Below are 54,832 nucleotides of genomic sequence, written 5' to 3'. Positions count from 1 at the left end.
GATGCGGAACAGGATGTCCGCGCCGTTCTGATAGAGATAGAGGGCGCGCGCGCCGAGCGGATTGTCGAGACCAGCCTCGCGGTGCTCCGGCAGATCCGGATTGATGCCCTTCATGGTCTTGGTGGGGCGCCAGGACGGCCACACGCCCTTGCGGCCGACGGATGCGATGCCCTTCCAGGAGAAGCCTTGCTTGCCGACGCCGACGCCGTAGCGGATCGCCTTCTTGTCGGGCTGCACGAGATAAAGCAGGCGCTCGTCGATATCGACCACGATGGAGCCGGGCTTCTCGGGGCCTTCGTAATTCACCGTCTGGCGGGCGAATTTCGCATCCATGCGGCTGCGGTCGACGAGCGGAACATCGAACGGCTTGTCGGGCATGGAGCCGATGTACCAAGCCGCATCCTCAGAGGCCGAAGCCTCGACGGTCGGGGCGGGCTGCTGGGCGGTCTGGCAGGCGGTGAGAGCGGCGCAGAGAGCTGCGCCGAGAAGCAGGCGACGGATCATTGAGAATCTACCGAGAAAGGTGTTGCCGCCTACGTAGAACTACGAGGGGCCTTTGGCTGTGCCCCTCGTGCAACACCTTAATGGGAATTAACTCTATTACCCTTCGATCCGGGAGAAATCGGCCACCGTGCGGGTCGCTTCGCGGATGCTGTTGAGCAAACGCAGGCGATTGGCGCGAAGGGCTGGATCGTCCGCATTGACGGTCACTTTGTCGAAAAATGCATCCACAGGCTGGCGCAGACGGGACAAAGCCCGCATCGCACCCTCGAAATCTTCCGATTCGATGGCTTTCTGCGCCTCGTCCTTCGCCCCGTGGAGAATGACTGCGAGAGCCTTCTCCTCGATCTGCCCCTGAGCATTCACGATTTCGAGATCGGGCGCCTCGTCATAGGCACGCCCGTCCTTCTTCTCCTCGATGCGCAGGATGTTCGCCGCGCGGCGATACCCGGCGAGCAGGTTCGCGCCGTCCTCGGTGTCGAGGAAACGCCCAAGCGCCTCGACGCGGCGGACGGCCATGAGCAGGTCGTCCTGGCCTTCGAGCGCGAACACGGCGTCGATGAGATCGTGGCGCGCCCCCTGGTCGCGGAGATAGACCTTCAGGCGATCGGCGAAGAAGGAGAGGAGGTCGAGCGCGCGCATATACATGATGCGCGCCAGCTCCTCGGCGTTTTTCAATTGTCGCTGACGGAAGATCGCTTCGAGATCCGGAAGTGCTGGATGCGACACGAGCGATCCAAGTGCGCTACCTTCGATAGACTCGACAAGCTTCTTAACCTGCAGGAACTCCTCGAAGAGAACGTCCTTGGCATCCCGCGCGAAGGGCTTAGCGAGCAGAGAGATCAACGGCAGCTTAATGTTGTTCTCGAGCACCAACCTAATCACACCCAACGCCGCACGACGCAGCGCGTAAGGATCCTTCGATCCCGTCGGCTTCTCGTCGATGGCCCAGAAGCCGACGAGCGTATCGATCTTGTCTGCAAGCGCGACAGCCACCGATACCGGATCGGTCGGCACGCGGTCGGATGGGCCGAGCGGCTTGTAGTGTTCTTCGATGGCGGCGGCGACGGAAGCGTTCTCACCCTGCAACGTCGCGTAATAACGGCCCATGAGGCCTTGCAGCTCGGGGAACTCGCCGACCATCTCGGTGACGAGATCGGCTTTCGCGAGGCGCGCGGCGCGCTCAGCCAAGGCGGGATCGGCGCCGACGATAGGCGCGAGTTCTTTCGCGAGCGCTGCGATACGCTCCACGCGCTCGAACTGCGTGCCGAGCTTTTCGTGGAAGACGATGTTCTTGAGCTTGTCGAGGCGGTCTTCCAGCTTCACCTTCTGGTCCGTCTCCCAGAAGAACTTAGCGTCGGAGAGACGCGCGCGCACCACGCGCTCGTTGCCGCTCACGATCGTCTTGCCGCCATCGCTCGCGACGAGGTTCGACGTGAGCAGGAATTTGTTGGCGAGCTTGCCCGTCTTCGGATCGCGCAGCACGAAGCATTTCTGGTTCGCGCGGATGGTGGTGCGGATCACTTCCGGCGGAATGTCCAAGAAGGCTTCATCGAACGAGCCCATGAGCACCACGGGCCATTCCACGAGTCCGGCCACTTCTTCGAGCAGGCCTTCGTCCTCGACGAGTTCGAGGCCTTGCGCGAAAGCGAGATCCTTCGCGTCGTGCAGGATCATGTCCTTGCGGCGATCCGCATCGAGCACGACCTTCGCGCGCTCCAAAGCGGGCACGTAATCGTCGAAGCGTTTCACGCGGATCGGGCCGGGAGCCATGAAGCGGTGGCCGTAAGTCACATCGCCCGATGCAATGCCATCGACCTCGAAGCGCACCACTTCCGGATCTTCCGTCTCAGGCCCGAACGTGCAGAGGATCGATTGCAGCGGACGTACCCAGCGGAGTGAACCAGCTTCCGCGGAAGCCGCACCCCAGCGCATGGATTTCGGCCACGGGAAGGTCTTGATGATCTGCGGCAGGATCTCGGCCAGCACATCCGTCGTGGCGCGGCCCGGCTTCTCGATGAGGGCGACGTAGAACTCGCCCTTCTTCGGATCGCTTTCGATCTTCGCCTGATCGAGCGAGGTGAGCCCTGCGCCTTTCAGGAAGCCCTGGATCGCCGCATCGGGAGAACCGACGCGCGGACCCTTGCGCTCCTCGCGCACGTCCTGGCCCTTCACGGGCAGGCCCATGATGGTGAGCGCGAGACGGCGCGGCGTCGCGAAAGCCTGCGCGCCCTCATAGAGGAAGCCGCGCTCCACCAGCGCATCGGTGACAAGCTTCTTCAAATCCTCCGCCGCACGGCGCTGCATGCGGGCGGGGATTTCTTCGGAAAACAGTTCAAGCAGAAGATCGGGCATGGTGCGTTCTCTACCCTCCCCTTGAGGGGGAGGGTCGGCCGTCAGGCCGGGGTGGGGTGGGAAGCGCAGCGGCTTCCGATTGAGGCGAGCCATAAAGGCCCGCGTAAATGGTGTCGAGAACGCCGGGCATGTTCTCGGTCAATTCAGCATTCCAGAACCGGATGACACGATAGCCTTCGCTTTCGAGCCATCGGGTGCGGCGTTCGTCCTTGATGGCAACATCGTCTTGGGAGTGATGACCGCCGTCGAGTTCGATGAGAAGGCGTGCTTTCAGGCACGCGAAATCGGCAACATAGGGACCGACCGGCACCTGCCGTCTGAAGTGACTTCCGTAAACGGGGATGTTCTTCAGCGCGCGCCAGAGAACTTGCTCCGGCTCGGTGGCATTCGAGCGAAGCTGCTTTGCTCTTTCACGTCTGAAGCGATCAATGTTCGACATGACTGGTTTTCTGCTGTGGTGCCACCCCGCCCCGGCCTGCGGCCGACCCTCCCCCTCAAGGGGAGGGTAAGAGGCGTATCAAGCAGCCATGCCCCCGCCCTCGGTCTTCAGCCACGCAACGCCGCAGGCTTTCACCAATTCGCGGATGCGCAGAATGTAGCTCTGGCGCTCGGTGACGGAGATCACACCGCGCGCATCGAGCAGGTTGAAGAGGTGACCAGCCTTGAGCGCCTGATCGTAAGCAGGCAGCACCATGAGGTGACGCTCACCCGCCTCGCCCGCCGCCAGATATTTCTGGCTTGCGGCTTCCGCATCGCGGAAGAGGCGGAAGAGCATGTCGGTGTCCGAATGCTCGAAGTTGTGGCGCGAATATTCCTGCTCCGCCTGCAGAAAGACCTCGCGGTACGTGACTTTCTGATCGCCTTCGAGACCGTTGAAGTTGAGATCGTAGATCGACTCCACGCCCTGCAGATACATGGCGAGGCGCTCGAGGCCGTAGGTCAACTCACCGGCCACCGGCGCGCATTCGATGCCGGCCACCTGCTGAAAGTAAGTGAACTGCGACACTTCCATGCCGTCGCACCAGCATTCCCAGCCGAGGCCCCAGGCGCCGAGCGTCGGGTTCTCCCAATCGTCCTCGACGAAGCGGATGTCGTGGACGGATGTGTCAATTCCGATGGCCTGCAGGGACTTGATGTAGAGGTCCTGCAGGTTCGGCGGGTTCGGCTTCAGGATCACCTGGAACTGGTAATAATGCTGAAGGCGGTTCGGGTTCTCGCCGTAGCGTCCGTCCTTCGGGCGGCGGGAGGGCTGCACATAGGCCGCGCGCCAGGGTTTCGGGCCGAGAGCCCGCAGAGCCGTCGCCGGATGAGAGGTGCCTGCGCCCACTTCCATGTCGTAGGGCTGGAGAATGACGCAGCCCTGTTCGGCCCAATAGCGCTGGAGCGTGAGGATCAGGCCCTGGAAAGAGCGCGCAGGGTTCATGTGCGCGGGTTCGCTGGTCATGAAGAGCGTCCGGTCTTTGAAAAACTGAAGCGAACCCTTGGGATGATGGGGGCCTCAAGTCAAGCGTCGGGGAGTAACCGGTGTCATTCCCGGCTGGAGCGCAGCGGAAGGGAAGGGAATCCACGAACGAGCGCTGCGCTATGGATCCCCTTCCCTCGCCTCCGGCTCGCCGGGGATGACACGAACCTTACAATCCCAATCGCGCCCAGGCCGCCCTCTCCTCCAGCGCTCCCACCACCTCGGCGGGGTCGATGAGGCCGCCACCGGTCACGGCCCGGCGGCCGATGAGGCGGGCGATGAGCGGCGGACGGGCGGGCTCGATCATGCGGAACTGCACGTTCTCGCCGAAGCGCTGGCGTAAGGTGGAGCGAATGTCGCCGAGGCCGTCGACGAGGCCGAGATCCACCGCTTCCGCCCCGACCCAGAAGGCTCCGGAGAAAAGATCCTCATAGGAATCATTGAGCTTCTCGCCGCGGCGGGACTTTACGAGATCCACGAAAACCTCGTGGATCTTGCGCTGAAGGCCTTTCAGGCGCGCCACGTCCTCAGGGTTTTCCGGCCGGAACGGATCGAGCATCGCCTTGTTCTCGCCCGCCGTGTGCACGCGCCGCTCCACGCCGATGCGGGTGAGCAGTTCCTGGAAGCCGAAGCCTGCTGACACCACGCCGATGGAGCCCACGATGGAGGACGGATCGGCATAAATCTCGTCCGCCGCGCAGGCGATCATGTAGCCGCCGGAGGCCGCCGCATCTTCCACGAAGGCGAGAACCGGGACCTTCTTTTCCTCCGACAGGCTGCGGATGCGCTTGAAGATCAGGTGCGACTGGGCCGCCGATCCGCCAGGGGAATTGACGACGATGGCGACGGCCTTCGCGCCCGGAACGGAAAAGGCCCGCTCCAGCATCGCGGCGACGTTCGACATGGCGAGACCTGAGCGGAAAGGCATGACGGCGCCTATCGCGCCGGACAGGCGCAACACCGGCACGATGGGATGCGAATAGCTGCGATACCGGCTTGGCAGAAGGAATTGCAGGCGGGCCGGAAGCAGGGAGGAGAGAAATGTCTGAGCCATGGCCCTCATGTAGTGCGCATGGCGGAGCTTCCCAAGATGAACATACCGTTAGGGAAAGTTTCGGCCTTCGTTCAGTTAAGGGCGTTTAAAGATTCAGCATGGATAACATCCATGCCCACACGCCGCCTCGGCCATCGTCGAGCGGCCAAGGAGAAATTGACATGCGCAAGCTGCTTATCGGTCTTCTCGGTTTCGCCACCCTTGGCTTTGGTGCCTTTGTCGCTCCCCAGGCCGAGGCTCAGCCTTATTACGGCTATCGCCGTCCGGCGGTAGAATACCGTGCCGGCCCCGTCCTGGTGCGCCATGAATATGGCCGCCCGCACTATAACCGCCGCGTCTACCGCCCTGCCCCGGCTTATCGCCCGGTTCGCGCCGTGCGCCGCTGCTGGGTCGAGCCCCGCCGGGTTTGGAACGGCTACACCTGGGTCCGCCGTGGCGTCGAGGTCTGCCGCACGGGCCCGCGGCCCGGCTACCGCTACTGATCGGAAAAGGGCGCCTCTGGCGCCCTTTTTCATAGGAGATCGGCCTGTCCCTGATGCAGGGCCTGAGCCTCGGGCGTGAAGCGCCCATCCGGCCCGTTGAGGATCAGCGGCGGCAGGATCTGCAGGGGGGCGCGGCTGCCCTTGGTGCCGGAGATGAGGACACGGATGGCAGGCTTGTCGGCGCTGGGATGAACGAAGCGAAGCGCGATTCCACCCAAGGGCCCGTTCAATCCCTCAAGGCATTCGGCCATCTTATCGGCCCGGTGAATCAGGACGAGCCGCCCCTTGGGCTTGAGCAGGCTCAAACAGGTCCTGAGCCAGGCCTCCAGCCCTCCCGAGGGAAGCGCATGGGCCGCCGCCCTGCCCCGGTCCGGAGAGATTCGCGCCTGCCCCTCCTCCAGGAAAGGCGGGTTCGTCAGCACCACATCCGCCGATTCAGGATGCAGGCCCGCTGCATGCCGCGAGCCCTTATCCAGAAGGTCGACCACGAAGATTTCGGCCTCGACCCCATTCGCCCGGCAGTTCCGGCGGCACAGTTCGGCAAGGTCCGGGTCGCGCTCCACGAAGGCGAGATGCGCCCCCTTCTCCCGGGCGGCCACCATGAGCCCGACCGCGCCGGTGGCGGCACCGACATCCAGCACCCTGTCCCCAGCTTTCGCGGGAGCGGCCGCCGCCAGAAGCACCGCATCCGTGCCCGCCCGGTGCCCCTTGGCGGGCTGAACCAGGGAGACGCGCCCTCCCAGCAAACAATCTTCCGTGATCTCACTCATAATATCAGCCTTGGCGCAGCTCGCCTTCGAGACCGGCATCGCGGATCAGCTGGCGGGCTTCCACCTCATCGCCGTTGGGCACCAGAAGCCTTCGCGGAAAGGCCCCGATCATCCCTTCCATGGCGCTCACATGCATATCCGCCACGAGAACTGGGATATTGGCGTTCTCCAATAAGGATTGTAGGAAACCGATCAGAACGAGATCGTTGGTGCGGACGATTTCGACCATCGGCTGGCTACCTTTCCTCTGCGGCAAGCGTTTGCATTGCAACATGGAAAGTGCCATGCCACATGACTGAATATTCCTACCGGCCATGACGGTCGGCAACCCGGGTTTGAGACGTGGGCGTCGTCGTTCCATTCGAAGAGAAGCATCCCGACAAGAACGCGGGCATCGAGAAGCTCGTCTCTCTTGTGACCGCCGATATGGAGCGGGTCAATGCGATGATCCTGTCGCGGACCGGCTCCGACGTGACGATGATCCCCGAGGTGGCGAACCACCTCATCTCTTCGGGCGGCAAGCGCCTTCGCCCCATGCTGACGCTCGCGACCGCAGGTCTCTCCGAATACCAGGGCGACGGGCATGTGAAGCTCGCCGCCGCCGTCGAGTTCATGCACACGGCCACCCTCCTCCACGACGACGTGGTGGACGAGAGCGACATGCGCCGGGGCAAGATCGCCGCCCGCATCAAGTGGGGCAACGAGGCGAGCGTGCTGGTGGGCGACTTCCTGCTGGGCCAGGCCTTCCGCATGATGGTGGAAGTGGGCTCGCTGCGCGCCCTCGACATTCTCTCAGCCGCCGCCACCGTGATCGCCGAAGGCGAGGTAATGCAGCTTGCCGCTGCAAAGAACACCGAGACCACGGAAGACGAATATCTCGCGGTCATTCGCGGTAAGACGGCGGAACTCTTCGCAGCTGCCTGCGAGGTCGGCCCCGTCATTGCCAACCGCTCGAAGGCGGAACAGAACGCCTGCCGCTCCTACGGCATGAATCTCGGCATTGCCTTCCAGCTTGTCGACGATGTGCTCGATTACGGCGGCAAGGCCGCGACGCTGGGCAAGAACGTGGGCGACGACTTCCGCGAGGGGAAGATTACCCTCCCCGTCGTCCTCTCCTTCCGCCGCGGCACGGACGAGGAGCGTGCCTTCTGGAAGCGCGTGCTCGAACAGGGCGATATCCAGGACGGCGATCTCGAGCAGGCGATTGCCATCATGCGCCGCCACAAGGCGCTGGAGGACACCGTCGAGCGCGCCCGCCATTACGGCTCCATGGCTCGCGACGCACTCGCCCTCTTCCCGTCGAGCCCGATGAAGCAGGCTTTGCTCGAGACGGTCGATTTCTGCATCGCCCGTGCATATTGAGCATAGCAGGTTCGTTCTTTTTACAGAACATATCGGTTGACATAAAATCCGGCCCGTATAAAAAGGTCCTTGTCTTGAGGCAATCAACACCGCCTCAAGGCCGCGGTGATTTGAGACGAGCAGCTTGCCCCGCGTGATCAAAGGCTAAAGCGCCACGAGCGGCTTCCGCCTCGTGGTTCACGAGGAACGATGAGGCTATGACGCAAGCGATCTCCACCATGACACTCATGTCGAGACATCAGCCGTTCCTGGCTGAACGCTGTCGTCGCTTCCACGCCTGATCTTTCTCTCTCTTAACCCGAACCACATGTCCGGCTTCAATTTGAAGCCCGGACGAACTTTGCCTGAAAGGTACTCCCATGTCCGTTTTCACCCGTCGCACCATCCTGTCCGCGACCATCGCAATCGCTGCTCTCACCGCAGCGCTGCCCGCCGCCGCTCAGCAGAAGAGCATCAAGGTCGGCGTCATGTCAGGCGCAGAGGAAGAGGTGGCGCAAGTCGTCAAGAAAGTCGCCGCCACCAAGGGCCTAGACGTTCAGCTCGTGCCCTTCTCCGATTATGCTCTCGTGAACGAGGCGTTGGACCGTAAGGACCTTGATGCCAACGCGTTCCAGCACAAGCCCTATCTCGACGCGCAGATCGCGGCGCGCGGATACAAGATCGCTCCCGTGGGCTTCACCTTCGTGCAGCCGATCGGTCTTTATTCGAAGAAGGTGAAAGCCGTCGCAGACTTGCCCAAGGGCGCGAAGGTCGGCATCCCGAACGATCCGAGCAATGGCGGTCGCGCGCTCAACCTGCTTGCCGCACAAGGCATCATCAAGCTGAAGGACGGCAAGGGCCTGTCGCCGAGCCTGCTCGACATTGCTGAGAACCCGAAGAACGTGCAGTTCTCCGAGCTCGACGCGGCGCAGCTCCCCCGCGCCCTGCCCGATCTCGATGCGGCCGTGATCAACACCGACCATGCGATCAACGGCGGCCTCGACATCCGCAAGGACACGATTGCGGTGGAGAAGCGCGAGGGCAATCCTTATGCGAACTTCGTCGCCGCCCGTCAGGGCGACGACCGCGCGGAGATCAAGACCTTCGTGCAATCCTACCAATCGCCTGAAGTCGCGAAATTCCTGGACGAGCGCTTCAAGGGCGCGATCATCCCGGCCTGGTAAGAACTAAGCCTCAACTCAAAAACGAAAAGCCGGACCATCTTCAGGATGGTCCGGCTTTTCGTTTGTCTCATCGCCTGCAATTCAGGCGGCAGCGGGGCCTTCGAGTTTCCGCAGCAACCGCGCCGCCCTCACGCGCAATTGCAGATCTGCGTCGCTAGACGCGATGGATTCCCCTTCCGGCGGAGGCTCGAGACCATCCGCGAACTCGATCAGTTTGGCCTGCAGCGCATGATCTTCGAAGCCGAGGCGTTCAGCCGCGAACACCGCATCGTAGCGGACCCATGGATGCGAATCCGCGAAGCCTCTATCGAGGAAAGCGCGCACATCGAGCAGCGGATTCTCGCGCAAGCCCATGAAGCGCACAGCCGTGTAGGCAACGCGGCGCACGTGGAAGCTCTCCTCATTGGCTGCGCATTGCTCGATCAGCGGAATGGCGAAACCGAGCTTCTGCTTCGCGATCTGCGATGCGAGCTGAAAAATCCGCACAGGCATGATGATGGAGGACGAGGCGAGATCGTCGATCTCTTCGAGAATAGCGAGCGTATCGTCCGGCGCAGAGGAAGCTGCGAACAGGGACTTCAGCACGGCGGCCGCGATGAAGCATGCCGCCGTCACCAGCATCAAACCTGTTTCATGCAGGCCGAAAGCCGTGAAGCCCGCGCGTCCCGTCACGATGGCGGCAAGCCCGAAGAACAGCAGGTAGAAAATGCCCACCACAACGGTCTGGATCGCGACCGTGACGAGCGCCTGACGAACCAACTTGCCCACGCTCGATGTGGAGATGGCATAGGACCACAGCGCCTTGCGCTCGATCACATAGGCACCGGCGAAGATCACCCCGCCCACGGGGACGATCCAGTAGGACAATTGCCGAGCGCCCGCATAAGCAACGCAGATGAGACCTGCGAGCCCGAGAAGCTTCGGAAGATGCGCGCGCCAGCCGCCCGTGATGACCAGCGTCTCGTCGGAGTCCAAGGTCGCCCCCTTGTGAAAAGAGAGCGCAACTTAATTACATATCTTAATCGATACAATCGTTTTTAAGAGGTTTTTTTATAACGCGATCCTCTTAATCCGGCGGAGCCTATCGCAGCTCCGTCGCCTCGACCCACCATTCGGACCGATGATCCAGCACGAAACGGGCCGCGTGCTCCGCGCGTGCAGCATCCTCATAGAGTCCGAAGACCGTTGCACCCGAACCTGACATGCGGGCCAAGCGGCAGGCTTCGGTTCGTGAGACCAGATCGAGCGCATCGCCGATTTCCGGCTGCACCCTGAGAGCAGGTAGCTGAAGATCGTTGCGGGCCGCTTCGAGAATTTGCAGAACAGCATCGGAGGATGCCGTATCGACGGCAGGGTGAGCGATGCCCTGCATGGCCTGACCCGGCTGCAAGTCAAGCGCCTTGAACACAGCAGGCGTTTCGACGGGCATGCGCGGGTTGACCAGCACAGCAAAGAGCGGCGGTAGTGCCAGGGCAGGCCCAAGCTCCTCCCCGATGCCGCACATCATGCGGGCATGCGGTTCAAGACAGACAGGCACATCCGCACCCGTGAGCCGCGCCGCTTCACGAACAGCGGGATGTGAAAGCGGCAAATCATTGAGCTGGGCGAGCAGCCTCAAAGCGGACGCCGCATCCGATGAGCCTCCGCCGATTCCGGCAGCGACGGGCAAGCGCTTGACGAGATGGAAGGCGCCGAGCCTGAGCCCCTCCACGCGCTCCGCGAGAAGACGCGCGGCCCTCAGCACGAGATTGTCCGCATCGTTTCCAGCCAGCGCCGCAGTCGGTCCGCTCACCTGCAAGGAAAGCTTAGGTCCTGGAATAAGCTGAAGATCGTCGCCCACGCCCGCAAAGGCCACGAGGCTTTCAAGCTCGTGATAGCCGTCCGCCCGCCGCCCCAGAACATGGAGCGTCAGGTTGATCTTGGCGGGCGCGCGGGTGGAGAGGGGTTGAGGCATATCCCCTCCATGCCCGAGAGACGGGTGGATTGGAAGAGCGGCACCGCAAAACAAAATGGCCGGGAAGGACCCGGCCATTTCCAAAAAAGTGTCCTACTCTCAACCGCCGTTCTGAGCGGCCGGAGCCACCGGAGCAGGCGCGTTCTCGGCGGCTGCGGGCTTCGGGTCATCCTCCAGACCGTTGTCGATCTTCTTGAGGATCTTCACGAGGTCTTCCGGCTCGGGGTTCGAGTTCTTGGCGTGATCCCACTGGAATTTCGCCTCGAGCTTGCGGCCCACTCTCCAGTACGCATCGCCCAGGTGATCGTTGATCGTCGGGTCGCCGGCCTTCAGCTCCACCGCCTTTTCGAGTTCGCGCACGGCGTCGTCGTAGCGGCCCAGGCGGTAATAGGCCCAGCCGAGGGAATCGATAATCATGCCGTCGCGGGGGGCAAGCTCCACGGCCTTCGTCAGCATCTTGAACGCTTCGTCGATGTTCTCGTGCCGGTCGACCCAGGAATAGGCGAGATAGTTCATCACCTGCGCCTTGCCGGCCGGCAGGGTGTCGGGCACCAGCTCCAGGGACTTCTTGAGATCGGCTTCGGCCTTGTCCCACTGCTTCGCGCGCTCATAGGACGTGCCGCGATAGAAGAAGAGAATCCAGTGGCCGCGCTGGGGCGCACCGACGAGCTGGATCGCCTTGCCGTAGGTCTCGGCGGCCTCCGCGAACTTCTTGCGCGAGCGCTGCACGTTGCCGAGCGCCATGACCACTTCCACGTCCTCCGGGCGCTCCTTCATGAGCTTCTCGAGATAGGCCATGGCCTCCTCGCCGCGCTCCATCTGCTCGTAGTTCTGGCCGATGGAGATGTCGGCGTTCGTACGCACAGCCGAATCCTTCGGCACGCGATTGAAGGCCTCGTTGGCCTGATCATACTGCTTCAGGCGCTCGTAGACGTCGCCGAGCGTGATGAGGGCCAGAGGATGATCCGGCTTCAGGTCGAGACCGAGCTGGAGGTAGATGGTGGCCGTCAGCTCGTCGCCCTGGGAATTCCCCACCACGCCGAGGCCGTAGAGAAGCTCGGCCGCGCCGTCCTGGGCGTTGGTCACGAGCGGCATGAGGGGCTTGCCCTCTTCCAGCGCCGTCAAAGCGGCCTTCACGATGGGATGGCGCGGGGCGAGCTCATCGAAAGCCTTGTAGACGGCAATCGCCTCGTCCTTCTTGCCGCGCTTGGCAAGGAAGCGGCCATAGGCATCCACCACCTGAAGCGTGTTCTTCTCGCCTTCATAGGCAGCCTTGAAGCGCTTCTCGGCTTCCGCAGCATTGCCGACCACATCGGCGATCAAGGCCGCATGGTATTCGCGGAACTGCTTGAACGGATCGTTGCCAGGCTGGCCGCGGAGCTTGTCCGCCGTCGCGAGCGCCTGCTTACCGTCCTTGGCTCCGGCATAGGCCCAGGCCGTCAGAAGCGTCGCGGTGAGATCCGCCTGGCGACTGCGGGCGCTCTTGGCGAGGCGTGCGCGCGCATCGCCGTATTTCTGCGCCTTCAGGGAGCGGACCGCGAGGGCGAACTGGGCGAGGTTGTTGGACGAATCACGCGCCGAGAGGCGTTCGGCGGCCCGATAGGCCTCCTGCATGGAGCCGCTGGCGAGGAACACCACGAAACCGCGCTCCAGAAGCTCCTGATTGCCGGGATCTTCCTGGATGGCCTCACGGAAATAGACGGACGCCGCATGCGTATCGCGGGCGGAGCCCGCCACATAGGCGGAGAGGAAGTTGCCCTCCAGGCTCTGGGCGGGCCTCACGGCCTCTTTCGGGTCGGGGGTGACCGCGAAGGCCGGCGAAGCCAGAAGGCCGGCCGTCATCAGCACGAGTGCAGGCAAACCCTTACGGGCCAAAGGCAATTTGAACGTGGGCACGAAGCGCGGCTCCAATCATCGCGACATCTCAAGGTAGGACATATAGGGAGATGTGCGCCAAATCAGGCCGGAGAATGGCGTTTCCCTCTGGCGGTCGCAAGGGGAAGATTGCCGCTCCCCGCGTAAAAGCCTCGTGAGATTGAATAAATCAGGAAGCAGTCATCCCGGGCTGCAGAGCAGAACCCGGGATCGTAGGACAAGAATGGCGCCTTATTCTGAAAACGATCCCGGATCGGCTACGCCGTCCGGGAGGACGCCCTGGCTCACTTACATATTCACGTAATTCGGCCCGCCGGCACCCTCGGGGGTGGTCCAATTGATGTTCTGGTTCGGGTCCTTGATGTCGCAGGTTTTGCAGTGGACGCAGTTCTGGGCGTTGATCTGGAACCGGGCACCGCCCTCGCCTTCCACCCATTCATAGACGCCTGCCGGGCAGTAGCGCTGCGAGGGGCCGCCATAGACATCGTGCTCGGAGGCTTTCTGCAAGCCCATGTCCTTGACCTTGAGATGGACCGGCTGGTCCTCCTCGTGATTGGTGTTGGACAGGAACACCGAGGAGAGTTTGTCGAAGGTGAGCACGCCGTCGGGACGGTCGTACTTGATCGGCTTCACGGACGAGAGCGGCAGCAGGCATTCGTGGTCCGGCTTACCGTGCTTCATGGTGCCGAAGGGCGACCAGCCGAAAATCTCGGTAAGCCACATGTCGAGACCGCCGAGCGCCACGCCCACGGCCGTGCCGTATTTCGACCAGAGCGGCTTCACGTTGCGCACGCGCTCGAGGTCGTAGCCGATGGGCGAGGAGCGCCATGCTTCCTCGTAAGACGACACCTCGTCGTTGGCGCGGCCTGCCTGCAATGCCTCGAACACGTGATCGGCGCAGAGCATGCCCGAGAGAACCGCGTTGTGGCTGCCCTTGATGCGCGGCACGTTCACAAAGCCCGCCGAGTCGCCCACAAGGCAACCGCCGGGGAACGAGAGGCGCGGCACGGATTGCCAGCCGCCCTCCATGATGGCGCGCGCGCCATAGCCGATGCGCTTGGCGCCCTCGAACACGTCGCGCACCATCGGATGCGTCTTGAAGCGCTGGAATTCGTCGAAGGGCGACAGGGTCGGGTTCTTGTAATTGAGGTGAACCACGAAGCCGACGGACACGAGGTTGTCGTCGAAATGATAGAGCCAGGAGCCGCCGCCCGCATTGTTCGGCAGAGGCCAGCCCATGGAATGGCGCACGAGGCCCGGCCTGAAATTCTCGGGCTTCACCTGCCAGAGTTCCTTGATGCCGATGCCGTATTTCTGGTGATCGCGGCCCTCGTTGAGACCGTAGCGCTCCACCATCTGCTTGGTGAGCGAGCCGCGCGCGCCCTCGCCGAAGATCGTGTACTTGGCGCGAAGCTCCATGCCGCGGGTGAAGTTGGCATTGGGCTCGCCGTTGCGGCTGATGCCCATGTCGCCGGTGGCGACGCCCACCACCTTGCCGTCCTCGATCAGCACTTCGGCCGCCGGGAAGCCTGGATAGATCTCGACACCCAGTTCCTCCGCCTTGCGGCCGAGATAGCGGGCGACGTTACCGAGCGAACCCACGAAGTTGCCGTGGTTGTTCATGAGCTTGGGCATGAACACGTTGGGCATCTTCACGCCGCCCGCATGGCCCAGATACATGAACTCGTCCGCCGTTACTTCAGTCTTGAGCGGACGGTCGGGATCGTTGCGCCATTCCGGCAGCAGGGCATCGAGGCCGATCGGGTCGATCACCGCGCCGGATAGGATGTGAGCGCCGACCTCGGAGCCCTTCTCCACCACCACGACGGAAATATCCGCGCCCTTGTCAGTCGCCTGCTGCTTGAGGCGGATCGCCGTCGCCAAGCCCGCAGGGCCGGCGCCGACGACAACGACGTCGAACTCCATGGATTCACGGGCGGGCAGATCGGACATGAGCGCTCTCTCCTGTACGCGACTTGAGGACCAGATGGTTTACATATGAACAATATGGCGAAGTTCTCAAGGGCAGACTAGTTTGGAATTGTCCTAGCTTCATTGATCTCAACCGGAAAGTTCCCTTTCAGCATAAGGTTATGCCGAAAGCCGATTATAGACGCCGTTTCAACGGCAAACGTGCCGGGGCTATCCTAAAGTTGCCCCTCCCCTTCGGGACGCCTAGAATGGCCCCATGCAGGATCACTCCTCCGAGCGCGTGGCGTTCCATACGCTTTTCGACACGCCTATCGGCGTTTGCGGCCTCGTCTGGAATGGGCGCGGAATCGTCGGCGTGCACTTGCCGGAGGACGATGCATCCAGGACGCGCAGCCGGATCGAGAAGCGCTTTCCGGAAAGCTCGGAAGCCTCACCACCGCCCGGCATTCAGGCCATCATCGACGATGTGGTTGCCCTGCTGAACGGCGAGCCGCGCGATCTGTCCCATGTCCCGCTCGACATGGAAGGCGTGCCGGAGCTTCACCGGCGTGTTTATGAGGTTGCTCTGAGCATCCCGCCCGGACGCCTCCTGACCTATGGAGAAGTCGGGTCGCGGATCGGTGTCGGCAACGCCCGGCTGATCGGGCAGGCTCTCGGCAAGAACCCGTTCCCCATCATCGTCCCCTGCCACCGTGTGGTCGCGGCGGGAGGCAAGCTCGGCGGTTTCTCGGCCAATGGCGGCGGCCAGACGAAGCTCCGGCTGCTCGCCATCGAGGACGCCCGGCGGGACGACAGCCCGACGCTCTTCGACCTGATTTCGTAATTGCTCGCAGTCCCTTGGCAAGCCTTGAGTTGTTCATCCGGTCCGGAATGCTTACATAGATCCCATGCAGGACCTCACCACCGACCGCGATGCTTTGAAGGCGCTCCTCGACTTCCATGTCGAGGCGGGCGTCGATCTTGCGCTCGACGAGACGCCGCATAACCGTTTCGCGGAACCGAAGGCGGAACCTGCCCGCCCCGCAAGCCAGGCTCCGCAAGGCCAGGCTTCTCGTGCCGCCCCCTCACCCGCATCGGCTCCCCCGCCTCGCGCCTTGCCGAAGGCCGCCGCCAGCGCGCCGGACGAGGTGGCGCTCATGGCCCGCGAGCAGGCGCGCCATGCGCAATCCCTGCAGGAGCTCGAAGCCATTCTTGCAGGCTTCGACGGGTGCGCCCTGAAATTCTCCGCCAAGAACCTCGCTTTCGCCGACGGCAACCCGGAAGGCCGGGTGATGCTGGTGGGCGAGGCCCCCGGCGCGGACGAGGACCGGATCGGCAAGCCCTTCATGGGCCGCTCAGGCCAGCTGCTCGACCGGATGCTCGCCACCATCGGCCTCGACCGGAGCCAAGTCTACGTGGCCAACATCGTGCCCTGGCGTCCGCCGGGCAACCGCACGCCGACCCCGCAGGAAATTGCGATCTGCAAGCCTTTCATCGCGCGCCAGATCGAGCTGGCGAACCCTAAATTCCTGCTTTGCCTCGGCGGCCCTGCCGCGCAGAACCTGCTCGGCCTGAAGGACGGCATCCTGCGCACACGCGGGCGTTGGTTCACCTACAAGACCGAGGACGGGCGCGAAATCCGCGCGCTTCCGACCCTGCATCCGGCCTATTTGCTACGCCAGCCCTTGCAGAAGCGCCTCGGCTGGCGCGACTTCCTGGCGTTGCGCCGGGCGCTCGACGCCAAGGAATAAGACGTCGACTTTTACCGCTGGTTCGGAACCGGGCTCTATGCTTACGCTTTAAGCCTCTGCATCGTGCTGCACGGCAGATTGAAGGTGGATCATGCGCTGGGACGACTTTCGGACTTCATCCAACGTGGAAGACCGCCGCGGCATGGGCATGGCCGGGGGCGGTGGCCTGGGGCTCGGCGCCATCGTCATTCTCGGCCTCGTCGGCTGGGCGCTAGGCATCGATCCGCGCATCCTGATCGGCGGCGCGGAAATGATCGCGGGCGGCGGCTCGGGCTATCAGCAGCAGCAGGGCAAACAGGGCACGCCGCAGGACGAGATGGGCCGCTTCGCCTCGGCCGTTCTCGGCAACACGGAAGACGTGTGGAAGGTCGTGCTGCCGCAACAGGCCAACCGCGAGTACCGCGAGCCGAAGCTCGTGCTGTTCTCCGGCGCGACGCGCTCCGGCTGCGGCGGCGCGCAATCGGCCATGGGGCCGTTCTACTGCCCGCTCGACCAGACCGTTTACATCGACCTCTCCTTCTTCCAGGAAATGCAGCAGCGCTTCCGCGCCGGCGGCGACTTCGCCTATGCCTATGTGCTCGCGCACGAGGTCGGCCACCATGTCGAAAACCTGCTCGGCATTTTGCCGCGCGTGCAGCAGCGCCAGCAAGAAGTCGGCGCGACGGAACGCAACCAGCTCTCCGTCCGCGTCGAGCTGATGGCCGATTGCCTTGCAGGCGTGTGGGCGCACCATTCCAACCAGCGCTGGCAATCGCTTGAGCCGGGCGACATCGAGGAAGCGATCCGCGCAGCCGAAGCCATCGGCGACGACCGTCTACAAAAGCAAGGCCAGGGCCGCGTCGTGCCGGACAGCTTCACGCACGGCTCGTCGGAACAGCGCATGCGCTGGCTGACGACCGGCCTGAAGAGCGGCTCGGTTCAATCCTGCGACACGTTCCGGGCGAGCAGGCTTTAAGAGCATATACAAAGACGTCATCCCGGACGGCAAAGCCGATCCGGGATCGCATAACAAGAATGGCGCCTTCTCCTGAAAACGATCCCGGATCTTCGCTGCGCTTCGTCCGGGATGACGCCTGTGGTCGAATGAATGGCTCTGCGCTACAAAGGCATCGATCACGCGAGATTGCTCTCATGCCCGGCATCGACGAAACGCTCACCTTCGTTCCGCTCTCCATGGCGGTCCTCACCGTGTCCGATACGCGCTCCCTCGACGAGGATACGTCAGGCGCGACGCTTGCTGATCGCATCGCGAAGGCAGGTCACTCACTTGAGGATCGCGCCATCGTGCCGGACGATATCGACGCCATCCGCACGAAGGTAAAGGGATGGATCGAAAATCCCGCCATCGACGTGATCATCACCACGGGCGGCACGGGCTTCACGGGACGCGACGTGACTCCGGAGGCCATCGAGCCTCTGTTCGAGAAGCGCATGGACGGCTTCTCCGCCATCTTCCACCGCATCTCCTACGAGAAGATCGGCACATCCACGATTCAGTCGCGCGCAACGGCGGGCGTGGCGAACGCCACCTTCATCTTTGTGCTGCCGGGCTCGCCCGGCGCCTGCAAGGATGCGTGGGACGGCATTCTCGCGACACAGCTCGATTATCGGTATCGCCCCTGCAATTTCGTGGAGATCATGCCGCGCCTCGACGAGCATCTGAAGCGCGGGAAGCTGAAAGCTTAAGAAACTGGCTGGCTCACCACCTCATGCGAGCGCAACACATTCCTCAATTGTAGAATCTAGAACGAGATCATCGCTTGCGCCCATGAGCCAGAGATGATCGATATCGAAACGCAGGAGCGTCCGATCCCACCAACGGTCGATGAGGGATGCGAGTGCCGCTGCCTCTGCCGCATCAAGATCATCTGTCAGGTTATAGAGACCGACGACATACAGATCCGTTTCGCGGCGACCAAGGATGCACTGTATCTGCCGGAAGACGTTTTCACCGTTCCGCTTTTCCGGATAGGCCCGCAGATATAGCCGCCCCCGGTTCACATTGCCGGAAAACATCCCTCGAAGTTCGACACTGATTGGACCTAATGCCGTCAACGCGCGCCGCTGCTCTTGATCGAGCACGGGCGGGACATCGGTCGAAAGCGAACCGCAGATCGTTGCGTGCAGCTTGTCCCATCGTTTGCCCAGGACGTCCCAGGCGACCTTTCCGGCGAACAGCGAGACTCTCATCTCGGCATCGAGATCGTTGTAAGCGGGCGATTGACGCAGCAGGTCATCGGGAACCGGCAGCACAAGCGAGAACACGCGCTCATGCCGTCCCATGACATAGGTCGCTCCCTCTCGCTTAGGGATGACCCGTGGATGCCCGGGAGCAACCAGAGGCAGGTGTGCGAGCCGATAAGCTTCGTCGAGAGGAAACCCCTCCCCTGACGCGAAGCGGGTTCGGCTGCGCTCATAGCCGAGCTCTGTGTCTGGACAGAACACGATTGCCGGAGATGGAGAATGCATGATGAGTTTCAGCCGAAAACCGGATCGCGTTCGATCCGTGCCGAAAGACGCACCGGCGTGCGGGCCTTCACTTCGTTGAGCAGCACGCGTCGATGCACGAGATCGCCGGCATGAACCTTTGACCGCAGAAATACGCGCCGCACGAGGCCGGAAACGCCTGCGCCCTGACGGCGGAAACGGGCGAGGCCCCGCTCAGGCTGAGCCAGGGTGACGAAGCGGTCGAGAACGCGGATCCAGCCTTCCTGCGGGATATCGCCGTCATCGAGGCAGAGCAGCCATTCGCGCCGGGCGGCTCTTGCCCCCTCCGCCCAGGACACCCCGTCGCCGACGATCAGGCTGGCGCCTGCGGCATCGGCCACCTTCACCAGCACCTCATCCTCTTCGCGCCCCATGATGACGGCATCGCCCACGAGCCCGGCCGCAACGGCGGGCACGAGAGCGCTCAAGGTGGCTGCCAGGGCCTCGGGCCCATGGGTGACGCGAACAAGAACGGTAATCATGGCCCTTCTTATAACCCCTCCCTGAGCAAACGTCGCCCGCTCAATAACCAGCAAGGGGACTTGATTTTGTTCTCATTATGTTCTGTTCTTATTATGTTCTGTTTCGCAGATTCGTCCGAGGCTCTTTATGTCTATCCGTTTCAAGGATCAGCCCGCTCCGCTCAGGCCCAAGCGCTCGCCCATCGAGGCGGCGGAGGCGGCGCGCCAGCGCATGGACGATCCGGCCTACCGGGTGGAGGTGGAGCGCCGCCGGGGCCGAGGCTCGATGGCCAATCCGAGCGGGCGCTACGAGCCCGCGCAGCGTGAGAGCTTCAACGACGGCTGGGACATCGAGGAGGAGTTGCCTCCCCTGCCCACCGAGGTGATCATCGAGAAGCCGCGCACGATCATCACCAAGAACGACTCGCCCGATATTCTTTTCGAGAAATCGATCAACCCCTATCGCGGCTGCGAGCACGGCTGCTCCTATTGCTTCGCGCGTCCCACGCACGCCTATCAGGGCCTGTCCTCAGGCCTCGATTTCGAGACCAAGATCTTCGCCAAGCCCAATGCCGCAGAGCTTTTGGAAAAAGAGCTGCGTGCCCCAAGCTACCAGCCGACCACCATTGCGCTCGGCGCCAACACCGATCCCTATCAGCCTGTGGAGCGGAAGTTCCGCATCACGCGCTCGATCCTCGAAGTGCTGAACCGCGCCAACCATCCCGTCGGCATCGTCACGAAGTCGGCGCTCGTGACGCGCGACATCGATATCTTAAGCCAGTTGGCCGACAAGCATCTGGTGAAAGTCGCGATCTCGATCACGACGCTCGACCCGAAGCTCGCGCGCAGGATGGAGCCTCGCGCCGCCGCGCCCGCCAAGCGCCTGGAGACCGTGCGCAAGCTCTCGGAGGCCGGCATTCCGGTGAGCGTGCTGGTCGCGCCCATCATCCCGGCCATCAACGATCACGAGATCGAGGAAATCCTCAAAGTCTCGCAGCAGGCCGGCGCGCAGGAGGCGGGCTATGTGCTGCTGCGCCTGCCGCACGACCTGAAGGATCTGATGCGCGACTGGCTGGTGGAGCACTACCCCGACAAGCTCAAGCACGTGTTCTCGCTGCTGCAGGAAGCGCGCGGCGGCAAGGATTACGATTCCGAGTGGAGCACGCGCCAATCGGGCGTCGGCCCCTATGCCTGGATGATCGGCCGCCGCTTCGAGACGGCGACGGAGCGGCTCGGGCTGAACCAGCGCAACCTGTCCCTGCGCAAGGACCTGTTCCGGGCGCCGGCCAAGGAGACGGGGCAGCTGAGCCTATTTTAATCCCAGGACGTCATCCCGGACGCCGAAGGCGAGCCGGGATCGTTTGCCGCGAGTGGCGCCTCATCCTGCATGCGATCCCGGATCTCCGCTTCGCTTTGTCCGGGATGACGAGGCGTAGAGGGTGATGATAGAAGCGGCTCTTAATCGCTTTGATCCCGCCCATGACCGCACCGATTCGCTTATCGAAAAAACCCGGCCTCGGCCTCGACCGCGAGCTTGCCGCCCGCGCTGAAGGTTATTCCTGCATCGTCGGGCTCGACGAGGTGGGGCGCGGCCCTCTCGCGGGGCCCGTAGTCTCGGCGGCGGTCGTGCTCGATCTCGACAACACGCCCCAGGGCCTGGCGGATTCGAAGGCGCTCTCCGCCCAGAAGCGCGAGGCGCTGTTCGCGGAAATCCTTGCCACGGCGAAGGTCGGCATCGCTTCGGTGTCCCATGCGGAGATCGACACCATCAATATCCGGCAGGCATCGCTGCTGGCCATGTGCCGCGCCATGGCGGCCCTTCCCTGCACGCCCGACATGGCGTTCGTGGACGGCAACGACCCACCGCGCCTGCCCTGCGTGACGGAAGCGGTGATCAAGGGCGATTCGAAGATTGCATCGATTGCAGCCGCCTCCATCGTCGCGAAAGTGGTACGCGACCGCATGATGGCGCGCCTTTCCGAGGCCTATCCGTCTTATGGATTCGCGAGCAACGCGGGCTACAGCACCAAGGTGCATCTTCAGGTGCTCGCCACCGACGGTCCCTGCCCGTTTCATCGGTTGAGTTTTGCGCCCTTGAAACAAGGGTTACTGGACCTGTAACCAAACCTAACGTGCGTTAATACAAAAAGCTCAATCTTTTCAATAAGTCGGCAAGTTTTGCCGACCCAAAATAGCACGTATTTTTTCTCCGTCATAAACGCGTTCTTTACCCTAACGGACGATGATCCTGAGTGTCAGTTGCGTAACCGGTGATCACCCATGGGTACCTCGCGTACCGGGGCTGCCGGCGCCGCCTCCCGGATTAGTGTCTCGCGTACCGGGCGGTCTGCGCCGGCTCCTCGGACGGGGCGTAAAACGCCCCTCTCCGTCCTGCCGAAGTCTCTTCCTCTCAATGAGATTCTTCTCGGCGATTGCATTGCCAATCTCGAGAAGCTTCCGCCTGAGAGCGTGGACGTGGTCTTCGCAGACCCGCCATACAATCTCCAGCTCGAACAGGCGCTGACGCGCCCGGACCAGAGCCTCGTCGATGCCGTCGACGACGACTGGGACAAGTTCGCGAGCTTTGCCGATTACGATGCGTTCACCCGCGCGTGGCTCTCCGCCGTGCGCCGCGTGATGAAGAAGAACGCGACGCTGTGGGTCATCGGCTCCTATCACAACATTTTCCGCGTGGGCGCGGCCTTGCAGGATCTCGATTTCTGGATCCTCAACGACATCGTGTGGCGTAAAGCCAACCCGATGCCGAACTTCAAGGGACGCCGCTTCACCAACGCGCACGAGACCATGATCTGGGCTTCGCGCGGCGCGGATTCGAAGGGCTATACCTTCCATTACGATGCGCTGAAAGCCGGCAATGAAGACGTGCAGATGCGCTCGGATTGGTTCATCCCGATCTGCACCGGCGACGAGCGCTTGAAAGATGCGGAAGGTAAAAAGGTGCATCCGACGCAGAAGCCGGAAGCTCTTCTCGCCCGCATCCTGCTCTCCTCGTCCAATCCGGGCGACGTGGTGCTCGATCCCTTCTTCGGCTCCGGCACCACCGGCGCCGTCGCGAAATTGCTCGGCCGCAACTTCATCGGCCTGGAGCGCGATCCGACCTATGCGAAGGCTGCGCGCAAGCGCATCGACGCGGTCGTGCCGCTCGACGACGTATCGGTCGCTGCTCCGCCGGAGAAGCGCACGGAAGTGCGCGTGCCGTTCCTTTCCCTCATCGAGGGCGGTTACGTGAAGGCCGGCGAGGTTCTGGTGGACGAACGCCGCCGTCACAAGGCCGTAGTGCGCGCCGACGGAACGCTGGCGCTCGGCCCCATCGTCGGCTCGATCCACAAGATCGGCGCACTCACGCAGGGCTTCCCCTCCTGCAACGGCTGGACCTTCTGGAACGTGGAGAGAGGCGGCAAGCTCATCTCCATCGACGAGTTCCGCACGAAGGTGCGGGCGGAAATGGCGGCGTAACGCTTAAGCACATTTTCTCTTCGTCATGGCCGGGCTTGTCCCGGCCATTTTCATTTCAGCACGGCATTAGCTGGACGAGAGCCACTCCAACAACTCCGCATCGAAGAGCTCGCTCTCCTCAAGCTGCGGCGTGTGCCCGCTCTTTTCGAACACGCGAACAGTCAAATCGCGGAAGCTGCCGCGATAGGCATCCCAGGTCGCATAAGGCGCGACGAGATAATCGTAGCGGCCGAGTGCGAGGAAGACCGGGATGTCGAGCTTGTCCAAGCCTTTTTGCACATCGAGATCGCGGAACGTCTCGCCCCAAAGATGGTCGAACACGGGCATGTTCACATGCACGCCCTCCCAGAGAAGCGTGGCATCATAGGTGTGATCGTACCAGCTCTTCGCGCCGAGACGAATGCAGAAGGTGATGAAGCGCTTGTCGGGCGCGGCCTCGATCTCGCCCGGCAACAAGGCGAGATCGCTCGCGAGCTTCGCCTTTCGTTCCGGACAGACGGATTCCTGCCAATAGCGTTCCGAGGCTTCCTGATGCGCCGCGCTATGGCTCGGGCCGGTGCCGATCATCACCACATGGGAGACATGGCTTGGATAGCGCTTGGCATATTCCAGCGCCATGTAGCCATGGCCCGAATGCCCGATAACGATCACCTTCTCATGCCCGAGATGGCGCCGCACGAGATCGATATCGTCGAGAACGACGTCGAGGGTGTAGTCCTCCGGCTTCATATCCCGCGAAGATTTCGCGAAGCCGCGATGATCCATGAAGATCAACTGCAGGGATTGCCTCAGGCCCTTCGAGAAGACCCGCGCATAATAGACCGCGCTGCCGATCACGATGGCAGGCATGCCATGCCCCTCGACGGAATAGGCCAGCTCGAAGCCGCCGGATGAAAGGGTGCCGCGCATGGTCGCCGCTCCTGATTGAAGAATGTGTGCTTCTCGCCCATGCCTTCAAACTTGTGAAGCCCTCGACCCTCGCCAAAACCGTAGAACGCTCTCATGCGGCTGACGGGCTGCAGGGGAACCCGCTTCCGGCGATGATCGCCCCATCCCCAACGAGGGCTTGTCCCCAAGGCCGGAACATTCTCTCTATGCCGAACCCCGTCAAACGTTTTAGCATCCTGTCATGGCTCACGCTTCTCACGATCCCTTCCGCCTCGCGCTCACAGAACCGTCCTGGGACGATCTCAGAATTTTCCTGGCCGTGGTGGCTCATGGATCGATGAACAGCGCGGCGAAGGCCTTAGGCCAGAGCCAGCCGACGATTGCCCGGCGCATCAAGGCGCTGGAGGAAACCGTCGGACTCGATCTTTTCCAACGCGGCCCCAACAATCTCGAACTGACGGAAGCCGGACAGGCGATCCTGGAAGCGGCTTCTCCCATGGGAGAAGCGGCAGGCATCGTGTCGCGCACGGCGGCCGCCTATCGCCCCGATCCCGATGCCCCGGTGCGGATCACGGCCACGTCCTCGGTCGCCATGTTCCTGACGCTTCATTCCGCGGAGCTGCACAAGGCCGCGGAGCCCGTGGAGATTTCCTATATCCCCACCCGCAAGAGACTCGATCTCGCCTCGGGCGAAGCCGACATCGCGCTGCGCATGCGAACCCTGCCTGAAGGCACGGACGATCTCGTGGCGCGCAAGGTCGGTCAGATCGCCTTCGCGATTTACGCCACCACGGACGAGCCCGAGGCCGTCATCGCCCCGCCGGAAGATCCGACCTTGTCGAAGCAAGCGGCCTATGTCGCCGAATTCGCGCAAGGCCGCACCATCGCGGCGCGCATCGGCGACATGCCCATCCGCTATCAGGCTGCAAAATCGGGCCTTGGCGCGGCCTTCCTGCCCTGCTGGCTCGGCGATTCCGATCCCGACCTCAAGCAGATCGTGAAGCCGGAAGGCGAGCTGATCGAGGACATTTTCCTCGTCATGCACCGCCGCAGCCGCAACCGCCCGAACGTGACGCGCGTGGCGAATGCGCTGGCCGCGTTGCTCAAGCGCAGTCACAAGACACTTGTTGGGGCATAACCTAAGCGTCAGACGGTATAGAAATAGCGTGTAAGGTGAAAGAACACGGGAGCCGCGAAGCTCACCGAGTCCATGCGGTCCAGAACGCCGCCATGCCCCTGCACCATCGTTCCCCAATCCTTCGCGCCCATGGAGCGCTTCACGGCGGAGAGCGATAGACCGCCGAGGAATCCTGCGATCACGATCATGCCTGCCATGGCGGCGGCAACCGGCGGTGAGAACGGCGTGATCCACCAGAGAGCGGCGCCCAGCGCCATGGCCGACAGGCCGCCGCCGACCAGGCCTTCGACCGTCTTGGACGGGCTGATGACAGGCGCGAGTTTCGTCCTGCCCATCAGCTTGCCGAAGACGTATTGCATCACGTCGCTGAACTGCACCACGGCGGTGAGGAAGAACAACAGCAGGAAACCCTGGCCTTCGTATCCGGGCACCGGAAGCAGAACCAGCGCGGGCGCGTGGCTGATGCAATAGACGGTGAGCATCACTGCCCATTGAATGCGGCTGATCCTCAAAAGGAAATTCACCGGGTCTCCCTGAAGCGACGAAAGGCTCGGCAGAAGAAGGAAGCCGTAAACCGGGATGAGGATCGTGAACAATCCGTACCAATCACTCCAGATCAGCCAATACTGCAGCGGCAGCAGGACATAGAAGGCGAAGGCCAGCGGCACGTGATCCGCGCGCTGCGTGGGGGTGAGCGAAATGAACTCGCGCAGGGTGTAGAATGACGTGAGCGCAAACAGCAGCACCGTCGCGGTGAAGCCCAGCGCATAGCAGGCCGCGAAGATCGCGATCATCACCCACCAGGCCTTGATGCGCGCATTCAGATTCTCGACCGTCGCTATTCCGCTGTCCGATGCCGCCTTGCGGGCAAGCACGGCGCCGATGCCTGAAGCAATCGCCAGGATCGAACCGGTGATGCCGAAGAGGATCAGGGATTTCTGAAGAAGCGTCATTTAAGCCATGACCTCGGAAGCAGGGGGAGCAAGCGCGGAAACGGCAGCCTGCGCGCGTTGCAGAAACTGCTCCTTCTCCTCATTCTCGATCGGCGCGAGAGGAGCACCGAAATGCGCGCTGCAAATGATGGGAAGGGGCAGCATGGCTCCCTTCGGCATCGCCCGTGCGGGATTGTCGAGATAGACCGGAATCAGCTCCGCGTTCGGAAACTCTTTTGCAAGCCGGTAGAGCCCGCTCTTGAAGGGTCCGGGCAACCGATTGGCGCTGCGCGTGCCTTCCGGAAACAGGATCAGCGAATGTCCCTCGCTCAGCACCTTGCGCAAGGGCTCCAGCGCCTCGCCGGGAGCCGACGATCCCGAGCGATTGATCAGGACGGCATTGAGGCCTTTCTGCGCGATGAGGCGCTTGATGGTCCCCTGCCCCCAATAATCAGCAGCCGCCGCCGGATGAGTCGTCGCGCGCAAAGTTTTCGGCAGTGCGGACCACAGCAGCAGCGTATCGATATGGCTGCCGTGATTGGCGAAATAGATGCGCTGCTTCTCATCCGGGCGAGTGCCGATCCAGCGCGCATGCCCGCCGACGAGAAAGCGCGTGAGGCCGATGAGAACGAGGTCGATCATGGCTGCTCCTCGATACGGCCAGCGACCGCTTTCAAACGCGTCACGCAAGTGACGAGCGACCCGATCAAAATGATCCAGGCGGCGATGAGCAGCACATAGCGCTCCTGCCAGATGAACGCTTCGACAAGCGCGAGCGCGCAAGCGCCGGTCAGTAGCGCCATGCGATGCTGCTTCGCCATTGGCCCGCGGAAATCCTGAACTTGTCCGAGCGCGCCGCCGAACACGCGGATATAGGCCGTCAAGGCAGCGGCGAGAGCGCAAGCCCATCCGAGCGAGGGAGAGCCTGCTGCAAATCCCAATGCGACAAGCAGCATCGTGTCGGCGATGCGATCCGGAATCTCGTTGTAGAGCACGCCGACCGGAGAGCCGCGCCCGCCTTCCACAGCCACCATGCCGTCGAGAAGGTTGCACAACAGGCGCAACTGAATGCCTGCGATCGCGACGAGATAAAGCAGAGGATGCGCGGGCGCATAAGCGAGAGCCAAAGCACCGAAGCCTGCAAAGGCGATACTCGCCACCGAGATCTGGTTGGGCGTGAAGGAGGTTTTCAGAAGCGCTTGCGTGAGCTTTTGCGCAAAGCCGCTGCTGCGGGCAGCGATGGGCCGTCTGGCATCGGACTTCGCGTTGCCCGTGCACTCATCCGGTTGCGTGGCCATCGAACAATCTCGGTAAAGCGGGAATGAGGTAACTTGGTTGCGATTCCCTATCACCGTGACGGCTCAAGCGTCAAAAGGAAACCCGGCGATCATCCCGATGCACCGGGAGTTTTGGCCTTCTTAGGTGAGCCTTTTGCGCTCGCTCCCGGCAGATCGCCCAGCGCATGCGCGAGCACCTTCTTCATGGCACCGGGCAGCGCCTCTTCATGCAGTTGAAGACGCGGTGTCCAGCGCATGTCGAAGGGTGCGGGCGTACCCTTTGGCACTTTCGCGAAGAGCACCGTCAGCTCCAGCGGGAAATGCGTGAAGACGTGGCGCACATGGCCCGGCAGGCGCTGCCAGCGCGCTTCGATGGGCGCGTCCAATACGGCGCGGGAAGGCTCGTAAGCGGGTTCCCAATCGCTCGTCGGCGGCTCGGCCATGCCGCCGAGCAAACCTGTCGGCGGGCGGGTGCGCAAAAGGATCGTATCGTCGGCGCGCAAGACCACGAAGGCCGCGCCCTTGCGCAGCTGCCCTGTCTCTTTCTTCTGCTTCTTCGGAAACGTCTCCTGCAGGCCTGCGGCGCGGGCCTGACACGGCTTCATCCATGGGCAGAGTGCGCAGGCAGGGCGCTTGGGCGTGCAGATGGTTGCGCCGAGATCCATCACCGCTTGCGCGAAATCGCCGGGCCGGTCCTCCGGCACCAATTCCTCGGTCAATGCGCGGATGAGGGGCTTTGCCTTCGGCAGCGGCTCCTCGATCATGAAGAGGCGGGACATGACCCGCTCCACATTGCCGTCGACGGCAGCCGCTTTCTGGTTGAACGCAATCGCCGCCACGGCCGCCGCCGTATAGGCGCCGATCCCGCGCAGCTTCAGAAGCTCGGCCTCGGTCGGGGGAAACTCGCCGTCATGTTTTTCCACAACCGCCTTGGCGCAGGCATGGAGATTGCGGGCGCGGGAATAATAGCCGAGCCCCGCCCAGGCCTGCATGACCGAATCCGAGGGAGCCTCGGCCAAGGCTTCGACCGTGGGGAAGCGTTCCAGGAAATTGAGGTAGTAAGGTTTGACCGCAGCGACCGTCGTCTGCTGCAGCATGACCTCTGAAAGCCAGACGCGGTAAGGGTTTGCGGTCTCGCCGGGCTTCGCGCGCCATGGCAAGTCGCGCCGGTGACGGTCGTACCAGGCAAGCAGGTCCTGCGGGTCAGGCTTGGTCGCGCTCGAAGCGGGCGTTAACATGGGATTTGGAATAGCGGTCTAAACGAAATATTCCAACGCGGCTTTTGGACATTCAACATGAGACGACCGAGGCCCCTGGCCCGCCCCCTCGCCGAGTTTCTCGACGTCTGTCTCTCCCCGAGTCTGGCGGCACAAGGCTTTGCCACCTCGGACATCATCATGGCCTGGGCCGAGATCGTGGGCGAGCGGCTCGCCGCCTTCACCCAGCCGCTGAAGATCGAATGGAAGCGAAAGGCCCCCCATGCGGATCCGGAGGCGAGGCCGGAGCCGGCCACCCTCGTCATCCGCGTGGAAAGCGCCTTCGCGCTCGAACTTCAGCACATGGCCCCCACAGTCATCGACCGGGTCAACACCTATTACGGCTGGCGCTGCATCGGAAAGATCGTGCTGAAACAAGGCCCCGTGCGGCGGGTTGACAAGAAACGGCCCCCGGCGCCCGTCCTCTCCGAGGCCGACAGGGCGAAGGTCGGCTCCGCCATCGCGGGTGTTGAGGAAGATGGCCTCAAGGCAGCCCTGGACCGGCTGGGCCAGGCCATCGTCAGCTCCGGTTCACGCACGAAAGCGTGAGATAACGGGCGCTTGCCTCCACGCTCAAGGCATTCTACCGCAGAGCCACATCTCTTCAGGAGTTCCCCTCACATGATCACCCGGCGTCAGACGCTTCAGCTTCTCGGAACCGCAGCCGTTACCGCCTATGTCGCCACAAGCCTCCCGGCGCTCGCCCAGAACGTGGCCGTTCAGGATCTGGCTCAGGCAGGCCCCCTCGGCGACGTGGCCCTCGGCCCGGAGAACGCCAAGGTCACCATCATCGAGTACGCCTCGCTGACCTGCTCCCACTGCGCCAATTTCCATGCCACCACCTGGCCGGAGCTGAAGAAGCGCTACATCGACACGGGCAAGATCCGCTTCATCCTGCGGGAATTCCCCCTCGATCCGCTCGCGACCGCCGGCTTCATGCTCGCCCGCTGCGACGGCAACGACAAGTTTTACCCCGTCACCGACATGCTCTTCGAGCAGCAGAAAAACTGGGCGTTTGTGGACAAGCCCGTCGATGGGCTCCGCTCGCTCCTGAAGCAGGCAGGTTTTTCACAGGAAAAATTTGATGCTTGCCTCAAGGACCAGAAACTTTATGACGCAGTCAATTCGGTGAAGAACCGGGGTATGGAGCAATTCAACGTAGACTCCACGCCAACTTTCTTCATCAATGGCCAGCGTCATCCGGGAAGCCTGTCGATCGATGAGATTGAAAAGGTCATCAAGCCTCTGCTGGGCGAGTAAGCCCCTTCAACCTGCCCTTAACGGGCGGGGCGCGAAGGTGTGTCCATGAAGCTGACGCGCCTTCGCATCGCAGGGTTCAAAACCTTCGTCGAGCCGACCGACTTCCTGATCGAGCCGGGCCTGACCGGCGTGGTCGGGCCGAACGGCTGCGGCAAATCCAACCTCATGGAAGCCCTGCGCTGGGTGATGGGTGAAAACTCTCACAAGAACATGCGCGCCACGGGCATGGACGACGTCATCTTCTCCGGCTCAGGCGGGCGACCGGCCCGCAACTGGGCCGAGGTGATGCTCACCATCGACAATATCGAGCGCACGGCTCCCGCCGCCTTCAACGATGCGGATGTCCTTGAAATCTCGCGCAAAATCGAGCGTGAGGAAGGCTCCACCTATCGCGTGAACGGCAAGGAAGTGCGCGCCCGCGACGTGCAGATCCTGTTCGCGGACGCCGCCACCGGCTCGCGCTCGCCCGCCCTCGTCCGCCAGGGCCAGATCAGCGAGATCATCGCGGCCAAGCCCCAGGCCCGCCGCCGCATCCTCGAAGACGCCGCCGGCATCGCGGGCCTCCATGCCCGCCGCCACGAGGCGGAACTGCGCCTGAAGGCCGCCGAGGACAACCTGGTCCGCGCCGAGGACGTGATCCGGGAGCTGGAAAGCCAAGTCGAAAGCCTGAAACGCCAGGGCCGCCAAGCCTCGCGCTACAAAAATCTCTCCTCCGAGATCCGCCGCCTCGAAGCGCTGATGTACGCCATCGCCTATGCCGATGCGCGCGATCAGGCCGCCGCCGCCGAGCGCCAGGTCGCCGAGGACCTCAAGGCCGTTGCCGACCTCACCGAGGCGCAGACCCAGAGCGCCACCGCCCAGGCGGTTGCCGCCCACCACATTCCTGCCCTGCGCCAGGCCGAGGCCGAGGCCGCCGCTGCTCTGCAGCGCCTCACCCACGCCCGCAACGAGCTGGAATCCGAGGAGCGCCGCTCCAAGGACCGCGTGGTGGAGCTGGAGCGCCATATCGGCGACCTGAACCGGGACATCGCCCGCGAGGCCGCTCAGCGCGCCGACGCGGAAGCCACCATCGAGCGTCTTCAGGTCGAGGCCGCCGAGATCGCCCAGACCACGGACGGGGCCGACGACGTTCGCGCCGAGAACGAAGAACGGCTTCAGACGGCGGAAGCCGCACTGGCTGAAGCCGAAGCGGCGCTGAGCGCCCTTCAGGCCCAGACCTCCGACCTCAATGCCCGCCGCGCCTCCCTTGAGCGCTCCGTGCGCGAGGAAATGGAGCGCGCCGCACGCTTCCGCTCCGAGAAGGAGCGTCTGGAGCGCGAGATCGAGGCGCTGTCCGCCTCCTCGACCCATGACGGCCCGCCCATCGACGACCTGCGCGAGGAAACCGCGCTCGCAGAGGAAACCGCCCAGGCTTCCGAAGAGGCCGTGATCGAGGCCCGTGAGGCTGTGGCCGCTGCCCGCGAGCTGGAAAACCGTCTGCGTCAGCCTCTCAACGAGGCCGAGCGCAAGGCGCAGCGCCTCGAGACCGAGGTTCTGACGCTCGCCAAGCTCGTCACCTCCGCCACCGGCGACCTCTGGCCCCCGGCCCTCGACCAGATCACGGTCGAGAAGGGTTATGAAGCAGCGCTCGGCGCCGCGTTGGGCGACGATCTCGAAGCCTCGACCAATCCGTCCGCCCCGCATCACTGGGAAATGACCGGTGCCGGCGAGAGCGACCCCCGTCTGCCGGACGGCGTGCGTTCGCTGGCCGACGTCGCCCGCGCCCCTGTGGAGCTGCAGCGCCGCCTGCGCCAGATCGGCGTGGTGAGCCGCGCCGACGGCCTGCGCCTTCGCAACCTCCTGAAGCCCGGTCAGCGCCTCGTTTCGCAGGAAGGCGACCTGTGGCGTTGGGACGGTTTCACCACCGCAGCCGAAGCACCCTCCCCGGCCGCCCGCCGCTTGGCCGAAAAGAATCGCCTGGGCGATCTGGAGCGTGAAGCAGCGGAAGCCCGCGAAGAGGCCGAGCAGCTGCGCCATGAGGCTGAAGGCGCTCTCGAAGCTGTCCGCCAAGCGGCATCGCGCGAAATGCAGGCCATCGAGGCTGCCCGTCAGGCCCGTCAGGCCCTCGACGCCGCCCGGACCCGTTTGTCTGTCGCAGAGCGCAAGGAAGCCGAACTCGGCCAGCGCCGCTCGGCCCTCCAGGAAGGCCTGACCCGCCTTTCCGAGAGCGAGGCCGAGGCGCTTGAGCGCGTGCAGGATGCGGAGACCGCCCTGCAGGATCTCGCTCCCGCGCCCGATCTCGAAAGCCGCCTGCTCGAAGAGCGCACCCGCGTCGCAGAGCGCCGCGCCGCCGCTTCCGAGGCGCGCGCCGCCGTGCAGTCGCTCATGCACGAAGCCGAGCTGCGCCGCCGCCGCCAGGATTCGATTGCCTCCGATATCCGCCTCTGGACCGAGCGCACCGCCCGCGCCGCCAAGGCCCAGGAGGACCTGGGCGAGCGCCTCGAGCGCGCCCAGGACGAGCACCAGCGCCTGCTGGAGGCTCCCGACACCTATCTCCAGCGCCGCCGCGCCCTCATCAACGAGGTCGAGGAGGCGGAAGCCCGCCGCAAGGAAGCCGCCGACCGGCTTGCCGATGCGGAGACCGGCCTTGCCGAGACGGACCGCAGCGCCCGCGCGGCCCTCGAAGCCCTGGCTGCTGCCCGCGAGGCCCGCGCCGGTTCGCAGGCCCGTCACGAGGCCGCCGTCCAGCGTCTTGCCGAGATCACCCGCAACATCGCGGAAAACCTCGAAACCACCCCTGCCGGCCTCATCGAGATGGCGGGCCTGCGGGAAGTGACCGAGCTTCCGCCGCATGCGGAAATCGAATCGAAGCTTCACTCCCTCAAGGCCGACCGCGAGCGCCTCGGCGCCGTGAACCTGCGCGCCGACGAGGAACTGACGGAGCTCGAAGCCAAGTATACGAGCATCGCCACCGAGCGCGACGATCTGGTCGAGGCCATCAAGCGCTTGCGCCAGGCCATCGGCAGCCTCAACCGCGAAGGCCGTGAGCGCCTGCTCGCCGCCTTTGACGTGGTCAACGGCCACTTCAAGAACCTCTTCACCACCCTCTTCGGCGGCGGCACGGCGGAACTGACCCTGGTCGATTCGGACGATCCGCTCGAAGCAGGCCTCGAAATCCTCGCCCGTCCGCCGGGCAAGAAGCCCCAGAGCATGACCCTGCTCTCGGGCGGCGAGCAGGCGCTCACCGCCACTGCGCTGATCTTCGCGGTGTTCCTCACGAATCCCTCACCGATCTGCGTGCTGGACGAGGTGGACGCGCCCCTCGACGACGCGAACGTGGAACGCTATTGCGCCCTTCTGGAAGAGATGTCCAAGCAGACGGAAACCCGTTTCGTGGTCATCACCCACAACCCGATCACCATGGCGCGCATGGACCGTCTCTTCGGCGTCACCATGGCCGAACGGGGCGTCTCGCAGCTGGTGTCGGTCGACCTCCAGAGCGCCGAGCGCATTCTTGAGGTGGCCTAGAGCATCGTCGGACCCAGCGGGCCGCGCCAGCGACCCGTAGGGCCACGTAGTGAAAAGTGGTTCCGGTTTTCCGCCCGAACGATGCTCTCGTTTAGGAATGGAAGCATCGGGTTGGTCCCAAAAGTGCAAAAGCACTTGTGGGCCCGATGCTGTAAGGCTTTCAGCCCCGCCACGCTTCAGCCTCAAAAACGTGTGTGCTTTCTGCCCAAGCACACCCAAAAACGCACTTATTGCAACAGCATCAAGCACTTAGATGTTTTCAGACGGTCCTTGACAGGGGGGACCCCCGCTCATATGTTGCGCCCGTCTTTCGGGGCTAGGCTTCCAAGCATTTTCCCGCAACGCTTTTCAGGAGATCGCGATGGCGGACCCTACCGAGCGGAACGGTGAAAATGAGCGGAAACCGGATGGTGCCGACGATGCTAATCTTTCGACGAGGCTGAAATCTCTCGATGCACGGATCTCTCAAGCATCCGTGCAGCACGCAGAGGCTGAACCTCGTGAACGACCAAAGCAGGACAACACCGCGATCGGCCAAGCCTTTAGGTATTCGGCCGAATTCGTTTCAGGGGTTCTTGCAGGCGGTGTCTTAGGTTGGCTCGTCGACAAACTATTCGGCGTTTCGCCTTGGGGTCTCATAATTTGTCTCATCCTCGGCTTCTGCGCCGGCATGCTCAATCTTCTTCGAGCATCAGGCACGATCAAGCCGGCCCGGTATGACGACAAAAAGTGAGAAGTCTCGGTTCCGGCAACGTTTATACAGCAGCGCAACAACAGGATTTGAGAGCGGATCATGGCTAGCCCGATCGAGCAATTCCAGGTCAAGCCCATCATTCCCGCCATCAATTTCACCAATTCATCGCTGTTCATGATCGGCGCAGCCGCCGTCATCGTCGGCGGCCTGCTTTATGCCACCCGCAAGAAGGCGCTGATCCCCGGTCGCGCTCAGTCGGTTGCCGAAATTCTGCACGATTTCGTGGCGAACACCCTGACCGACACGACGGGCCGCGAAGGCATGAAGTTCTTCCCCTTCGTGTTCTCGCTCTTCATGTTCGTGCTGACGGCAAACCTGCTCGGCATGATCCCCGGCTTCTTCACCACCACCAGCCAGATCGTCGTGACCTTCGCGCTCGCGTTTCTGGTGATCGGTACCGTCATCGTCTACGGTTTCGTTGCTCACGGACTGCACTTCCTGCACCTCTTCACGCCGTCGGGCGTGCCGGGCTGGCTGTTGCCCTTCATCACCGTGATTGAGATCATCTCCTTCCTCTCGCGTCCGATTTCGCTCTCGCTGCGTCTCTTCGCGAATATGCTCGCCGGCCACATCGCTCTGAAGGTCTTCGGCGGCTTCGTGGTGTCGCTCGGCACCGCCGGCATCGGCATCGCTCTTCTTTCCCCTCTTCCGCTTCTCATGGCGGTTGGTCTTACGGCGCTCGAGTTCCTCGTCGCCGCTCTGCAGGCCTATGTCTTCACGGTGTTGACCTGCATCTACCTCAACGACGCTTTGCACCCGGGACACTAAGGCTCGGCGTCGTCCCCTTCCTCTCTCCCGATCATCACCCCTAGGAGATCACGATGGATCCTATCGCTTTCAAATACCTCGGCGCAGGCCTCGCCTGCTTCGGCATGGGCCTCGCCGCTCTCGGCGTCGGCAACATCTTCGGCAACTTCCTGTCGGGCGCTCTGCGTAACCCGTCGGCTGCCGACGGCCAGTTCGCTCGCGCGTTCATCGGTGCGGCGCTCGCGGAAGGTCTCGGCATCTTCTGCCTCGTCGTCGCCCTTCTCCTGCTGTTCACCTAATCCACTTCCTTCGGTGATCGGGAGAGCAAGGCGCATTGCGTGCCTTGCTTGAGACAGTGACGGCGGACAACCCGCCGTCATTTCCACATTCCAGGACCATTTCAATGGCTCAGGCTCAGACGACCCAGGCTGGTACGGAAGCACACGGCGGCGCCCACCCGGCGGATGCCACCTTCCCGCCTTTCGCGACGGAAACCTTCGCTGGTCAGCTCATCTGGCTCGCGATCACCTTCGTGCTGCTTTACACGCTTCTCTCGAAGTTCGTTCTGCCGCGTCTTTCCGGCATCATCGAGAACCGCCGTTCGCTGATCGCGAAGGATCTCGACGAGGCTGCCGCCATGAAGACCCGCGCGGAAGAGGCAGGCGCCGCCTACGAGAAGGCTCTGGCCGAGGCCAAGGGCCGCGCTCAGGCTCTCGCCCAGGAAACCCGCGCCAAGCTCGCCGCTGAGAGCGACGCCAAGCGCAAGGGCCTGGAAGCCGACCTCAACAAGCGTCTGGCCGAATCCGAGGCCACCATCGCTGCCAAGAAGACGCAGGCCATGAGCCATGTCCGCGGCATCGCCGCCGAGACGGCTACAGCCATCGTCGAACGGATCACCGGCAAGGCCCCTGCTCCGCAGACGGTCGAAGCCGCCCTCGATCAGACCAAGGCGTAAGGAGAGCCCCATGTCCGCGCTTCTTGCCAATCCCACTTTCTGGGTCGCCGTCGCCCTCTTCATCTTCATCGGCGTCCTGTTCTATTACGGCGTTCCCGGCAATGTCGGAAAACAGCTCGATTCCCGCGGCAAGCGCATCGCCGACGAACTCACCGAGGCCAAGCGCCTGCGTGAGGACGCCGAGAAGCTCCTGAAGGAATTCGAAGCCAAGCGCGCCGCCGCCGAGCGCGAAGCCGCCGAGATCGTCTCCAACGCCAAGGACGAGGCCGAGCGCCTGGCCCGCGAGGCTCAGGAGAAGATGGCCGACTTCGTGCAGCGCCGCACCGCTTCCGCCGAAGCGAAGATCGCCCAGGCCGAGGCTCAGGCCTCCGCCGAGGTCCGCGCCGCCGCCGTCGACGCCGCCGTCAAGGCTTCCGAGCGCGTACTGCGCCAGGAGGTCACCGGAAACGCCGCTTCGGCACTGGTGTCCAAGGGCCTCAACGACGTGCGCACGAAGCTGCAATAAGCTTCGCAAACAACGCAATGTTTCAAAGGCCGCCCTCAAAGGCGGCCTTTTTGCTGAGAGAAACCATGCTGCTGATTTTCGATTGCGACGGCGTTCTGGTGGATTCAGAACCGCTTGCCTGCCAGGTGGACGCCGATGTTCTGGGCGCCCTCGGCCTGCCCTACACTGCTGAGGAGATTACGCGGCAATTCGTCGGCAAGAGCATGAAGGACATGATCGCCCGCATCGAGGCGGACCATGCCTGCACGTTGCCTGCGGATCTCACGGAACGGATCAACCGCACCCTTTTCGCGCGCTTCGAGACCGACCTGAAGCCCATCGCAGGCGTGCGCGACGCCATTCTTGCCCTGCCCTATCCGCGCTGCGTCGCGTCGTCCTCCGTGCCGGAGCGAATCGCCTTGTCGCTGCGTGTGACAGGCCTCGCCGATCTTTTCGAAAACGTTTTCAGCGCGACGATGGTCACGCGCGGCAAGCCTGCGCCGGACCTGTTTTTGCTCGCCGCAGAACGGATGGGCGCCAAGCGTGAAGACTGCATCGTGATCGAGGATTCCCCCGCAGGCGTTCAAGCCGCGATTGCAGCAGGAATGCCTGTGATCGGCTTTACGGGCGGAGGGCATTGCGGGCCTGGACATGCGGAGAGTTTGCGGCAGGCGGGTGCCCCGGTTGTCATTGAGCAGATGACGGATTTATCGGGGGCAGTGCAGGCGCTCGCGTAGGCCCAGCGTCATCCCGGACGAAGCGCAGCGCAGATCCGGGATCGTCCGCAGAATAAAGCGCCATTCTCGTCACGCGATCCCGGGTTCCGCTCCGCGGTCCCGGGATGACGATATGATCTTCACAAAAAAATGCCCGGCACATGGCCGGGCATTTGCGTTTTCGGGAGCCTTACTCCGCCGCTTCCGCGACCGGATCCGGCTTTGTCCATTTGAGGATCGGACTGCGCGCAGCACGGGTCTCGTCGAGACGGCGGCGCGGGGCGTGGTAGGGAGCGCCGGTGAAGCGTTCCGTGTCGCCGTTCTTCGCGGCCATGGCGAGATCGCGCAGGGCCGCGACGAAGAGATCGAGGGACGACTTCGATTCGGATTCCGTCGGCTCGATCAGCATCGCGCCATGCACCACCAGCGGGAAGTACATGGTCATCGGGTGATAGCCCTCGTCGATCATGGCCTTCGCCACATCGAGCGTGGTCACGCCCGTATCCTTCAGCCACGCATCGTCGAACAGCACTTCGTGCATGCACGGCTTGTCGCCGAAGGGCAGCGACATCAGGTCGGAGAGACCGGCGCGGATGTAGTTGGCGTTGAGCACGGCGTCTTCGGAAGCCTGCTTCATACCGTCCGAACCATGCGAGAGCATGTAGGACAGCGCGCGCACATACATGCCCATCTGGCCGTGGAAAGCGGTCATGCGGCCGAAAGGCTTCTCAGCAGCGTCAGATGCCTCTTCCACCAGCTCGAAACCGTTCTTGCCCATGCGCACGAACGGAACCGGCGCGTAAGGCGCGAGGCGCTCGGAGAGCACCACCGGGCCGGAGCCCGGGCCGCCGCCGCCGTGAGGCGTCGAGAAGGTCTTGTGCAGGTTGATATGCATGGCATCGACGCCGAGATCGCCGGGACGCGCTTTACCGACGATGGCGTTGAAGTTCGCGCCGTCGCAATAGAAGTAACCGCCCGCATCGTGAACCGCCTTGGCGATCTCAACCACCTGAGGCTCGAAGAGGCCGCAGGTGTTGGGGTTCGTGAGCATGATCGCGGCCACATCGGGACCGAGACGCTCCTTCACGTCCTCCACATGCACCCAGCCGTCTTCGCGGGCCGGAACCGGCTTCACGACGAAACCGATCAAAGCTGCGGTGGCCGGGTTCGTGCCGTGCGCGGAATCGGGCACGAGCACCACGTTACGCGTCTTACCCTCGCCCTTGGCTTCGATGGCGGCCTTGATCGCCATCATGCCGCAGAGCTCGCCATGCGCGCCGGCCTTCGGCGACAGCGAAACCGCCTTCGTGCCGGTGAGCGTCATGAGGTAATGCGCCAGCTCGTTCATCAACTCGAGCGCGCCCTGTACCGTGGAAACCGGCTGCAGCGGATGCACGTCCGAGAAGCCCGGCAGGCGCGCCATGCGCTCGTTGAGACGCGCATTGTGCTTCATGGTGCAGGAACCGAGCGGGAAGAGGCCCGTATCGATGCCGTAATTCTGCTGAGACAGGCGCACGAAATGGCGCATGGTCTCGGGCTCGGAGAGCCCCGGAAGGCCGATGGCCTCCTTGCGCTCCAGGCCGCCGAGGCGCGGCGTGAAAGCCTCCGGCTCGTCGATATCGACGCCGGTCGTATCATAGCGGCCGATCTCGAAGAGCAGCGGCTCGACCTGCGCCAGCGCCTTGTTGCCGGTGAAGGTCGGATGCGCGTTACTGGTGCCGGCCTGACCGGCGGAAGAGGGACGTCCCTGGCGGTTCAACATCACAGAACCTCCTTCAAGGCGGCACAGAAGGCCGCGCGATCATCATCGGTGTTCACTTCGGTGGAAGCCACGAGCAGCAGGTTGTCGAGGCCGGCACCCGGCAGCAGGCGCGACACGGGCACGCCCGCAAGCACGCCCTTTTTGGCGAGTGCTTCAACCACTTCAGCCGCAGGCTTTGCGAGCTTCACGGTGAACTCGTTGAAGAAGGTCTTGTTCAGAACCTCGACGCCCTTCACGTTGCTGAGCTGGTCAGCGAGCTTGATCGCGTTCGCATGGTTCACGCGCGCAAGACGCTTGAGGCCCGTTTCACCGAGCAGCGTCATGTGAATGGTGAAGGCCAGCGCGCAGAGGCCCGAATTGGTGCAGATATTCGAGGTCGCCTTGTCGCGGCGGATATGCTGCTCGCGCGTGGAGAGGGTCAGCACGAAACCGCGATTGCCGTCCGCGTCCACCGTCTCGCCGCAGAGGCGGCCCGGCATCTGGCGGATGTACTTCGACTGCGCGGCGAAGAGGCCCACATAGGGTCCGCCGAAGTTGAGCGCGTTGCCGATGGACTGGCCTTCGCCGACAACGATGTCGGCGCCCTGGCTGCCAGGAGAGGCAACGAGACCGAGCGAGACGACTTCGGTGAACACGGCGATCAGCAGCGCGCCATGCTTGTGCGCCTTCTCGGCAATCGGCTTGAGGTCGCGCACGTTGCCGAACACGTCCGGCGACTGCACGACGACGCAGGAGGTGGTGTCGTCGATCTGCGAGAGAATGTCTTCGCTGCCGGCAACATCCGGCTTCATGGTGACGACCTGGTCGCTCGCCATGTCGGAGAGCGTGCGCACCACTTCGGCGTAATGCGGATGCAGGCCACCCGAGAGAACGGCCTTGCGGCGCTTGGTGACGCGGTGCGCCATGAGCACCGCTTCGCCTGTGCCGGTGGAGCCGTCATACATGGAGGCGTTCGCCACTTCCATGCCGGTGAGCGCCGCCACCTGCGTCTGGAACTCGAAGAGATATTGCAGCGTGCCTTGAGCGATCTCAGGCTGATACGGCGTGTAGCTCGTCAGGAATTCGGAACGCTGGATCAGGTGATCGACGGTCGCCGGCACATGGTGCTTGTAGGCGCCCGCGCCCACGAAGAACGGCACGGACGAGGCCGGAACGTTCTTGGAGGACATGCGGGAGAGGATGCGCTCCACCTCCAGCTCGCCCTTGCGGCGCGGCAGATCGACGGGTGCTTTCAGAAGCAGGTTCTTCGGCACGTCGGCGAACAGCTCGTCGACATTCTTGACGCCGATGCGCGCGAGCATCTCGCTGCGATCGGTATCGGAAAGAGGCAGATAACGCATCGGTTGAAAACCTTGGGTTAGTGCGAGGGAATGCCCTTCACCACGATCTCCGTAAGAACGGAATTCGCGATGAAGCATTCTTTGTGAGCGAGGTGGTGCATGTCGGCGATCTGCTCGGGCGTCGGCATCTTGTCGCCAGAGAACTCGATCACCGGATCGAGCGTGACTTTCGAGACGAAGAGCTTGCCGTTCTCGTTCGGCGTCATGACACCGACGGCCATGTCTTCATAGAGATCGATGACGAAGCGCTTCTTGGCGGCAATGCCGAGAAAGGTGAGCATGTGACAGCTGGAGATCGCCGCCACGAAGGCCTCCTCCGGATCTACGGCATCTTCGCGCGAGAGCGGCAACGGCACGACGGAGGGCGATGCCGATCCAGGCACCGTGATGCCGCCGTCGAACGACCAGCGATGGCCACGGCTGTATTTGTTGTCGGAGAAGGCCTCGCCCTCCCCGCGTTTCCAAACCACAGTGGCCGTGTATTCGTGTGCCATTGCCATGCCTAACTTTTCGTTCTCGACCGAGCCTCACCCTGAGGAGCCCGCGCAGTGGGCGTCTCGAAGGGCGAGGCGTCTCCAGTGAACTCTCGAACCTCCTTCGAGACGGCGCTTACGCGCCTCCTCAGGATGAGGACAGAGATTAGTTGGACGCTCTCGATTACGAAATCGACTTCACGAAAGCCTGGTACTGCTCTTCGGTCATGAGACCGTCGAGCTCGCTCGGGTTCGTGAGGCGCAGCTTCAGGAACCAGCCGCGACCGGCGGCATCTTCGTTGACGGTGCCGGGGGTGGCTTCGAGATCGCTGTTGACCTCGACGACTTCGCCGGAAACCGGAGCGTAGACTTCGCTTGCGGCCTTCACGCTCTCGACGACAGCGGCTTCATCGCCCTTCGAGAGATTCTTGCCGACGCTCGGCAGCTCCACGAACACGACGTCGCCGAGCTGAGCCTGAGCATAGTCGGAAATGCCGACGATGCCTGCATCGCCTTCGACGCGGATGTATTCGTGATCCTTGGTGTAACGCGTGGTCATGGTTTTTAACTCCCCCTGGGATTAGCGCTTGTAACGATGCGGAGCGAACGGCATGGCGGCGACCTTTGCAGGCAGCGGCTTGCCGCGAACGATGAGATGAAGATCGGTGCCGATAGCGGATGCGTCCTTCGACACATAACCCATGGCAACCGGGCCGTTGACGGTGGGACCGAAGCCGCCGGAGGTGACGATGCCGACCTCGCGCCCGTCGGGCGTGGTGATCACGCTGCCTTCACGGGCAGGCGCGCGGCCTTCCGGCTGAATGCCGACGCGCACGCGGGCGGCACCTTCCTTGATCTCGCGCTGAACGCGCGCAGCACCGGGGAAGCCCCCCTCCTCGCGGCGGCGCTTCTGGATCGACCAGATGAGGCCAGCCTCGATGGGCGAGGTCGTGGTGTCGATGTCGTGGCCGTAGAGGCACAGGCCCGCTTCGAGACGAAGCGAGTCGCGCGCGCCGAGGCCGATGGCTTTCACTTCCGGATTCTCGAGCAGCTTGTTCCAGAGCTTTGCCGCATCTTCCGCCTTGCAGGAAATCTCATAGCCGTCCTCGCCCGTGTAGCCGGAGCGGGAGACGTGGCACCACATGCCGTCGATCTGCACATCGGCGGACATCATGAAGGGCAGATCCTTGGTCTCGGGCGCGAGCTTTGCGAGAACGCCTTCGGCGGACGGGCCCTGCAGCGCCATGAGCGCGAGGCCGTCCTTACGGTTGAGCGTAACGCCCTTCGGCAGGCGCGCCTGGATATGCGCGTAGTCCTGCTCCTTCATGGAAGCGTTGACGACGAGATAAAGCCAGCCCTCATGACCGGGAGCGCCGACGCGAGTGACCATCAGGTCGTCGAGAATGCCGCCATCGTCCGCAAGCAGCTGCGAATAGCGCTGCTGGTTCGGCTTCAGGTTCAGCACATCGGCGGGGATCAGCGTCTCGAGAGCCTTGGCCACGGTCTCGTGGTTCTTGTCATCGGTGACGAGGAAGGCCTGGCCCATATGCGAGACGTCGAACAGGCCCGCATGCTCGCGGGTCCAGTTGTGCTCGGTCATGATGCCGGTGGGGTACTGTACCGGCATGTCGAAGCCGGCAAACGGCACCATGCGGGCGCCAAGCGCCACATGCTCGGCATGAAGCGGCGTTTTCAGAAGCGGCTGATCGCTGTTCGCAGGCCCGGCCATCGTGTTCCCTCAAAGGTGCGCGTTTCATCGAGCCTTGCGGCCCGTTGCTCTGCGCCCCCTCTGTCACGAGACCTGAGAGATTTCCCTAAACCGCTTACGCGGCAGGTTACGCCCGTCGGTGGGCGAGGCTTCTTCAAGCATCGCCGCTTTCCAGAGTGCCAGCTCCCGCGCGGTCCTTTGGCCTGAGCGTTTCCGGGGCGGTTGCGCCTTCGGCGCCGGGCTCTTGGCCCGGTCTCTTCCGCGGGGATCATCGGCTGACTTAAGCTCTGAAGAGGAATTGCGATCCTGTCAACAAAGCAGGGTGCCGCAATCATTATCTCCCCGCCTTAATTGACGGCAGGGCTTCAACCCCCCATGTTAGGCCATCATTCACAGAAGGGGGAAAGCGCGGCCTGATCCGGTCGGCAGCTCCTGACATCGTTGCTCGAACTGATCATCGCTATCGCTCTCGTCGCCCTGAACGGCGTTTTCGCGCTTTCAGAACTCGCTATCGTGTCCGCTCGAAGGCCTCGGCTCAAAGCCATGGCCGAACAGGGACGTTCCGGAGCCAATACAGCCCTGACCCTCATGGAAGATTCGGGGCGCTTCCTCTCCACCGTTCAGATCGGCATCACCCTCGTGGGCATCCTGGCCGGCGCCTTCTCGGGCGCGGCCCTCGGCGACCGCCTGTCGCAGATCCTCATGGATCAGGGCATGCCGGAAGGTGCCGCGGAACCGCTCGGCTTCGGCATCGTCATCAGCATCATCACCTATCTCTCCATCGTGATCGGCGAGCTGGTGCCTAAGCAGCTCGCCCTGCGTCACCCGGAAGGCATCGCCTGCACGATGGCCCCGCTCATGCTGGTGCTCTCGAAGGTCGCCGCCCCCGCCGTTTGGCTTCTCAACGCCTCCACGGGCATGATCTTCAAGCTGCTCGGCACGTCCTCGGACGACAGCTCGACGGTGACCGAAGAGGAGATCAAGCACCTCGTCGGCGAGGCCGAGAGTGCCGGCGTGATCGAAGAGCAGGAGCGTCGCATGATCTCGGGCGTCCTGCGCCTCGGCGACCGGACGGTGCGCGGCCTCATGACCCCGCGCACGGACGTGGACTGGATCGATCTCGACGATGACGAGGAATCGATCCGCGCGCTCCTGATGGAAACGCCTCACTCGCGCCTGCCGGTCAGTGAGGGCTCGCCCGACAACGTCATCGGCGTCGTGCAGTCGCGTGCGCTTCTGGCCTCCCTGCTCTCGGGCCAGCCCCTCGACATCCGCGCGCAGATCCAGACCGCGCCGGTCATTCCGGACACGCTGTATGCCCTGGACGCGCTAGCGATCCTGCGTGACTCGGAAGTCCCGATGGCGCTCGTCCATGACGAGTACGGGCATTTCGAAGGCGTCGTGACCCCGGCGGATGCGCTGGAGGCCATCGTCGGCGCCTTCCGCTCCGACGGCGAGGCGCCGGAACCCGACGCCGTGCGCCGCGAGGACGGCTCTTGGCTGCTCGCGGGCTCCATGCCCGTCGATGAGATGGCGGATGTTCTGGGCATCACCCTGCCCGAGGCCCGCAGCTATCATACGGTCGGCGGGCTGGTGATCAGTGAGTTGCAGCGCCTGCCCAGCACGGGCGAGTTCGTCGACGTGCTGGGATGGCGTTTGGAGGTGATCGACCTGGACGAGCGCCGGATCGACAAGGTACTCGCCATGCCCCTGAGCCAGAGAGCGGGCTCAGCCGCCCTCTCCTAAGAGCCTGGCGGCTGCTTAACCGCGGCGACCCTGGCGGCCGCCGAGGCCCACTTCGATCTCGAACTCATTGGCCTGGGAGGCAGGCACCAGGATGCCCTCCTCGACCACGGTGACGCTGGCCTGCGTGCCGCCGGCCGGGATGGCCGCAACGCCTGTGCGGCTGCGGGTGGCGATCACGCCCGAGCGGCCCTTCACCACGACCTGGACCGGGACGTTGTAGCGGCCTGCTCCTCCACCGGCGCCCAGGAGCGCGCGGGCCTCGACGCCCACCTTCACGAGGGTGGAGCCGTCGGGCTGGCCCGCGCATTCGCGGGCGAGGTTGCTGATCGCGATCTGGCTGCGCAGGGCTGACGCGTCGCCGGTGCGGCCGCCGGCATAGGCCTGAATGGCGGAGCCGCCCTCGAAGACCGTCACGGGCGGGCAATACACATCCGCCGTGGGCGTGGTCTGGACCGGCGCGAGCGTGGCGCCGCCCGTCATCAGCATCTCGCCGATGCCCATGCCGCCGCTCTCGCCGGGAGACGCGCATCCCGCCAGAACAAGGACGCCCAGAACGGACAGCGCCGCTCCCGCCTTCGCACTCAAACCCTTAGCCATCGGATCCCCCAGCTTGTTTCTTGCTATCTTTATGGAAGCGCATCGAACCCGGTCGCGAATCCGTTCAGCGAGACGGGAATGCCGATGCCCTCCTCGGGCGTCTGGAACACGATGAAGGTGGCAGCTTGCCCCGTCTTCATCTGGTTGATGAGATTATCTTCCATGACAACCTCGGCAACGCAACCCGTGGCCAGGCAGCGCACGAATCCGGCCCGGCCGATATCCGTCTGGTCGATCTTCAGGCCAAGGCCGGACGGCAGGAGGATACCAAGGGGAGCAACCACGCGAAGCAGCCGGCTTTTGGCATCGGCGGTTTTCAACACAATAATCACCAGCGTGACGTTGGGGCGGTCCTCCGCCACCACGTTCTGGACGAGAGCGCATTGTTCGGCCGTGGCACCCGCAGGGGTTTCGCAGCGCATTTGCCAGTCGCCATAGGTGTTCTTCACCATGCCCTGAGCACCGGCGCCGCCCGCGGCCGCCAGAGCCGACAATCCCAGGAATGCAGCCGCCCCATAGCGGATCCAATGTGACACGCCCATCGGCCTCTCCTTCTTGAGCCCCTTTAACAAGGGCAGCGGCTTGAGCCGCTCCGATCCAAATCTTTGGCCGTTGGGACCATGCCAGGGGCCACGATGTCAAGCGAGAGCCGGATAAGTGGGGATCACAAACGGGTTTGGCGGTTATGACGCATAAATTGCGATCAGAGAACCGTTGCGCTTCGGCGCGTCCTGTGGTCTTTGGCACAAATCTAAAGTGACGGCGCAAGCTGGGCGCCGATTTTCGCACGCCCACGCTGTCCCTTTATGCTTTCGTGGCCATCCGGCCACCGTATCTTTTAGGAGCTTTGGAACGCCGATGCGGATCGAGAATGCACGTCGATCGGTGACCGCCCTCTCCACGGCAGCGGTCGCACTTGTGTTGGGCATAAGTGAGGCATGGGCCGCCGCAGGCCGCCCTTCCCCTTGGGAAACCGGCATGCAGGAGATGGTGACCGAGTTGGGACAGAGCGTCTCCGACTTCCACACCTACCTGCTTTGGCTGATCACCGGAATCTGCCTTTTCGTGCTGGCGCTGCTCCTGGTGATCATCGCCCGCTTCAATGAGCGGAAGAATCCGGTTCCGTCCAGGACCACCCACCACACCCTGCTCGAGGTCGCATGGACCATCGTTCCGGTGCTGATCCTTGTGGCGATCGCCATCCCCTCGTTCCGCCTCCTGCGCCAGCAGCTCGTTCCGCCGCAGGCCGACGTGGTGATCAAGGCCACCGGCTATTCCTGGTACTGGGGCTACGAGTACCCGGCCGATCAGGGCGGCTTCAAGTTCGACTCGAACATGATCACCGACCAGGCTGCCCTGAAGCCCGACCAGCCGCGCCTGCTCGGCGCCGACAACGCTATGGTCGTGCCGGTCGGCAAGGTCGTTCGCGTCCAGGTCACCTCGGCCGACGTGATCCACGCCTTCGCGCTTCCGTCCTTCTACATCAAGGTCGATGCCATTCCCGGACGCCTGAACGAAACCTGGTTCAAGGCCGAGAAGGAAGGCGTTTATTACGGTCAGTGCTCGGAGCTTTGCGGCAACGGTCACCCCTATATGCCGATCGAGATCCGCGTCGTGAGCGAGCAGCAATATGCCGCCTGGCTTGCCGAGTCGAAGCAGAAGTATGCTTCGACGGACAACACGGCTCCGCTCAAGTTCGCGAACGCTCAGTAATTTAAAAACAAGGACCATAGAGGTCGCATCATGGCACATGCAGCTGATGCCGCTCACGCGGATCACCACGATCATCTTCCAGGCTTCTGGCGCCGCTGGTTCTATTCCACGAACCACAAGGATATCGGCACTCTCTACCTTCTCTTCGGCTTCACGGCCGGCATCGTCGGCGGCATTCTGTCGATCGCCATGCGCATGGAGCTCCAGGAGCCCGGCCTGCAGTTCTTCTCCAATCCGCAGACGTTCAACGTCTTCGTGACGGGCCACGGCCTCATCATGGTGTTCTTCATGGTGATGCCCACCCTTATCGGCGGCTTCGGCAACTGGTTCATCCCGATCATGATCGGCGCACCGGACATGGCCTTCCCGCGGATGAACAACATCTCGTTCTGGCTCACCGTTTCCGCCTTCGCCCTGATGCTCTGCTCGCTCTTCGTCGAAGGCGCTCCAGGCTCGCTCGGCTTCGGCGGCGGCTGGACCGTCTATCCCCCGCTCTCGACCGCCGGACACCCGGGCCCTGCTCTCGACTTCGGCATCCTGGCCCTGCACCTTGCCGGTGCGGCCTCGATCCTGGGCGCGATCAACTTCATCACCACGATCCTCAACATGCGCGCCCCGGGCATGACGCTGCACAAGATGCCGCTGTTCGCCTGGGCCATGCTGGTGACCGCGTTCCTGCTGCTCCTGTCGCTGCCGGTTCTCGCCGGCGCCATCACGATGCTGCTGACGGACCGCAACTTCGGCACCACCTTCTTCGATCCGTCGGGCGGTGGCGATCCGGTGCTCTACCAGCACCTGTTCTGGTTCTTCGGTCACCCCGAAGTGTACATCATGATCCTGCCGGCCTTCGGCATCGTGTCGCACATCATCTCCACCTTCTCGAAGAAGCCGATCTTCGGCTATCTCGGCATGGCCTACGCCATGGTGGCGATCGGCGTCGTCGGCTTCGTCGTGTGGGCGCACCACATGTACACGGTCGGCCTCTCGCTGCAGACGCAGGCTTACTTCGTGTTCGCCACGATGGTGATCGCGGTTCCCACCGGCGTGAAGATCTTCTCGTGGATCGCCACCATGTGGGGCGGCTCCATCCGCTTCACGGCGGCCATGCAGTGGGCCATCGGCTTCGTGTTCCTGTTCACGGTCGGCGGCGTCACCGGCGTCGTGCTCGCGAACGCTCCCATCGACCGCTACATGCACGACACCTATTACGTGGTGGCTCACTTCCACTACGTGCTGTCGCTCGGCGCCGTGTTCGTGATCTTCGCCGGTATCTACTACTGGTTCCCGAAGATCACCGGCTACATCCTGCCGGAATGGATCGGCAAGGTGCACTTCTGGATCGCCTTCATCGGCGCCAACGTGCTGTTCTTCCCGATGCACTTCCTCGGCCTGTCCGGCATGCCGCGCCGCTACGCGGATTATCCGGACGCCTTCGCGGGCTGGAACCTCGTCTCCTCGATCGGTTCCTACATCTTCGGCGCAGGCATCCTCTTCTTCGTGTTCGGCGTGATCTACGCGCTGGTCCGCAAGGAGAAGGCCGGAGACAATCCGTGGGGTGAAGGTGCGACGACGCTGGAATGGACCCTGTCCTCCCCGCCTCCGTTCCACCAGTTCGAGACCCTGCCCCGCATCGTGGATACGGGCCACTAAAGCACTTGAGCCGGGCGGCCATAGCCGCCCGTGCTCCTCCCCCGAGGGCTTCGGCAGAAGAAGCCTTCCGGCGAGGAGCTGACATCGAGAGGCGCCTTTATTTAAGCCTCAACCCTTTCAGCATTTCGGAAGATTATTTGGTATGAACACCCTGTCGAACAGTTTGACTAAGGCCCAGAACGAGAGCATCGCCAGCAATGGCCTCTCGCAGGGTGACGTGTCCGACTTCTTCGCTCTTCTAAAACCCCGGGTGATGTTCCTCGTCGTTTTCACGGCGCTCGTCGGCATGGTCGTCAGCCACCCGGACGTGAATCCTCTTCTGGCTTTCGTCTCCTTGCTGATGATCGCCGTCGGTGGCGGCGCTTCGGGCTGCCTGAACATGTGGTGGGACGCGGACATCGACGCGATCATGACCCGCACCCGCAAGCGCCCGATCCCGGCCGGCAAGATCCAGCCCAACGAGGCCCTGGCCTTCGGCCTGACCCTCTCCGCGGGCTCGGTGCTGATCCTGGGCCTTGCCAGCAACTGGCTGGCGGCGGGCCTCTTGGCCTTCACCATCTTCTTCTACGTCGTCATCTATTCCATGTGGCTGAAGCGTTCGACGCCGCAGAACATCGTGATCGGCGGCGCTGCGGGCGCCCTGCCCCCGATCGTGGCACAGGCAGCCGTGACCGGCTCCGTGGCATGGGACAGCGTCATCCTCTTCGCCATCATCTTCATGTGGACGCCGCCCCATTTCTGGGCGCTGGCCCTGGTGAAGTCGGGCGATTACGAGCGCGCGGGCGTCCCCATGATGCCGAATGTCGCCGGTCCGGATTCCACCCGCTTCCAGATCCTCGCCTACACGGTGCTGCTCGCTCCGCTTGGCATGGCGCCGGTGTTCTTCGGCTTCGGCGGTCTCGCCTATGCTATCATCTCGCTCATCGGCGGCCTCGGCATGCTGGCGCTCGCGGTTCAGGTCTATCGCCTTCGCGAAGGCGAACCTGCCATGCGCGTGGCCCAGCAGCTCTTCGGCTTCTCGATCCTCTACCTGTTCCTGCTGTTCGCCACGCTTCTCGCGGAGCACGGCTTCGGCTTCTTCCAGCCGGTCATGGGGTAAAGCGATGACGGACCGCAATTCCTATCGCCTCACTCCCGAGGAAGAGCAGCGCCGCAAGCGCCGCTCCCGCGCTTTGGGCCTGACGCTCGGCATTCTCTGCCTCCTGCTGTTCGCAATCACGATTGCGAAGCTTGGACCCCAGGTCCTGAATCGTCCGTTGTGAGATCAGAATGACCGAAGCACCGCATAACCAGCGCAAGATGCACCGTACCGCATGGGCCTGCCTCGGCGTGGTCGTGGGCATGGTCGGCCTCGCCTACGCTTCGGTGCCGCTCTACGATCTCTTCTGCAAGGTGACGGGCTTCGACGGCACGCCGATTGCCCGCGACAGCAACACTTCGGATGTCATGGACCGCACCATTGCCGTGCGCTTCGACGCCAACGTGGCGCCCGGCCTGAGCTGGCGCTTCTCGCCGGAAAAGCCCGAAGTTACGGTAAAGCTCGGCGAGACCACGACGGTCTATTACAAGGTCACCAACACGGGCACCAAGCCCGCCACCGGCATTGCGACCTACAACGTCCAGCCGGACCTTGCGGGCACCTATTTCTCGAAGCTCGAATGCTTCTGCTTCACGGAGCAGACCCTGAAACCGGGAGAAACCCTGGAATCGGCGGTCGTGTTCTATATCGATCCGCGCCTCGTGCAGGATTCCGACGTGAAGGATCTCTCTTCCATCACGCTCTCCTACACTTACTTCCCGTCCAAGGGCGGGCAGCCGGTGGCGGAGGCGACCTCTTCAACCCAACCCACCGTTCAATAAGGAACGTGACAAGCTGGGCAGAAACGTCCTAAAGCGAAGTCACAATCGAGGCACGGAGACGACTAAAATGGCCGAGGCTCACGCCAAGAACCACGATTACCACATTCTTGAACCGAGCCCGTGGCCGTTGATCGGTGCGGTCAGCGCCTTCCTGATGGCAGCCGGGTTCGTGACCTGGTGGAAGGGCATCGCCTTCGGCAGCATGCACCTGGGCCCCTACATCTTCGGCGCGGGCATCATCGGCGTGCTTTACACCATGATCGCATGGTGGAGCGACGTGGTGCGCGAGGCCAATACGGGCTCCCATACCCGCGTGGTTCAGCTGCATCACCGCTACGGCATGCTGATGTTCATCGCTTCCGAAGTGATGTTCTTCGCAGCCTGGTTCTGGGCTTACTTCGATGCCGCTCTCTATGCCGGCGACCCGCAGCTCTACTCGCGCGTCGAGGCGCTCGGCGGCGTGTGGCCCCCGAAGGGCATCGAGACCTTCGATCCCTGGCACCTGCCCCTGCTCAACACCCTGATCCTGCTGACCTCCGGCACCACGGTCACCTGGGCGCACCATGCGCTTCTGCACAATGACCGCCAGGGCCTCAAGACCGGCCTGTGGCTCACGGTTCTCCTCGGCATCGTGTTCAGCTTCGTGCAGGCCTACGAGTACAGCCATGCGGCCTTCGGCTTCAGCGGCAACATCTACGGCGCCACCTTCTTCATGGCGACGGGCTTCCACGGCGCGCACGTGATCATCGGAACGATCTTCCTGGCCGTCTGCCTGCTGCGCGCCTATCGCGGCGACTTCACGCCCAAGCAGCACCTCGGCTTCGAATTCGCCGCCTGGTACTGGCACTTCGTGGACGTGGTGTGGCTGTTCCTCTTCGCCGCCATCTACGTGTGGGGCTACGGCGGATACGCTGCCGGCCACTAAAGCCGCTCGCGAAAAGACTTTGACAAGGGCGGCTTTCGAGCCGCCTTTCGTTTTTCAGGCTCACCTTCCCATTTGAGGGACGGCTCTCACTCGGAGAAACACCGTGGCCCAAGAACAATCCGCCTCCCCGCCTGTCATCACCGGCCTCAAAGGCCTGTGCCCGCGCTGCGGGAAAGGGCACCTGTTCCAGGGCTTCCTGAAGGTGCGGCCGAAATGCGAGGTCTGCGGCCTCGATTTCGCCTTTGCGGATTCCGGCGACGGCCCGGCCTTCTTCGTCATGTCCATCGTCGGCATCGTCGTGGTCGGGCTCGCCCTCTGGGTCGAATTCACCTTCGCGCCGCCGATCTGGCTGCACTTCGTCATGTGGACGGCCTTGAGCATCGCTTTGAGCCTCGCTCTCGTGCGGCCCTCGAAAGGCGTGCTGGTCGCGCTTCAGTACCACCACAAGGCTGCGGAAGGGCGCATCCAGAAGTGACCGCCATCCCAAGCAAGAGCCGCTCGCTCATCCTGCCGGCCATCGCCTCCCTCATCGCCCTGGCGATCCTCATCGGCCTCGGCACATGGCAGCTTCAGCGCAAGGCCTGGAAGGAAAATCTGATCCAGCAGATCGAAGCCCGCGCCTATGGCGAGCCGGGCGCCCTTCTGCCCGAATCGGAATGGGCCGTCTGGCGGGCGGATCAGGACGAGTTCCGGAAGGTTCGGGTGACGGGCACCTTCCTGCACGATCTGGAGGCTCCCGTTTACGGCCTCGCGCCGGGCTCGCGCCAGGGCGCGCCGCTTCAGGGCTACTACATCATCACGCCCTTGAGGCTCGCCACGGGCCGGATCGTGATGGTCAATCGCGGCTTCGTGCCTACCGACCTGAAGAACCCGGCCACGCGCCCGCAATCCCAGCTCGACGGAGAGGTCACGGTCACTGGCCTCGTGCGGGCGCCGGAAGCGCGCACCCTATTCACGCCCAATGACGATCCGGGCAAGAACCTCTGGTTCGCCCGCAATCCTCAAGCCATCGCCCAGGCTCGTGGGATCGAAGGCGTCGCCCCCTTCCTCATCGACGCCGATGCCACGCCTAATCCGGGCGGCTGGCCGCGCGGCGGGCAGACCCAGCTGACACTCCCCAACAACCACCTGCAATATGCCGTCACCTGGTTCGGTATCGCGCTCACGCTTGTTGCCGTCTTCGTCGCCTTTGCCTGGAGACGGGTTCAGCCAAGCTGAAAGAGGAAGAAGAATCCGAAGCCGAGGATCACGAAACCGGCGCTGACGATCTTCGCCACGGACAGGTACTTCAGGAGCACCCGCGTCTCCTCGCGGCGCTCCGCCCGCTCGGCACGGGTCATCGTCTCCTGCGCCTTGATCTGCTGCGCATAGAGCGAGGTCGTCATGTCGTTGCTGGTGGCGCCGTCTTTCTCCAGCTCGATGCGTTGGGCCATCACGCCGATGATGAGGCCAATGATGCCCAAGCCCAAAAAGCCCGCGATCAGGTAGGCGCCCAGGGCGAAGCCCGCGAGCACGGCGATCAAGATGGGAAGCAGGATCCAGTCGATAACGGTCATCCGCATCGGTATGCTCCAAGAAGAGCGAAGCGACAGGCTTGCCTGTTGAGCAGGAATATATATCATTTTTCTCATGTTCACGCTGATGATGACCGCAACCCTTCTTATGACGCGCCTTGCAGGGCGTGCAGGAGAGGCTTTGCGCATCTGAAGCGTCGAGCATTTTCCCAAGCCCTGCGGAGACGAGCAGGGCTTTGCAGGTTCGGTTCGCCTCCGCCTTTTCCCAAGGAGAGCACCGTGACCATTCCTCCCGTATCTTCCGAAGAGCTCACGATCCGGGCGACCCGCCCGAGTGATTGCGAGGCCATTGCCGCGCTTGCGAGCCTGCCCGGCTATCGCTGGGGGACCCTGCGGATGCCGCACCAGACACCCGAAGAGACACGCAAATGGCTCGAGAGCCTGGGCGCCAACAACGTCAGCCTCGCCGCCTTTCTGAACGAGCAGATCGTGGGGCATATCGGACTGACCCGCTTAGCCGGCCGGCGCGCCCATGCCGCGAATATCGGCATGGGGGTCCACGACGATCATCGCGGTCGGGGCATCGGCTCCAGCCTGCTGCGGGAAGTGCTCATGATTGCCGATGACTGGCTCAACCTGAATCGGATCGAGTTGACGGTCTATGTCGACAATGCTCCCGCCATCGCGCTTTACAAGCGGAACGGTTTCGAGGTCGAAGGCACCCACCGGAGCTTCGCCTTCAGGGGCGGCTCCTTCGTGGATGCCCATGCCATGGCCCGGATAAAACCTTGAGCCTGCGTCCGGTTGCGGCTTGCCGCAACCGGCTCATCCTCCTAATGTCCGCCCGAATTTCCAGGAGATAGACCGTGCTCCATGTCTCGACCCGCGGGGAAGCCCCCGCGCTTGGCTTTTCCGATGCGCTTCTGGCCGGCCTCGCCAGGGACGGCGGCCTCTACATGCCGGAAAAATGGCCGAGCCTGACGACGGAGACGATCAAAGGCTTTGCCGGAAAATCCTATGCGGATGTAGCCAAAGCCGTGCTCGGCCCGCTGGTGGATGGCGACATTCCCGCTGCCGATCTCAGCCGCATGATCGACGAATCTTACGCCTCGTTCCGGCACGATGCCGTCTGCCCGCTGACGCAGCTCGACGACAACCTCTTCCTGCTCGAACTCTTCCACGGCCCGACGCTCGCCTTCAAGGACGTGGCGATGCAGCTGCTCGGCCGTCTCATGGATCATGTGCTTAAAAACCGCGGCGCCCGCGCCACCATCGTCGGCGCGACCTCGGGCGATACGGGCAGCGCGGCGGTCGAGGCATTCAAGGGCCTCGATCAGGTCGACATCTTCATCCTCTATCCGCATGGCCGCGTGTCGGACGTGCAGCGCCGCCAGATGACGACGGTGGCCTCGCCCAACGTGCATGCGCTCGCGGTGGAAGGCACGTTCGACGACTGCCAGAACATGGTGAAGGCCATGTTCAGCAATTCCCGCTTCCGCGACGAGCTGCAGCTCTCGGGCGTGAACTCCATCAACTGGGCGCGCGTGGCGGCGCAGGCCGTGTACTACTTCACCGCTGCCGCCGCCCTCGGCGGTCCGCATCGCCCCGTCTCCTTCTCCGTGCCCACCGGCAATTTCGGCGACATTCTCGCGGGCTGGGTCGCCAAGAAGATGGGTCTTCCCATCGACCGCCTGATGATCGGCACCAACGCCAACGACATTCTCGCGCGCACGCTGAACACCGGCACCTACGAGATGAAGGGCGTCGAGGCCACGACCTCGCCGTCGATGGACATCCAGATCTCCTCGAATTTCGAGCGCCTGCTGTTCGAATCTTACGGCCGCGACGGCGAAGCGATCCGCCGCCTGATGGCGAGCCTCAACCAGTCGCGTTCGTTTACCATCGATGCAGGCCCGCTCGCGCGCATCCGCGAGGAGTTTTCAGCGCATGCCGTGAACGAGGCGAATGTCGCCGACGAGATGGCGCAGACCTATCGCAACACCGGTTACGTTCTCGATCCGCACAGCGCCGTCGGCACGCGTGCCGCACGCGCGCTCTTGAAGGACAAGCCGGAAGTGCCCGTGGTCGCGCTCTCCACCGCGCATCCCGCCAAGTTCCCGGATGCGGTCGAGCGCGCGACAGGCATCCGCTCCGCGCTCCCGGCGCACATGGCGGATCTGATGGAGCGCAAGGAGAGCTTCTCGGTTCTTCCCAACGACCAATCGGCCATCGAGCGCTTCATCCGCGAGCGCGCCCGCGCGATCAAAGGCGCTGCTGCATGAACGAGCATTTCGTCCGCGAGAAGCGCGTCGACATCACGAGGCTCGCCAACGGCCTGACGGTCGCGACCGAGCATATGCCGGAGATCGCCACCGCCACCCTCGGCGTGTGGGTCGGCACCGGCTCGCGGCATGAGCAGGCGCACGAGCACGGCCTGTCGCACCTCATTGAGCACATGGCCTTCAAGGGCACGGCGCGCCGCTCCGCGCGACAGATCGCGGAAGACATCGAGAATGTGGGCGGCGACATCAACGCCGCGACCAGCGTCGAATATACGAGCTACAC

General features: G+C 63.3%; 58 protein-coding genes and 1 riboswitch (2 of these 59 cut by a window edge). Of the genes, 32 read left to right on the top strand and 26 right to left on the bottom strand.

What is annotated here, in order from left to right; translation table 11 throughout:
• The 5 genes from MHY87_RS05600 to MHY87_RS05580 form a co-directional block, all read right to left on the bottom strand.
• A protein-coding gene (locus tag MHY87_RS05600; RefSeq protein WP_239350243.1) for a L,D-transpeptidase crosses the window boundary here: on the bottom strand, window positions 1-504 show its 5' portion. 147 nt of this gene lie to the left of the window's left edge; the window shows 504 of its 651 coding nt (coding positions 1-504); the start codon lies at window positions 502-504; the stop codon falls past the left edge of the window.
• A gap of 96 nt (window positions 505-600) precedes the next feature.
• Entirely contained in the window at window positions 601-2,856 is a 2,256-nt protein-coding gene (gene glyS / locus MHY87_RS05595; RefSeq protein ID WP_239350241.1) for a glycine--tRNA ligase subunit beta, read from the bottom strand.
• Window positions 2,857-2,866: 10 nt separating this feature from the next.
• Window positions 2,867-3,295 carry an endonuclease domain-containing protein gene (locus MHY87_RS05590; protein WP_239350239.1) on the bottom strand — a complete coding sequence of 143 codons (429 nt, stop codon included), beginning with the start codon at window positions 3,293-3,295 and terminating at the stop codon, window positions 2,867-2,869.
• 78 nt (window positions 3,296-3,373) lie between these two features.
• Window positions 3,374-4,300 (bottom strand): glycine--tRNA ligase subunit alpha, encoded by a 927-nt coding sequence (locus MHY87_RS05585; protein WP_239350237.1) that lies wholly within the window; start codon window positions 4,298-4,300, stop codon window positions 3,374-3,376.
• A 187-nt stretch (window positions 4,301-4,487) separates the two neighbouring features.
• Entirely contained in the window at window positions 4,488-5,372 is an 885-nt protein-coding gene (locus MHY87_RS05580) for a S49 family peptidase (RefSeq protein ID WP_239350235.1), read from the bottom strand.
• A gap of 161 nt (window positions 5,373-5,533) precedes the next feature.
• Between MHY87_RS05580 and MHY87_RS05575 the strand changes: the two genes are divergently transcribed.
• A complete protein-coding gene (locus tag MHY87_RS05575) occupies window positions 5,534-5,854 on the top strand; it encodes a hypothetical protein (RefSeq protein WP_239350233.1) in 321 nt (106 codons plus the stop codon).
• A 29-nt stretch (window positions 5,855-5,883) separates the two neighbouring features.
• On the opposite strand, the gene MHY87_RS05570 is transcribed toward MHY87_RS05575, so the two are convergent.
• The gene (locus MHY87_RS05570; RefSeq protein WP_239350231.1) at window positions 5,884-6,624 is read right to left on the bottom strand and encodes a tRNA1(Val) (adenine(37)-N6)-methyltransferase; all 741 of its coding nucleotides are present in this window, start codon (window positions 6,622-6,624) and stop codon (window positions 5,884-5,886) included.
• Window positions 6,625-6,628: 4 nt separating this feature from the next.
• Complete coding sequence (locus MHY87_RS05565; protein WP_239350229.1) at window positions 6,629-6,853, bottom strand: DUF2007 domain-containing protein; 225 nt, start codon at window positions 6,851-6,853, stop codon at window positions 6,629-6,631.
• 113 nt (window positions 6,854-6,966) lie between these two features.
• Here MHY87_RS05565 and MHY87_RS05560 point away from each other — a divergent pair, with 113 nt between their 5' ends.
• Both MHY87_RS05560 and MHY87_RS05555 read left to right on the top strand, forming a co-directional pair.
• The gene (locus MHY87_RS05560; RefSeq protein WP_239350227.1) at window positions 6,967-7,986 is read left to right on the top strand and encodes a polyprenyl synthetase family protein; all 1,020 of its coding nucleotides are present in this window, start codon (window positions 6,967-6,969) and stop codon (window positions 7,984-7,986) included.
• A gap of 359 nt (window positions 7,987-8,345) precedes the next feature.
• Window positions 8,346-9,149, top strand: a complete 804-nt coding sequence (locus MHY87_RS05555; RefSeq protein WP_239350225.1) for a MetQ/NlpA family ABC transporter substrate-binding protein — start codon at window positions 8,346-8,348, stop codon at window positions 9,147-9,149.
• 81 nt (window positions 9,150-9,230) lie between these two features.
• On the opposite strand, the gene MHY87_RS05550 is transcribed toward MHY87_RS05555, so the two are convergent.
• The 4 genes from MHY87_RS05550 to MHY87_RS05535 form a co-directional block, all read right to left on the bottom strand.
• Window positions 9,231-10,124, bottom strand: a complete 894-nt coding sequence (locus MHY87_RS05550) for a hypothetical protein (RefSeq protein WP_239350223.1) — start codon at window positions 10,122-10,124, stop codon at window positions 9,231-9,233.
• Window positions 10,125-10,230: 106 nt separating this feature from the next.
• A complete protein-coding gene (locus MHY87_RS05545) occupies window positions 10,231-11,103 on the bottom strand; it encodes a 4-(cytidine 5'-diphospho)-2-C-methyl-D-erythritol kinase (protein ID WP_239350221.1) in 873 nt (290 codons plus the stop codon).
• Between the two features lie 99 nt (window positions 11,104-11,202).
• The gene (locus MHY87_RS05540) at window positions 11,203-12,999 is read right to left on the bottom strand and encodes a tetratricopeptide repeat protein (protein ID WP_370644845.1); all 1,797 of its coding nucleotides are present in this window, start codon (window positions 12,997-12,999) and stop codon (window positions 11,203-11,205) included.
• A gap of 267 nt (window positions 13,000-13,266) precedes the next feature.
• Entirely contained in the window at window positions 13,267-14,931 is a 1,665-nt protein-coding gene (locus MHY87_RS05535) for an electron transfer flavoprotein-ubiquinone oxidoreductase (protein WP_239350219.1), read from the bottom strand.
• A gap of 235 nt (window positions 14,932-15,166) precedes the next feature.
• Here MHY87_RS05535 and MHY87_RS05530 point away from each other — a divergent pair, with 235 nt between their 5' ends.
• The 4 genes from MHY87_RS05530 to moaB all read left to right on the top strand — a co-directional run bounded on the left by MHY87_RS05530 (window position 15,167) and on the right by moaB (window position 18,326).
• Window positions 15,167-15,733 (top strand): methylated-DNA--[protein]-cysteine S-methyltransferase, encoded by a 567-nt coding sequence (locus MHY87_RS05530; protein WP_239350217.1) that lies wholly within the window; start codon window positions 15,167-15,169, stop codon window positions 15,731-15,733.
• 64 nt (window positions 15,734-15,797) lie between these two features.
• Complete coding sequence (locus tag MHY87_RS05525) at window positions 15,798-16,640, top strand: uracil-DNA glycosylase family protein (RefSeq protein ID WP_239350215.1); 843 nt, start codon at window positions 15,798-15,800, stop codon at window positions 16,638-16,640.
• A 91-nt stretch (window positions 16,641-16,731) separates the two neighbouring features.
• Window positions 16,732-17,595, top strand: coding sequence for a neutral zinc metallopeptidase (locus MHY87_RS05520; RefSeq protein ID WP_239350213.1), 864 nt, complete (start codon window positions 16,732-16,734; stop codon window positions 17,593-17,595).
• Window positions 17,596-17,771: 176 nt separating this feature from the next.
• A complete protein-coding gene (moaB, locus tag MHY87_RS05515; RefSeq protein WP_239350211.1) occupies window positions 17,772-18,326 on the top strand; it encodes a molybdenum cofactor biosynthesis protein B in 555 nt (184 codons plus the stop codon).
• A gap of 21 nt (window positions 18,327-18,347) precedes the next feature.
• On the opposite strand, the gene MHY87_RS05510 is transcribed toward moaB, so the two are convergent.
• Both MHY87_RS05510 and MHY87_RS05505 read right to left on the bottom strand, forming a co-directional pair.
• Window positions 18,348-18,893, bottom strand: coding sequence for a hypothetical protein (locus tag MHY87_RS05510; RefSeq protein ID WP_239350209.1), 546 nt, complete (start codon window positions 18,891-18,893; stop codon window positions 18,348-18,350).
• Between the two features lie 224 nt (window positions 18,894-19,117).
• Complete coding sequence (locus MHY87_RS05505; RefSeq protein WP_239350208.1) at window positions 19,118-19,609, bottom strand: hypothetical protein; 492 nt, start codon at window positions 19,607-19,609, stop codon at window positions 19,118-19,120.
• A gap of 127 nt (window positions 19,610-19,736) precedes the next feature.
• Here MHY87_RS05505 and MHY87_RS05500 point away from each other — a divergent pair, with 127 nt between their 5' ends.
• The 3 genes from MHY87_RS05500 to MHY87_RS05490 all read left to right on the top strand — a co-directional run bounded on the left by MHY87_RS05500 (window position 19,737) and on the right by MHY87_RS05490 (window position 23,065).
• Entirely contained in the window at window positions 19,737-20,906 is a 1,170-nt protein-coding gene (locus MHY87_RS05500; protein ID WP_370644844.1) for a PA0069 family radical SAM protein, read from the top strand.
• Between the two features lie 161 nt (window positions 20,907-21,067).
• Window positions 21,068-21,709: a ribonuclease HII gene (locus MHY87_RS05495; RefSeq protein ID WP_239350207.1), complete on the top strand. Its 642-nt coding sequence runs from the start codon at window positions 21,068-21,070 to the stop codon at window positions 21,707-21,709.
• A 159-nt stretch (window positions 21,710-21,868) separates the two neighbouring features.
• Window positions 21,869-23,065: a site-specific DNA-methyltransferase gene (locus tag MHY87_RS05490; protein WP_239350205.1), complete on the top strand. Its 1,197-nt coding sequence runs from the start codon at window positions 21,869-21,871 to the stop codon at window positions 23,063-23,065.
• 66 nt (window positions 23,066-23,131) lie between these two features.
• Here MHY87_RS05490 and MHY87_RS05485 read toward each other — a convergent pair whose 3' ends face one another.
• Entirely contained in the window at window positions 23,132-23,974 is an 843-nt protein-coding gene (locus MHY87_RS05485) for an alpha/beta fold hydrolase (RefSeq protein WP_239350203.1), read from the bottom strand.
• 220 nt (window positions 23,975-24,194) lie between these two features.
• Here MHY87_RS05485 and MHY87_RS05480 point away from each other — a divergent pair, with 220 nt between their 5' ends.
• Entirely contained in the window at window positions 24,195-25,091 is an 897-nt protein-coding gene (locus MHY87_RS05480) for a LysR family transcriptional regulator (protein WP_239350201.1), read from the top strand.
• Window positions 25,092-25,099: 8 nt separating this feature from the next.
• Here MHY87_RS05480 and MHY87_RS05475 read toward each other — a convergent pair whose 3' ends face one another.
• From MHY87_RS05475 to mutY, 4 genes are all read right to left on the bottom strand, one after another.
• Window positions 25,100-26,044 (bottom strand): phosphatidate cytidylyltransferase, encoded by a 945-nt coding sequence (locus tag MHY87_RS05475; RefSeq protein ID WP_239350199.1) that lies wholly within the window; start codon window positions 26,042-26,044, stop codon window positions 25,100-25,102.
• Entirely contained in the window at window positions 26,045-26,665 is a 621-nt protein-coding gene (locus MHY87_RS05470) for a 1-acyl-sn-glycerol-3-phosphate acyltransferase (protein ID WP_239350197.1), read from the bottom strand.
• Window positions 26,662-27,321 carry a CDP-alcohol phosphatidyltransferase family protein gene (locus MHY87_RS05465; protein WP_239350195.1) on the bottom strand — a complete coding sequence of 220 codons (660 nt, stop codon included), beginning with the start codon at window positions 27,319-27,321 and terminating at the stop codon, window positions 26,662-26,664. The genes MHY87_RS05470 and MHY87_RS05465 overlap by 4 nt, the downstream gene beginning before the upstream one ends.
• Window positions 27,322-27,410: 89 nt before the next feature.
• The gene (gene mutY, locus MHY87_RS05460) at window positions 27,411-28,538 is read right to left on the bottom strand and encodes an A/G-specific adenine glycosylase (protein ID WP_239350193.1); all 1,128 of its coding nucleotides are present in this window, start codon (window positions 28,536-28,538) and stop codon (window positions 27,411-27,413) included.
• Between the two features lie 57 nt (window positions 28,539-28,595).
• Between mutY and MHY87_RS05455 the strand changes: the two genes are divergently transcribed.
• From MHY87_RS05455 to MHY87_RS05415, 9 genes are all read left to right on the top strand, one after another.
• The gene (locus MHY87_RS05455) at window positions 28,596-29,105 is read left to right on the top strand and encodes a DUF721 domain-containing protein (protein WP_239350191.1); all 510 of its coding nucleotides are present in this window, start codon (window positions 28,596-28,598) and stop codon (window positions 29,103-29,105) included.
• A gap of 72 nt (window positions 29,106-29,177) precedes the next feature.
• Entirely contained in the window at window positions 29,178-29,816 is a 639-nt protein-coding gene (locus MHY87_RS05450) for a DsbA family protein (RefSeq protein ID WP_239350189.1), read from the top strand.
• Window positions 29,817-29,861: 45 nt separating this feature from the next.
• Window positions 29,862-33,323, top strand: coding sequence for a chromosome segregation protein SMC (gene smc / locus MHY87_RS05445; protein WP_239350187.1), 3,462 nt, complete (start codon window positions 29,862-29,864; stop codon window positions 33,321-33,323).
• A 361-nt stretch (window positions 33,324-33,684) separates the two neighbouring features.
• A complete protein-coding gene (locus MHY87_RS05440) occupies window positions 33,685-34,056 on the top strand; it encodes an AtpZ/AtpI family protein (protein ID WP_239350185.1) in 372 nt (123 codons plus the stop codon).
• A 60-nt stretch (window positions 34,057-34,116) separates the two neighbouring features.
• Window positions 34,117-34,845, top strand: a complete 729-nt coding sequence (locus MHY87_RS05435; protein ID WP_239350183.1) for a F0F1 ATP synthase subunit A — start codon at window positions 34,117-34,119, stop codon at window positions 34,843-34,845.
• A 53-nt stretch (window positions 34,846-34,898) separates the two neighbouring features.
• Entirely contained in the window at window positions 34,899-35,123 is a 225-nt protein-coding gene (locus tag MHY87_RS05430) for a F0F1 ATP synthase subunit C (protein WP_027315246.1), read from the top strand.
• A gap of 104 nt (window positions 35,124-35,227) precedes the next feature.
• The gene (locus MHY87_RS05425; protein WP_239350181.1) at window positions 35,228-35,779 is read left to right on the top strand and encodes a F0F1 ATP synthase subunit B'; all 552 of its coding nucleotides are present in this window, start codon (window positions 35,228-35,230) and stop codon (window positions 35,777-35,779) included.
• A gap of 10 nt (window positions 35,780-35,789) precedes the next feature.
• On the top strand, window positions 35,790-36,284 hold the full coding sequence (locus MHY87_RS05420; protein ID WP_239350179.1) for an ATP F0F1 synthase subunit B: 495 nt from the start codon (window positions 35,790-35,792) through the stop codon (window positions 36,282-36,284).
• A gap of 65 nt (window positions 36,285-36,349) precedes the next feature.
• On the top strand, window positions 36,350-37,000 hold the full coding sequence (locus tag MHY87_RS05415; protein WP_239350177.1) for an HAD family phosphatase: 651 nt from the start codon (window positions 36,350-36,352) through the stop codon (window positions 36,998-37,000).
• 169 nt (window positions 37,001-37,169) lie between these two features.
• Here the strand turns inward: MHY87_RS05415 and gcvPB are convergent, their stop codons facing one another.
• The 5 genes from gcvPB to gcvT all read right to left on the bottom strand — a co-directional run bounded on the left by gcvPB (window position 37,170) and on the right by gcvT (window position 42,283).
• Window positions 37,170-38,741: an aminomethyl-transferring glycine dehydrogenase subunit GcvPB gene (gene gcvPB / locus MHY87_RS05410; RefSeq protein ID WP_239350174.1), complete on the bottom strand. Its 1,572-nt coding sequence runs from the start codon at window positions 38,739-38,741 to the stop codon at window positions 37,170-37,172.
• Entirely contained in the window at window positions 38,741-40,081 is a 1,341-nt protein-coding gene (gene gcvPA / locus MHY87_RS05405; RefSeq protein WP_239350172.1) for an aminomethyl-transferring glycine dehydrogenase subunit GcvPA, read from the bottom strand. Before gcvPA ends, gcvPB begins: the two co-directional genes overlap by 1 nt.
• Window positions 40,082-40,098: 17 nt before the next feature.
• The gene (locus MHY87_RS05400; RefSeq protein ID WP_239350700.1) at window positions 40,099-40,575 is read right to left on the bottom strand and encodes an OsmC family protein; all 477 of its coding nucleotides are present in this window, start codon (window positions 40,573-40,575) and stop codon (window positions 40,099-40,101) included.
• A gap of 163 nt (window positions 40,576-40,738) precedes the next feature.
• Window positions 40,739-41,113: a glycine cleavage system protein GcvH gene (gene gcvH, locus MHY87_RS05395; protein ID WP_239350170.1), complete on the bottom strand. Its 375-nt coding sequence runs from the start codon at window positions 41,111-41,113 to the stop codon at window positions 40,739-40,741.
• Between the two features lie 21 nt (window positions 41,114-41,134).
• Window positions 41,135-42,283 carry a glycine cleavage system aminomethyltransferase GcvT gene (gcvT, locus tag MHY87_RS05390; protein WP_239350168.1) on the bottom strand — a complete coding sequence of 383 codons (1,149 nt, stop codon included), beginning with the start codon at window positions 42,281-42,283 and terminating at the stop codon, window positions 41,135-41,137.
• Window positions 42,284-42,443: 160 nt separating this feature from the next.
• A riboswitch (glycine riboswitch) is annotated at window positions 42,444-42,534 on the bottom strand.
• Window positions 42,535-42,703: 169 nt separating this feature from the next.
• Here gcvT and MHY87_RS05385 point away from each other — a divergent pair.
• Complete coding sequence (locus MHY87_RS05385; RefSeq protein WP_239350166.1) at window positions 42,704-44,008, top strand: hemolysin family protein; 1,305 nt, start codon at window positions 42,704-42,706, stop codon at window positions 44,006-44,008.
• 15 nt (window positions 44,009-44,023) lie between these two features.
• On the opposite strand, the gene MHY87_RS05380 is transcribed toward MHY87_RS05385, so the two are convergent.
• The gene (locus MHY87_RS05380; protein WP_239350164.1) at window positions 44,024-44,605 is read right to left on the bottom strand and encodes a hypothetical protein; all 582 of its coding nucleotides are present in this window, start codon (window positions 44,603-44,605) and stop codon (window positions 44,024-44,026) included.
• 29 nt (window positions 44,606-44,634) lie between these two features.
• Window positions 44,635-45,147, bottom strand: coding sequence for an invasion associated locus B family protein (locus MHY87_RS05375; RefSeq protein ID WP_239350162.1), 513 nt, complete (start codon window positions 45,145-45,147; stop codon window positions 44,635-44,637).
• A gap of 316 nt (window positions 45,148-45,463) precedes the next feature.
• Between MHY87_RS05375 and coxB the strand changes: the two genes are divergently transcribed.
• The 8 genes from coxB to MHY87_RS05335 all read left to right on the top strand — a co-directional run bounded on the left by coxB (window position 45,464) and on the right by MHY87_RS05335 (window position 51,971).
• A complete protein-coding gene (gene coxB / locus MHY87_RS05370) occupies window positions 45,464-46,318 on the top strand; it encodes a cytochrome c oxidase subunit II (RefSeq protein ID WP_239350160.1) in 855 nt (284 codons plus the stop codon).
• 30 nt (window positions 46,319-46,348) lie between these two features.
• Entirely contained in the window at window positions 46,349-47,968 is a 1,620-nt protein-coding gene (gene ctaD / locus MHY87_RS05365; RefSeq protein ID WP_239350158.1) for a cytochrome c oxidase subunit I, read from the top strand.
• 142 nt (window positions 47,969-48,110) lie between these two features.
• Window positions 48,111-49,067, top strand: a complete 957-nt coding sequence (locus MHY87_RS05360; protein ID WP_239350156.1) for a heme o synthase — start codon at window positions 48,111-48,113, stop codon at window positions 49,065-49,067.
• A gap of 4 nt (window positions 49,068-49,071) precedes the next feature.
• Complete coding sequence (locus MHY87_RS05355) at window positions 49,072-49,230, top strand: hypothetical protein (protein WP_239350154.1); 159 nt, start codon at window positions 49,072-49,074, stop codon at window positions 49,228-49,230.
• Window positions 49,231-49,237: 7 nt separating this feature from the next.
• Window positions 49,238-49,828, top strand: a complete 591-nt coding sequence (locus tag MHY87_RS05350; protein ID WP_239350152.1) for a cytochrome c oxidase assembly protein — start codon at window positions 49,238-49,240, stop codon at window positions 49,826-49,828.
• Window positions 49,829-49,895: 67 nt separating this feature from the next.
• Window positions 49,896-50,753 (top strand): cytochrome c oxidase subunit 3, encoded by an 858-nt coding sequence (locus MHY87_RS05345; protein ID WP_239350150.1) that lies wholly within the window; start codon window positions 49,896-49,898, stop codon window positions 50,751-50,753.
• Between the two features lie 103 nt (window positions 50,754-50,856).
• Entirely contained in the window at window positions 50,857-51,228 is a 372-nt protein-coding gene (locus tag MHY87_RS05340) for a DUF983 domain-containing protein (RefSeq protein ID WP_239350148.1), read from the top strand.
• Complete coding sequence (locus MHY87_RS05335) at window positions 51,225-51,971, top strand: SURF1 family protein (protein WP_239350146.1); 747 nt, start codon at window positions 51,225-51,227, stop codon at window positions 51,969-51,971. The genes MHY87_RS05340 and MHY87_RS05335 overlap by 4 nt, the downstream gene beginning before the upstream one ends.
• Here the strand turns inward: MHY87_RS05335 and MHY87_RS05330 are convergent.
• Window positions 51,959-52,315 (bottom strand): hypothetical protein, encoded by a 357-nt coding sequence (locus tag MHY87_RS05330; protein ID WP_239350144.1) that lies wholly within the window; start codon window positions 52,313-52,315, stop codon window positions 51,959-51,961. The two genes, MHY87_RS05335 and MHY87_RS05330, sit on opposite strands and share 13 nt — an antisense overlap.
• A 231-nt stretch (window positions 52,316-52,546) precedes the next feature.
• Between MHY87_RS05330 and MHY87_RS05325 the strand changes: the two genes are divergently transcribed.
• The 3 genes from MHY87_RS05325 to MHY87_RS05315 all read left to right on the top strand — a co-directional run.
• On the top strand, window positions 52,547-53,059 hold the full coding sequence (locus MHY87_RS05325) for a GNAT family N-acetyltransferase (RefSeq protein WP_239350142.1): 513 nt from the start codon (window positions 52,547-52,549) through the stop codon (window positions 53,057-53,059).
• 74 nt (window positions 53,060-53,133) lie between these two features.
• Window positions 53,134-54,549, top strand: a complete 1,416-nt coding sequence (gene thrC / locus MHY87_RS05320) for a threonine synthase (protein ID WP_239350140.1) — start codon at window positions 53,134-53,136, stop codon at window positions 54,547-54,549.
• On the top strand, window positions 54,546-54,832 hold the beginning of the coding sequence (locus MHY87_RS05315) for a pitrilysin family protein (protein WP_239350138.1). Its footprint extends 997 nt past the window's final position; the window shows 287 of its 1,284 coding nt (coding positions 1-287); it begins with the start codon at window positions 54,546-54,548; its stop codon lies beyond the right edge, outside the window. Before thrC ends, MHY87_RS05315 begins: the two co-directional genes overlap by 4 nt.

It is taken from the genome of Microvirga sp. ACRRW (assembly GCF_022346925.1).
Taxonomy (GTDB): domain Bacteria; phylum Pseudomonadota; class Alphaproteobacteria; order Rhizobiales; family Beijerinckiaceae; genus Microvirga.
This window is presented reverse-complemented; position numbering and strand designations above follow the sequence as displayed.

What these genes read in the sequence shown, in the direction of transcription:
- glyS (WP_239350241.1), bottom strand. Translation starts at nt 2,856, where the DNA reads ATGCCCGATCTTCTGCTTGAACTGTTTTCCGAAGAAATCCCCGCCCGC.
- MHY87_RS05590 (WP_239350239.1), bottom strand. Translation starts at nt 3,295, where the DNA reads ATGTCGAACATTGATCGCTTCAGACGTGAAAGAGCAAAGCAGCTTCGC.
- MHY87_RS05585 (WP_239350237.1), bottom strand. Translation starts at nt 4,300, where the DNA reads ATGACCAGCGAACCCGCGCACATGAACCCTGCGCGCTCTTTCCAGGGC.
- MHY87_RS05580 (WP_239350235.1), bottom strand. Translation starts at nt 5,372, where the DNA reads ATGGCTCAGACATTTCTCTCCTCCCTGCTTCCGGCCCGCCTGCAATTC.
- MHY87_RS05575 (WP_239350233.1), top strand. Translation starts at nt 5,534, where the DNA reads ATGCGCAAGCTGCTTATCGGTCTTCTCGGTTTCGCCACCCTTGGCTTT.
- MHY87_RS05570 (WP_239350231.1), bottom strand. Translation starts at nt 6,624, where the DNA reads ATGAGTGAGATCACGGAAGATTGTTTGCTGGGAGGGCGCGTCTCCCTG.
- MHY87_RS05565 (WP_239350229.1), bottom strand. Translation starts at nt 6,853, where the DNA reads ATGGTCGAAATCGTCCGCACCAACGATCTCGTTCTGATCGGTTTCCTA.
- MHY87_RS05555 (WP_239350225.1), top strand. Translation starts at nt 8,346, where the DNA reads ATGTCCGTTTTCACCCGTCGCACCATCCTGTCCGCGACCATCGCAATC.
- MHY87_RS05545 (WP_239350221.1), bottom strand. Translation starts at nt 11,103, where the DNA reads ATGCCTCAACCCCTCTCCACCCGCGCGCCCGCCAAGATCAACCTGACG.
- MHY87_RS05535 (WP_239350219.1), bottom strand. Translation starts at nt 14,931, where the DNA reads ATGTCCGATCTGCCCGCCCGTGAATCCATGGAGTTCGACGTCGTTGTC.
- MHY87_RS05530 (WP_239350217.1), top strand. Translation starts at nt 15,167, where the DNA reads ATGCAGGATCACTCCTCCGAGCGCGTGGCGTTCCATACGCTTTTCGAC.
- MHY87_RS05525 (WP_239350215.1), top strand. Translation starts at nt 15,798, where the DNA reads ATGCAGGACCTCACCACCGACCGCGATGCTTTGAAGGCGCTCCTCGAC.
- MHY87_RS05520 (WP_239350213.1), top strand. Translation starts at nt 16,732, where the DNA reads ATGCGCTGGGACGACTTTCGGACTTCATCCAACGTGGAAGACCGCCGC.
- moaB (WP_239350211.1), top strand. Translation starts at nt 17,772, where the DNA reads ATGCCCGGCATCGACGAAACGCTCACCTTCGTTCCGCTCTCCATGGCG.
- MHY87_RS05505 (WP_239350208.1), bottom strand. Translation starts at nt 19,609, where the DNA reads ATGATTACCGTTCTTGTTCGCGTCACCCATGGGCCCGAGGCCCTGGCA.
- MHY87_RS05500 (WP_370644844.1), top strand. Translation starts at nt 19,737, where the DNA reads ATGTCTATCCGTTTCAAGGATCAGCCCGCTCCGCTCAGGCCCAAGCGC.
- MHY87_RS05495 (WP_239350207.1), top strand. Translation starts at nt 21,068, where the DNA reads ATGACCGCACCGATTCGCTTATCGAAAAAACCCGGCCTCGGCCTCGAC.
- MHY87_RS05490 (WP_239350205.1), top strand. Translation starts at nt 21,869, where the DNA reads ATGGGTACCTCGCGTACCGGGGCTGCCGGCGCCGCCTCCCGGATTAGT.
- MHY87_RS05485 (WP_239350203.1), bottom strand. Translation starts at nt 23,974, where the DNA reads ATGCGCGGCACCCTTTCATCCGGCGGCTTCGAGCTGGCCTATTCCGTC.
- MHY87_RS05480 (WP_239350201.1), top strand. Translation starts at nt 24,195, where the DNA reads ATGGCTCACGCTTCTCACGATCCCTTCCGCCTCGCGCTCACAGAACCG.
- MHY87_RS05475 (WP_239350199.1), bottom strand. Translation starts at nt 26,044, where the DNA reads ATGACGCTTCTTCAGAAATCCCTGATCCTCTTCGGCATCACCGGTTCG.
- MHY87_RS05470 (WP_239350197.1), bottom strand. Translation starts at nt 26,665, where the DNA reads ATGATCGACCTCGTTCTCATCGGCCTCACGCGCTTTCTCGTCGGCGGG.
- MHY87_RS05465 (WP_239350195.1), bottom strand. Translation starts at nt 27,321, where the DNA reads ATGGCCACGCAACCGGATGAGTGCACGGGCAACGCGAAGTCCGATGCC.
- mutY (WP_239350193.1), bottom strand. Translation starts at nt 28,538, where the DNA reads ATGTTAACGCCCGCTTCGAGCGCGACCAAGCCTGACCCGCAGGACCTG.
- MHY87_RS05455 (WP_239350191.1), top strand. Translation starts at nt 28,596, where the DNA reads ATGAGACGACCGAGGCCCCTGGCCCGCCCCCTCGCCGAGTTTCTCGAC.
- MHY87_RS05450 (WP_239350189.1), top strand. Translation starts at nt 29,178, where the DNA reads ATGATCACCCGGCGTCAGACGCTTCAGCTTCTCGGAACCGCAGCCGTT.
- smc (WP_239350187.1), top strand. Translation starts at nt 29,862, where the DNA reads ATGAAGCTGACGCGCCTTCGCATCGCAGGGTTCAAAACCTTCGTCGAG.
- MHY87_RS05440 (WP_239350185.1), top strand. Translation starts at nt 33,685, where the DNA reads ATGGCGGACCCTACCGAGCGGAACGGTGAAAATGAGCGGAAACCGGAT.
- MHY87_RS05435 (WP_239350183.1), top strand. Translation starts at nt 34,117, where the DNA reads ATGGCTAGCCCGATCGAGCAATTCCAGGTCAAGCCCATCATTCCCGCC.
- MHY87_RS05430 (WP_027315246.1), top strand. Translation starts at nt 34,899, where the DNA reads ATGGATCCTATCGCTTTCAAATACCTCGGCGCAGGCCTCGCCTGCTTC.
- MHY87_RS05425 (WP_239350181.1), top strand. Translation starts at nt 35,228, where the DNA reads ATGGCTCAGGCTCAGACGACCCAGGCTGGTACGGAAGCACACGGCGGC.
- MHY87_RS05420 (WP_239350179.1), top strand. Translation starts at nt 35,790, where the DNA reads ATGTCCGCGCTTCTTGCCAATCCCACTTTCTGGGTCGCCGTCGCCCTC.
- MHY87_RS05415 (WP_239350177.1), top strand. Translation starts at nt 36,350, where the DNA reads ATGCTGCTGATTTTCGATTGCGACGGCGTTCTGGTGGATTCAGAACCG.
- gcvPB (WP_239350174.1), bottom strand. Translation starts at nt 38,741, where the DNA reads ATGTTGAACCGCCAGGGACGTCCCTCTTCCGCCGGTCAGGCCGGCACC.
- gcvPA (WP_239350172.1), bottom strand. Translation starts at nt 40,081, where the DNA reads ATGCGTTATCTGCCTCTTTCCGATACCGATCGCAGCGAGATGCTCGCG.
- MHY87_RS05400 (WP_239350700.1), bottom strand. Translation starts at nt 40,575, where the DNA reads ATGGCACACGAATACACGGCCACTGTGGTTTGGAAACGCGGGGAGGGC.
- gcvH (WP_239350170.1), bottom strand. Translation starts at nt 41,113, where the DNA reads ATGACCACGCGTTACACCAAGGATCACGAATACATCCGCGTCGAAGGC.
- gcvT (WP_239350168.1), bottom strand. Translation starts at nt 42,283, where the DNA reads ATGGCCGGGCCTGCGAACAGCGATCAGCCGCTTCTGAAAACGCCGCTT.
- MHY87_RS05380 (WP_239350164.1), bottom strand. Translation starts at nt 44,605, where the DNA reads ATGGCTAAGGGTTTGAGTGCGAAGGCGGGAGCGGCGCTGTCCGTTCTG.
- MHY87_RS05375 (WP_239350162.1), bottom strand. Translation starts at nt 45,147, where the DNA reads ATGGGCGTGTCACATTGGATCCGCTATGGGGCGGCTGCATTCCTGGGA.
- coxB (WP_239350160.1), top strand. Translation starts at nt 45,464, where the DNA reads ATGCGGATCGAGAATGCACGTCGATCGGTGACCGCCCTCTCCACGGCA.
- ctaD (WP_239350158.1), top strand. Translation starts at nt 46,349, where the DNA reads ATGGCACATGCAGCTGATGCCGCTCACGCGGATCACCACGATCATCTT.
- MHY87_RS05360 (WP_239350156.1), top strand. Translation starts at nt 48,111, where the DNA reads ATGAACACCCTGTCGAACAGTTTGACTAAGGCCCAGAACGAGAGCATC.
- MHY87_RS05355 (WP_239350154.1), top strand. Translation starts at nt 49,072, where the DNA reads ATGACGGACCGCAATTCCTATCGCCTCACTCCCGAGGAAGAGCAGCGC.
- MHY87_RS05350 (WP_239350152.1), top strand. Translation starts at nt 49,238, where the DNA reads ATGACCGAAGCACCGCATAACCAGCGCAAGATGCACCGTACCGCATGG.
- MHY87_RS05345 (WP_239350150.1), top strand. Translation starts at nt 49,896, where the DNA reads ATGGCCGAGGCTCACGCCAAGAACCACGATTACCACATTCTTGAACCG.
- MHY87_RS05330 (WP_239350144.1), bottom strand. Translation starts at nt 52,315, where the DNA reads ATGCGGATGACCGTTATCGACTGGATCCTGCTTCCCATCTTGATCGCC.